Below are 57,274 nucleotides of genomic sequence, written 5' to 3'. Positions count from 1 at the left end.
CGCCGATCCTGAGGGCCCGTCGCGGGTGGTGGTGGACGGTGACGCCCGGCGGGAGCGCGGCCACGGACTCCTTGTGCACCCAGCGCAGGTAGGAGCCCTGGAGTTGGCGGTCGGCGAAGGTGGTGCCCTCGATGGCTGCCCATTCGTGCAGGGTGGGGCCGGGGCGTACCGGACCGTCCATGACCACCGTCTCGTCGGTGAACATGGTGACGTCCTCGGCGTGCGAGTTCATCCACAGCAGCGGGGACTGGGCCGCGCGCCAGATGCGTCCGGCGCCCGGCGGATGGGGGTCGACGAGATGGATGTCGAGACCGCCGTCGGAGTCCGAACCGCCGTACAGCTCGGCCGCGTTGGCGGCGATGCGTTCGATGAGACCGGTCCCCCGCGGCCCGGCCCCGACGATCACAAGGGTCCGCCTGTCCGCGCTCATCGGCTGCGCTCCGAACCGCGCGCGTAGTGCTTCTCGACGTAGTACTGACCGACGCTGAGCACCGAGGTGACGACGGTGTACCAGATGGTGGCGACCATCAGCAGCGGGATCACCTGGTAGGTGCGGTGATAGATCAACTGGGCCGAGAACAGCAGGTCCTGGACGGCGATGACGCTGACGATCGAGGTGCCCTTGAGGGTGCCGATCAGCATGTTCCCCGCGGGCGGCACGATGGAGCGCATCGCCTGCGGCAGCACGATCCGCCACCAGCGGCGCCACCGGCTCAGCCCGAGTGCCTGCGCGGCCTCGACCTGGCCGCGGTCGACGGAGAGGATGCCGCCCCGGACGACCTCGGCGGCGTAGGCCGCCTCGTGCAGGGTGAGTCCGATGATCGCGACCGCGATCGGAGTGAACAGATCGACCGTCTTCACACCGAGCAACTGCGGGTACAACGCCCCGATGTTGAACCAGAGCAGCAGCTGCACCAGGATCGGGATCGACCGGAACAGCCAGACGTAGCCCCAACTGACGCCGCGCAGCACGGGGTTGGCGGACAGCCGGGCCGCCGCGAGCAGTGCGCCGAGGACGAAGCCGAGCACCATCACCACGGCCGTCAGCCACAGGGTGAGCCACAGGCCGCGCAGTACGGAGTCCGAGGTGAAGTAGTCGCCTACCACGCCCCACTGGAACGCCTTGTTGCGGACGACGGAGCTGACGGCCAGCCCGAGCAGGATCAGTACGGCGACGGCGGCCGTCCACTGGCCGAGCCGGCGCTGCGGGACGATCCGCGGGGAGTCGGCCGGCTCCGGTATGTCCGGTGCGGCGGACGCTTTGGCAAGGGTGTGGGAAGACATGCGAAGACTCCGTGACGTCGGTCGAACACGGGTAATGCCTTCACACGGAACGCCGCGTGGCGACGTACGGCCGAGCCCCTCAGCAGGGCCGTGCACCGAGGGTACGGCGCCGTTTCCCCTCGCTGTCAAGGCTGTCCATACTGTGAGCGGTACGTCTCAAGTCGGTTGACGCCCAACCGGATGCCTGTTCCACTTACCCCATGCATCCACAGCAGTGGCTGGTCAAGCGCTCCCACATCGACTTCGGTCGAGTGTGGTCTTCCTCCTGTTGAGCTGACCCACTGCACGCCCTGATCCCCGGTTCTCCCGCCTGATCGGGCGTTTCTCGCGTTCTCCCCCGCACTCTTCTTCGCCTTCACACGCGCACCCCTCACCCTCCCCTCGGGTTCTGCTCACTCTTGCTCTCAGGAGACCGCACACGATGCGTACGCCCACGCGCACCCGTTATCGGCATTTCGCACCCTTTGCCCTGATCACCTCGGCGGCCCTGCTCCTCACGGCCTGCGGTTCCGGCTCGGACGACGCGAGCGGCACCACGGCGAACGCGGCGGCGGCCAAGGCCGACAAGATCCCCACCACGGACGTCGTCTCGGCCATCCCGAAGGACGCGGCGGCGGCCGGATTGCTGCCCTCAGGCACCACGAGCCTGACCGTGGCGGTGGCCGTCGGCGGCACGCCACCCGGCACCACGTACCTGGACGACGGCAAGACGCTGACCGGCCAGGACGTCGACTTCGCGGACGCCGTGGCGAAGGTCCTCGGCATCAAGCTCAAGACGGAACAGGCCAGCTTCGAGGCGATCCTGCCGGCCCTCGACAGCGGCAAGTACGACTTCGGCGCCAGCAACTTCGGCGTGACCGACGAACGCCGCAGGACGATCGACTTCGTCACCTACATCAACGACGGCCAGGGCTTCGCCACCCGCAAGGACAGCAAGCTCGCCAAGATCACCGACATCGGGCAGCTGTGCGGCCTGAACGTCGCGACCGGCGCGGGCACCACCTTCGAGGCCACCCTTGAGGAGAACAAGAAGGTCTGCACGGACGCCGGCAAGAAGGCGTACAGCGTGCAGACCTACGGCGAGTCCGGCGCGATCTGGTCGTCCCTCCAACAGGGCCGCAGCGACATCGTGATGTCCACGATCAACGGCCTCCGCTACGCCGTCGCCCAGCAGACCGGCGTCAAGTTCCTCAACGAGTTCCACCGCCTGGACGTCGGCTTCGCCTTCAAGAAGGGCACGAAGCTGGCCCCGGCCTTCCGGGCCGCGGTGAACAAGCTCATCGCGGACGGCACGTACGACAAGATCCTCAAGAAGTGGGGAACGACGGGCTCGGCGATCGCGAAGTCGCAGATCTCGCCGCCGGAACTGAAGAACTAGGCGTACAGGGGGCCGAGTTCACGGATCGGCCCCCTCCCCTCCCCTATCGCGACAGGGCAGCCGTACGACGTCGTGGCGCGGCCCGAACCCCGATCACCCGGTCCATCAACGCGCCCAACACGTCCCGTACAGAGCCCCGTTCACGCGCGTCGCAGTCCAGCACAGGCACATCCGCACCCAGCCCCAACGCCTCCCGGACCTCGTCCACATCGAACCGCTCCGCGCCGTCGAACCGGTTCACCGCGAGGACGAACGGCGCGCCCTGCGACTCGAAGTAGTCGACCGCCGGGAAACAGTCCTCGATCCGCCGGGTGTCCACGAGGACCACCGTGCCGAGCGCGCCCTCCACCAGGTCGTCCCAGAGGAAGGAGAACCGGTCCTGCCCGGGCGTCCCGAACAGATACAGCGCGATCGTCGGGTCGAGCGTGATCCGCCCGAAGTCGAGGGCGACGGTCGTGGTGGTCTTCGCCTCGACCCCCACCAACGAGTCGACGCCTACGGAGACTTCGGTGATCGCCGCCTCCGTGTCGAGGGGTTCGATCTCCGAAATGGCCCCGATGAACGTGGTCTTGCCGACCCCGAGGCCGCCGCTGACCACGATCTTCACGGCCAGCGGCACGATCTTGTCAGAGCGCCCGGACATGGTCCCTGATCCTTTCGAGCATCGGGAGCGGCAGCTCCGCGGGTTGCCGGCAGGCGAGTTGCCCGGCGACGACGAGGTCGGAGATGAGCACCTTGGCCACTCCGAGGGGTACGCCGACCCGGTGCGCCACCTCGGCGACGGTCGTCGGCTGTTCGCACACCGCGACGATGTGGCGCCGCTCGAACGTGAGCGACGGATCCGGCACGCCGACGGCGACGACCAGCGTCTCCAGCCGCAGACCGGCCTGGAGAGGCTCGGACCGGCCGCCGGTGATGATGAACGGCCGGACGAACGTCGCGTCCTCGTCAGGTTCTACGTCCCTGGAGTGTTCACCGTTCACCGTGGCAACGCCTGCCGCAGATCGGCGATGAGCGTCGGGGTGAGCAGATCACCCGCCCGTTCCGCGAGCACCGCCATCTCGTAGCCGACGAGGCCCAGTTCACCGCTGCTGTCGGCGAGGACACCGAGACAGCTGCCGTCCTGGATCGCCGAGACGAGCAGGAAACCCCGGCCCATCTCGATCATGATGAGCTTGACCCCGTCGAAGCTGTACCGCTTGGACGCGCTGCGCGCCAGACTGCTCAACCCCGAGACGATCGCGGCGAGATGGTCGGCCTCGGTCCGTCCGAGCCCGTCCGACACGGCGATCAGCAGCCCGTCGGAGGAGACGGCGACCGCGTCCCGCACGCCGTCGGTGCTCTTGACGAAGTTGGCGAGCAGCCAGTTGAAGGTCTGCGAGTCGTGCGGGGTGTCGACAGTGGTCACTTGGCGGCACCCTCGTTCGTCTCGACGTTCTTCGCGGCACTCTTCTCGCTCTTCTGCTGCTTCTCCTTCTCGACGCTGATCCCGCCCCGCATGTGGGCGCTGCGCAGGGTGGAGAGCATCCCGGAGACCTGCTCGGGGGTCCGTTCCGGGTTGGGCGGTGTGGTGGGTGCGGGCCTGCCGGTCCGGTCGGTCTCGCTCACCGCCGCCGCGATACCGCTGCGCTGCGGCCGCTTGACCAGGCCGTTGCGGGTGCGCGCGGCGGACGAACCGCCCTTGGCGGCGACCGGGGCGACCACCGCTTCGGGCTCCGGGCTCTCCATCTTCTCCGCCTCCGCCTTCCTCGGGGCGGGCACCGCCGGCCCCTCCTCGACCTCCTTCTCCGTCAGCAGCCCCGCGGGGATCAGCACCCGGGCGACCACACCGGCCGCCGGTGCCTCGCCGAGCCGTACCTCGATGCCGCACTTGCGGGCGAGCGCGCCGACCACGAAGTGGCCCAGGAACCGGGTGGGTTCGGCCATGAAGCTGGCGGTGCCGGACAGTCGTACGTTGGCCTCGGCGAGCGCCTGGTTGTCCATGCCGAAGCCGTGGTCGACGATCGCGACCAGATAGCCGGCGCTGGTGCGCCGCCCCTCGATCTCCACGTCGGAGTCCGGCGGCGAGAAGCTCAGCGCGTTCTCCACCAACTCGGCGAGCAGGTGGGCGATCTCGACGACGACGGAGCCGGTGACGAACGCGGGCTCGATCCGGCGCAGGGTGACCCGGCGGTACTCCTCGACCTCGGACAGCGCGGCGCGCAGCACGTCGTTGACGGCCAGCGGCGTGGACCAGGGTCGGGGGCTGGACTCCCCGGCGAGCACCAGGAGGCTTTCGGCGTTGCGGCGCATACGGGTGGCCAGGTGGTCGAGTTCGAAGAGGTTGGCGAGGGTCGCGGGGTCGGCGTCCTCGTGCTCCAGCTTGTTGATGAAGCTGATCTGACGGCGCACCAGGTTCTGGTTGCGACGCCCCAGGCTCACCAGCGAGTCGGTGGCGTTGCGTCGCAACACGGCCTGCTCGGTGGCGAGTTCGAAGGCGGACCGCTGCACCCGGTCGAACGCGTCGGCCACCTCCCGTACTTCGGCCCCGGCCCGGTCAGCGAGGGCCAGCGGAGCGGGCGGCTTCGGCGCCTCCCCGGACGACCCGTCCTGTACGGCGGCCACCGCCTGCGGCAGCCGGCTGCCGGCCACCTCCCGTGCCTGCCGGGCGAGTTCGACGAGCGGTGTGGAGACGGACCGTACGCAGTCGAGGGCCAGCGCGCCGAGCGCGACGACCGTGGCGAGGGCGAGCAGCAGGAACAGCAGCAGGTCGCGCTGGGCCGAACTCTCCAACTGGGCGGCGCGGTTCTCGACATCGGTGCCGAGGGCGATCTGGACGTTCCGCATCCCGTTGATGGTGGAGGTCATCGAGTCCCACCAGGCCATGGGCGGGATCGCGCTCGCCTTCAGCTTCCCGGTGCCGTGCACCGCCTTGCTCTCGTACGCCAGCGCGCGCTCGGCGTCGGGCGTGGTCAGGGCGGTGTTCAGACGCCGTTCCTGTACGGCGGTGGCCGACCGGGGGAAGGCGTCGAGGGCGGCGAGGCGTCCGGCGCGGATCTCCATGAAGCGGCTGTAGTCGTCGCCGCGGAACTTCCCGGCGCGCACGGAGCCGAGCACGATGGCGCGCTCCTCGCCGGTGAACTCCTTGGCGTTGCCGAGGACTTGGAGTGCCTGGTAGGCGTCGCGCAGATTGCCGTCGTGGACGTCTTCGAGGCCGAGGTCGAGCCGGTCGAGGACGGTGATGGTGTTGGTGAAGTAGTCGAAGGTGTCCTTCACCACGCCGGTGGCGTCGTCGGCGTCCTTGCGGATGCCGGTGAGGCCGTCGAGCCGGCCGAGGGACTCGCGCACGGAACCGGCGGCGGAGTCCTCACGCCCCTTCAGGGCCACGTCCAGCTGTTCGCGCGCGGCGTCGGTCGCCTTGCGCTGCGCGGGCAGCTTGGCGCTGAACTGCTGGACGCCGCCGACGTATCCGGTGGTGAGCCCGCGCTCCTTCTGCAGTTCGTGCACGAGTCCCTGGAGGGTGATTTCCAGGCGGGCGTTGTCGGCGGTCGCGGAGGCGTTGCGATAGGCGGAGATCTGGTCGGCGGCCGCGATACCGAGCAGGGCGAGCAGCACCGCGAGGGCGAGGATCAGAATCCTCAGCAGTCTGGTGCGGATGCTGGTGGTCGCTTTTGTTGTGACGTCCACTGAAGTGCCTTAAGTGGGTGGCGAGTTGATCGGGTTCGATCAGGCTCGATCGGGGATCGAATCCGGGGCAGAAATGGTTCTGCTCCCGCCCAACGACACACACGGCACACCGGTCACCGGATCATGTTTTTGTTTTACCGCGCCGAAACAGGGACGGTCCGACCTCGCAGGTCGGCCGTGATCCCCAAGTGCCGCGTATACAACGGCGGTGACGACCCGTCACGGTCAACAGATCACGGCGCCCGGCATATTCAGCAGTCGCAGCACGACAGACATTCACAACATTCGCAGCATTCGCACGCGTCGCAGCACGAGCAATCACAGTCGGAGCAGCACCCCTCGCGCCGCCGCCCGGACCACGGCCCCTCGAACTCGTCGGCGCAGCACACCTTGCAGGTACAGCACAGCCCGAGGGCTACGGCGCACCCGGCCCAGAACCCGCGCCCGTCGGGCCGCGGGGGCTCACCGCCGTAGGGATTGCCGGCGTGCCGCGGATCACCCGGCAGATACGGAGTCCGCGGCGGCCCGAAGGCACCCTGCGGCTCCGGCACGCGACCATGCCCATGCTCGACCCCGCTCCCGGCCCCGTGCCCGCACGACCGCGTCCCGAAGGCCCGGTCCACCGAGCGCCCCAGTTCGTGCGCGAGCAGCAGATGCGCCAGCTTGCCGTCCGTGAACTCCGTCTCCCGCAGCACGAGCCGTATCCCGTGCAGCGCGTCGTCGGCGAGCCGGCGGGCCTCGGTGAGCGGGGTGCCGGTCGCCGTGAGGGGGTTCCAGGCGTCCGACGCGGCATCGGCTTCCTGGTCCTCCACGGCGTCCAGGAGATGCGCGAGCCGTCCGAAGAGGCGTCCGGCCTCGGCGAGGGGTACGGCGTTGCCGGGCCGTCCGGCCAGGATCGCGGTGTGCGCGAAGGCGGCCGCGGTGGCGGTCTCGGTCGGTTCGGTGACGGTCAGGATCGGCGTGCCGAGTCCGGCCAGGGACTCGATGCCGAACTGCCGCTCCACGGCGTCGACGAGCACGGCGGCGTCGAACCCGACCGCGGAACCCGTCCGCGCCCCGGCCCGCCCCCAGCTCCCGGCGACCCGCCGCGCGGCCAGCGCCACCGGCCTGCGGGCCAGCAGCCCGTCCCCGTCGGCGACATGGTCACGCACCTTGGCGGAGGCCAGCACCAGCGAGACGGCCGCCGCGAGCCGCGCCCCCTCGCCCCGCGCGACGGACGCGGTCCGCATCCCGCGCAACGGGCAGGGTCCGGCCGTACGACGCCATCCGCCGCCCGCGCGCTCGACCTGAGCCTCCGTCAGAACCGAGAGGAGCAAACCGTCGTAGTTGGTGACAACCCTCGCGAACTGCCCGTGATCCCCGCGCAGCGCGAGACACAGCCCGCACAAATGCGCCATCCACTGGGTCTTGAGGTTCTCACCGAGTCTGTGACTGCAAGGCCGGACCATTCCGAACACGACAACCCCCCGTGGCGTGAACGACATCTGACTGGGCATCCGGAGATCGATATGGCAACTGACCGGGCGTTGAGCAGCCGCTTCGTATCGACCACCTCGTTCACCCGTACGCACCAGCCGTCACCCGGACGCCGGGAAGAATCATATTTCACTCTCAGTCAGCAGCCTTGTCCAGCAACACCCTTGATACACGGGGGCCCTCGACGTATTGGCTGTGCACCAGTAGCGTCACAAACCCCCCGCGCGGCGTCTATCCACTTGGCGCGCGATCCGCATCATGGATGACCATAGGGATGCGGAAAGCAAGTAAGACCGCTGTGAGAGGAGGCGTCCATGGGATCGGTACGCAAGGCGAGTGCTTGGCTTGGACTCGTTGACGACAACGACGACGAGCGCTACTACGACGACGACTACTCCGAAGGGACCGAGCAGCCCGGGGATGCCTGGGTCACGGATCCGCGGGTGAAGGTGGCGGAGGACGTCGCCGAGGTGAAGGGCCGGCGCATCGGCACGGTCACCCCGGACAGCTTCCGCGACGCCCGCGCGATCGGCGAGCTGTTCCGGGAAGGGGTCCCGGTGATCGTGAACCTCACGGCGATGGAGGCGACCGACGCCAAGCGCGTGGTCGACTTCGCGGCGGGCCTCACCTTCGGCCTGCGCGGCACGATCGAGCGGGTCGCGAACCGTGTCTTCCTGCTGACCCCCGCCAACACGGAGATCGTCAGCGGCGACCCCGCCGTGCGCCGTGAGGACGGGTTCTTCAACCAGAGCTGAGGCAGGGCCGCTTACCGGCCCTGCCTCCCGCAGGGTTGAACAGGACTTCGGGTCTTCCTAGCGGAAGGCGTCGAGTCCGGTGAGCGCCTTGCCCAGCACGAGCTGGTGCATCTCGACGGTGCCCTCGTACGTGAGCACCGACTCCAGGTTCGTCGCGTGCCGCATCACCGGGTACTCCAGTGAGATCCCGTTGGCACCGAGGATCGTCCGCGCCGTACGACAGATCTCGATGGCCTCTCGTACGTTGTTCAGCTTGCCGAAGCTGACCTGTTCGGGACGCAGGCGCCCGGCGTCCATGCGCCGCCCCAGGTGATGGGCGAGCAGAATCCCCTTGTGCAGTTCGACCGCCATGTCGGCGAGCTTGGCCTGGGTGAGCTGGAAGCCGCCGATGGGCCGCCCGAACTGCTCCCGCGTCTTCGCGTACGCGACCGCGGACTCGAAGGAAGCGCGCGCCGCGCCCATCGCACCCCACACGATTCCGTAACGAGCGTGCGACAAACAGCCGAGCGGCCCCTTCAGTCCTACGACCTCCGGCAGCACGGCGTCGGCGGGCAACCGGACGTCGTCGAGGACGAGTTCGCTGGTGACGGATGCGCGGAGTGACCATTTGTGCTTGATCTCGGGCGCGGAGAAGCCAGCCGCGTCGGTGGGTACGACGAACCCACGGATCCCGTCGTCGGTCTGCGCCCATACGACGGCGACGCCGGCCACGGACCCGTTGGTGATCCACATCTTGCGGCCGTTGAGGACCCAGTCACCGCCGTCGCGCTTGGCGTAGGTGCGCATGGCGCCGGGGTCGGAACCGTGGTCGGGTTCGGTGAGCCCGAAGCAGCCGATGACGTCACCGGAGGCCATGCGGGGCAGCCATTCCTGCCGCTGCTCCTCGCTCCCGAAGCGATGGACGGCGTACATCGCGAGGGACCCCTGCACGGACACGAGCGACCTGATCCCGGAGTCGGCCGCCTCCAACTCCAGGCAGGCGAGCCCGTATTGGACGGCGGAAGCCCCGGCACAGCCGTACCCGTCGAGCGACATCCCGAGCGCCCCGATGCCACCGAGCTCCCGGGCGAGCTCCCGGATCCCGGGCAACTCCCCCTTCTCGTACCACTCCGCCACGTACGGCAGCACCCGGTCGGCAGCCCACGCCCGGACGGTGTCCCGGATCGCGAGGTCCTCGGGGTCGAGCAGGTCGTCGATGCCGAGGGGGTCGGCGGGGTCGAAGGGGGGCAACTTCGGGGACGCAGCCATGACAGGGCCTCCGGCATTTAAAACTATCAGCGCTAGTTAGAGGGACGGGTCGACGTTACGACGGCGGATGTCGTGCGTCCAGCGTGTCTCCTCACCCCAAAACCTTTCCCACCCGCCCGCCTGTGCGGGGCGCCAAGCAGTGAGCGTCTACCGCGGGGGCTGAGCGCCGCGGGCGGGTGCACCGACGTCCGCCCCAACCTCAAAGCTCAGCCGCCGCCAGCCCGCAGCCGCCAACGGTGAATGGGCCCCACAGGACACGGTCACTTGTTGGCACCTTGCACGGGTGGTGCGTGGGTGGGAGAACGTCTTTGGTCAGGCTGAGATGCGGGACTCCGCTACTTCCCTGGGGGCGGGGACCGTGGCCAGAGTCGCCTCGCAGTGCATGATCCGGGGCAGTCGCAGCGCCATCACCGCGCCCAGCAGCAGCAACCCCGCGCTGACGAGCAACGTGACGTGCAGGCCGTGCACGAAAGCGTGCCGGGCCGCGTCGCGCAGGGCGGCGCCACGCACCCCGCCCAGACGCCCGGCGACGTCATACGCCTCGCCCAGCGAATGCCCCGCCGAGGCCGACGCGGACGCCGGTACACCGGGAACGGACGACAGCCCGGGCGCGTACGCCGCGTTCATCACGCTGCCGAGGAGCGCGATGCCGATACCCGCGCCGAGTTGGTACGAGGTCTCACCGATCGCCGCCGCGCCACCCGCCTGCGCCGGCGGCGCCTCGCTCAGCATCGACTCGTACGCCCCGAAGAGCGTCATCTCAAGCCCGAACCCGAGCAACAGGAACCCGAAGAGCAGCAGCCCGGTGTTGTCCCGCTCGCCCATCGCGGTCAGCGTCAGCACCGAGAACGCGGTCAGACAGAACCCGAAGCACACCATCCGGCGCGGCCCGAACCGCCGGAGCATCCGCGCCCCGAACAACCCCGCCGCCATCGCCGCGAACGTCAGCGGCAGCAGCCGTAGACCCGTCTGGAGGGGCGACAGGCCGAGGACCAGTTGCAGGTACTGCGCCGCGATCAGCTCCAGGCCCACCAGTGCCAGCATCGCCAGCACGATGCAGCCGACGGACGTGCTGAACGCCGGCTTGCGGAACATCTTCAGGTCCACCAGCGGATGCGTACGGCGCCGTTGCCGTCGTACGAAAAGAACCAGCAGCACCGCGCCCACGAGGAGCGGGGCAATGGTCCATCCGCTCGCCACCGGCTCCCCGCCACCGAGCCGCTTCACGCCGAAGACGGCACCGAAGAGACCGCCCGCGGCCATGAGCGCGCCGACGATGTCCCACGGGCCGTTGCGATCACCGCGGGACTCGGGGAGGAGGAGCCGGCCGATCGGGAGGCTGATCAGCATCAGGGGGATGTTGACGAGGAAGACCGAGCCCCACCAGAAGTGCTCCAGCAGGAACCCGCCGAGCAGCGGGCCCACCGCCGCGCCGACCGCGGCCACCGCGCTCCACACACCGATCGCCACCGCCCGCTCACGCCGGTCGGGGAAGACCTGGCGGAGGATCGAGAGCGTGGCGGGCATGATCATCGCGCCGCCGACACCGAGCAGCGCCCGCGCGAGGATCAGCACCTGGGCGTCATGGGCGAGGGCGGCGAGGCCGGAGGCGACGCCGAAGAGGCCGTAGCCGAGGAGCAGGATGCGCCTGCGGCCGACGCGGTCGCCGAGGGTGCCGAAGAGGATGAGGAGCGAGGCGCAGACCAGCGGATAGACGTCGACGATCCAGAGCAGCTCTATCGCGCCGGGTTTGAGGTCCTCGGTGACGGCGGGCACCGCGACATGGAGCACGGTGGCGTCGAGCGCGACGAGGAGCAGGCTGACGCAGAGGACGACGAGGACGACCCAGCGGTTGGCACCGGCCCCGGCCGCCCGACGGCGCAGCGCTGCGGCAGCCGTGGTCGTCCCGGACATGTACTACCTCCCAGATGTTCCCTCGCGTTCGGCGGGGCTCACGGGGTGGGGACTCCCCGTGACTGCGGCCGGAGAGGAGCGGTGTCTCCGACCCGCGCAACGAAGGCGAGTGAGCCGTCAGAGTACGCGAGTTCACGCCAATGCCACGTGGCGGACCTCTCACACTCCCCGGAGAACACGTGTGGCGTACACCACTCACCCTTCCGTGGACCACGCCCCCGCCGGGCCTGCCGGTTCCGCGCCCCCTCGATAATCGGGTCCGTGAACGATCTCGCAGCACCTCTGCGCCGGGCGGCCCCGGCCCTTCTCGGGTACGCCGCCGTCCGCACCCTGGGTCTGGTGGTGCTCGCGGTGTGGAGCGCGGCGCGCGGCAAGAGCGCCCACACCTTGCTGACGGCGCGGTGGGACGCCCTCTGGTACACGCGGGTCGCCGACCTCGGTTACGGCTACGAGGTCCGCCTCCCGAACGGCGACGTCCACTCGAACCTCGCCTTCTTCCCGCTGTTGCCCTGGCTGGAAAGGTTCATGCACGCGGTGTCCCCGCTGTCGTACGCCGACGGCGGTCTCGTGGTGAGCGTGCTCGCCTCGCTGGCTGCGGCCTGGGGGATCTTCGTGGTCGTGGAGCTTGTCTACGGCCGTCGCGTGGGCGTGTGCGCCGTGCTGCTGTGGGCCGTGCTCCCGGTCGGGATCGTGCAGTCGATGGCGTACAGCGAGTCGCTCTTCACGGCGCTCGCCGCGTGGTCCCTGTACGCCGTCCTGACCGGCCGCTGGGTGACGGCGGGCGCGCTCGCGCTGCTGGCCGGGCTGACGCGGCCCGTGGGGCTCGCGGTGGTCGCGGCGGTGTGGGTCGCGGGCATCACCTCGTTCACCGCATGGGCCTCGCGGTTCAGCGGATTCGCCCCGCGCGCGGAGCCCCCTTTCGTGCAGGACCGCAGCACGGCGCCCACGCCCGGCGCGCGAATCTGGCCGCGCGCCCTCGGGATGGCGCTCGCGCCCCTGGGCGCCGCCGGGTACGTCCTGTGGGTCGGCCATCGCACCGGCAAGGGCCCGCTGGGCTATCTCGACGTGCAGGCGGGCTGGCGCAACGGTTTCGACGGGGGTGCCGCCTTCGCCCGTTTCGTCGGCGACAAGTTCACGTCGTTCCCCTCGGCCCTGGCCGGGGTGGGGCTGATCGTCGGGGTCGGGCTGGTGCTCTGGCTGTACGTCGTGGGCGTCCGGCAGGGCCAGCCGCTGCCGCTCCTGGTGTACACCGGCGTCGTCACCGCGCTCGCGCTGTGCGCGTCGAGCTACTTCGGCTCGAAACCGCGCCTGCTGATGCCCGCCTTCCCTCTGTTGCTCCCCCTCGCGCTCGCGTTGGCCCGGTTGCGTACGTCCAGGTCAGCGTGGGTGGTGGGTGGTGTCGCGGTGGCGTCGGCCGTGTACGGGGCGTTCTGGCTGAACGGTTCCGGTCCGCCATGATCCACTCATCACACCCCATGATCCACTCGTCACACTCCATGAGCGCCCGGCCAATTTCACCCCAGCATTTGGTGAACTAATTCATAAGGGCCTTAAAACTCCACCCCGGCATGATCAAAGGAATTGAAGGACGGAGCCCTCCGGGATTGCGGAATCCTCGGAAATAAACCTGCGCCTGAGAGCTTTCCCACATCACATCGTCATCACAAAGCCGCTGATTCGACGGGGATCCACACTCACTCGCTGTAACGTCGATTGAGTGCGTACCGAACGAAACCTCACCCGTCTGGACCGGGTGTTCGCGAGGCTGGACCGTGAACCCGAACGGCCGGCCAACATCGATGTGCCGAAGATGAGCCGGCACAGGGTCGTGCTCTTCGCGGCGACCCTGGCCTTCTATCTCGCCATCGTGTGGCTCGTCGTGACCACGTCCTGGCTGGTCCGGTTCGACTGGCAGGTCATGTTCTTCCGGCCGTACCAGCAGTGGGCCGGCATCCACTGGTTCGTCGACTACTACGTGGTCCTGGGCCAGCGCGGCCCCACCGCGGTGATGGTCGCGGCCTGGCTGGGCTGGCGCTCCTGGCGGCAGCACACGCTGCGCCCGCTGCTGACCCTGGGCACCTTGCTGCTGCTGCTGAACATCACGGTCGGCGCGGCCAAGCTCGGCATGGGCCGCCTCGGCCCGCACTACGCCACCGTCATCGGCTCGAACGAGATGGGTCTCGGCGGCGATATATTTCCCAGCGGCCACACCGCCAACGCGGTCGTGACCTGGGGAATCCTGGCGTATCTGGCCTCCACGCCGGCCGCCCGCCGCTGGCTGTCCGCCGCGTCCGCGGTGACCTCGCTCGGCGTCGGTCTCGCCACGGTCTACCTCGGCACGCACTGGCTGAGCGATGTGCTGCTGGGCTGGGCCGCCGGTCTGCTGGTCCTGCTCGCCCTCCCGTGGTGCGAGCCGCTGATCGCCCTGGCCGAGACCCGGATCTTCGACCTGCGCGACCGCTGGCGGGCCCGCCGCGGCGGCACGGCGCCCGCACCCGTACCCGCCTCCCCGGTCACCGCGCCGGTGCTGCTCAAGCCGCGCGCCTCCTCCTCGGGCGACGAGGTCCCGGCGGCCCGTGAGACGGTCACCGCGAGCCGTTCGGCCCGGCCACCGGCCCATCTCGCCCCGGGCCCGCACACGACCCGCTCGGAGCGCACCCCGGTCACCCCGATCGGCAGCCGCCGCCCGCCGCACCCGGACCGCGTGGCGCGCGGCACCACCCCGGCCACGGCCACCGCCCGTCCGGCGACGGGCGGCTGACCCCCGCCCAAGACCGCGGGGCCGGTACGCACAACCATCCCCGCGCATCAAGAAGGCCCCCGTTCCGCCAGCGGAACAGGGGCCTTCGTCACGTCCGCGCTCAGCCCTTCCAGGCGCGCTTCACCGTGCCGTCCTCGACCTCGAAGTTGAGCCGTCCCACGCGGAACTCCATGGTGATGACCGCCCCCGGCGGCAGCGATCGCACGGTCGTCCAGCCGCGCTCCCGCGCGAGCCGCTCGGCCTCTGTCGCATCGAGGCCCACATAGCTGTTCGGGCTGTCCTGGGGCTCTGCCGGTGGAGTCGGAATGGATGCCATGCCCGCCACGCTAGCCCCTCTTCCGCTCTCTCCGTCCCTCTCCGGTCACACTTCTGTCACAGGATCAGGACGTGTGTTTTGTTCTGCATCCCTCACACGTATGAGCGGTTCCGTACGCCTTCCGCAGGCATTCGAACGTAATTCCCGCATGTCGGTCCGGCTCCCCGAATAGCCCCGTGGAAAGTGCCGCGAGAACCGGCCGGGCGCCCCTTTCCATTCCGATTCCGTGCGGTACGGCGGGAGCTGACGCCGCATAAGGGTTTCACCGTTCCGGCACAGAATCGCCGTAGGCTCCCGGGCCGTGCCGGTCCAGCGCGCGGGTCAGCAGGTCCCGGGCCGTCCTGATCGTCTCGGTCAGCTCGACGGGCTCCAGGACCTCGAAGTCGAAGCCCATCATCATCACGTGGACCACCATCAGGTCGAGGTTCGGGGCCCCGGTCCGCAGCAGACAGGCGTCCGGCCCGTCGGCCTCCAGCGTCCCGCCGGACGGTGAGATCCGCTCGGCCGCCTCCTGGAGGGGCACGAGCAGCCGTACGACGGCGTGCGAGGCGTACGCGCGCGTGGAGACCCCTTTCGAGACGTGCGCGGCGAGGTCCTCGGCCGGTGGCTCGCGCGGGGTGAAGCGCGGCCCGTGCGGCGGCCTGGGCGTGACGCGGTCGACGCGGAAGGTCCGCCAGTCCTCCCGGTCCAGGTCCCAGGCGACCAGGTACCAGCGCCGCTCGGTGCAGACCAGTCGGTGCGGTTCGACGGTGCGTCTGGTGGGCGTGCCGTCGTGGCTCTCGTAGTCGAAGCGCAGCCGCTCGGCGTCCCGGCAAAGGGCGGCCAGCTCGGTCAGCACGGCCGGGTCGACGGCGGACGGCAGCGTGTTGTGCAGCATCGGCACGGTGAACGCGTTGAGGGCACCCACCCGGCGGCGCAACCGGCTCGGCAGCACCTGTTCGAGCTTGGTGAGGGCGCGTACGGAGGTCTCGCCGATGCCTTCGATGCCCTGCCCGGCGGCGGTGCGCAGCCCGACCGCCACGGCGACCGCCTCGTCGTCGTCCAGCAGCAGCGGCGGCAACTCGGCGCCCGCGCCCAGCTGGTAGCCGCCGCCCGTGCCGGGACTGGCGTTGACGGGATACCCCAGCTCCCGCAGCCGGTCCACGTCCCGGCGCACGGTCCGCGGGGTGACCCCGAGCCGGTCGGCCAGGTCGGCGCCGGACCACTCGCGGTGGGCCTGGAGCAGCGAGAGCAGGCGGAGGAGTCGTGCCGAGGTCTCCAACATGGTCGAAGTCTCTATCAAGGGCGGTACGGCAGTTGTGGCACATCGAAGCAGGTGCTGTTCATGTCCCCTTGCGGGACCCACCCTCTACCGTCCTGCCAGCGGGCCACGGACAGACACGTCCTGCGCGTCTTCGGCGGTTCGGCGAGCCGCTCGAAGGAGACGGGAACCAACAGCCCGTCGGCGGTGTAGTCCTCGCTCCGGTTCATGAACCCGTCGACGCACGCGCGCGTGACGCCCGCCCTCGTCCTCGCACACGACTTCGCCGCGTCCGTGAACCACATCGCCGCCGCCCACCCCTCCAGCTGCCACTGGGAGTGCGTCTTCAGCCCCTTGGTCGCGTCCCTGAAGTCCTGTACGGCCGCCTGGGAGGTGTCGTCGAAGTCCCGGCTCGATCCGGTCGCCCACAGGGCGTTGCGGCAGCGCGGGGCGTTTTTGTAGTCCTCCGGGACGGTGGATGTCCAGTTCTGTACGTTCGTCACCTTGGCGATGACCTTCGCGCCGACCTGGTCCATCGCCTCGCACAACTGGGCGTTCCCGTGCGTGTCGATGGCGTCGAAGACGAGGTCGGCGCCCTGCTGCTTCAAGTCGGCTGCCGCGGCACGGAAGTTGGGCAGCGCGAAGTCGACCTGCTCGGTGACGACCTTGTAGCCCTCCGCCTTCAGCCCCTGCTCGACGAGCCGGGCGTAGGCGGCGGACGCGGCCTGGTTGTACGACACGACGGCGGCGGTACGGGCGCCCCGCTCGCGCTTGAAGTACCGGTAGACCTCCGTGCCGCCGTACAACCGCCCGCCCCAGCCCGGTGTCCCGGCGCGGGGCGCGAGGCTGCCGTAGATGCCGTACAGGTGCGGCCAGGTGTCGTAGGCGGCGCCGATGGGCTGGCCGCCGATGTCGGGCACGCGCGCGTGGGAGACGCGGGAGGCGCCCGCGTAGTCGAGGGCGGTGGTGGCGACCAGGGCGACGACCTTGTCCTCATCGATGAGTTGGTGCACGCACGCGTTGTTGCCGACACCGCTGCCGCCGTCGTCGCACAGGCGCACCTCGACCGGGTGCCCGTCGATGCCCCCGCGCGCGTCGAGGCGGTCGAAGTACGCCTTGGCGCCGTCACGGGGGCCGGTGAAGGTGTCGCCGCCGACCGGGCTGGTCGCGCTGGTGATGATGCCGACCCGGATCGGCGCGCCGCTACTGAGCGCGGGCGTACGGGAGTTGCCGTGCTCGAAGTCGCTCTCCGGGAGGCGGCTGCCGCAGGCCGCGCTCCCCAGGAGCAGCAGCACCACGACAGCGGCCCTAGTCCCTGCCATCAGACTCCCGCCTGCCCGGCGGCGTCTGGCACGCACACCTGCGGCGTTGTCGTCGGTCGCCGACGCTCCGCGTCGACTCCCTCCTCCGCCTTGCAGCTGCACGCACCGGATGCCGCCGGGCCCGCCCTCCGGGCGAACGACGGGAGTCTGATGGCAGGGACTAGCAGCCCGCCCCGGGCGACTGCGAGGCATCGCCGCTCAACGCCACCAGCGCGCACAGGGTGTTGACGGACACCTTCCAGGTGCCGTCCTGCTCGACGGACGTCCCGGAGGCGTTCGGCAGGGCGGTGGCGCCGTTCAGGGTGAGGCTGTAGGTCACGGTCGCCTGGGTCGCCGACGTGAACGCGACCTTCTGGACGGCCGCTTGGACCTGCCCGCCGCGCTTGTCGCCGCTGAATGCCTTGAGGACCGGGCCCATCTTGTCGCCGTTCTCCAGGACGGCCTGTTTGTCCGCGCTGGAGCCGGCCGGGTCGAAGAACTTCTTCCAGTTGGCCTTGATCTGGGTCGTCGCGGCGGCCGGGTCCGCGGGCGCGGTCGCCGGTGCGCTCGTCGGCTGCTCGACGGACGGTGTGGGCGGCGGCGCGCTGCCGCCATCCCCGCTGTCGTCGCTACAGGCCGCCAGAGTCGGCCCGAGCACCAGGACCATGGCGGCCACAACCACCGTGCCCCGCACGTGCCTTGTGTTCCTTCGCCTGAGGTCGCTCCCGAGAACCATCTGGCTCACCGCCGGGTGTCGTTCCGGGCCGTGCTCGCCCGGTGTTTTCAGGTCAGGTGTCAGAAGGCATAGTGCAAGCCATTGGCCGGCATGGACAGACACACGACGTGTGGGGGCCGTAATGCGGACAGCCCGACTGCGGACCGTGCACCCCGCCCTGTGGGCCGGCTGGGCCGCGCTCGCCACCGGCGCGGTCCTGTGCGTGCTCGGCTGGTACGGCATCTCGGGCGAGCGCTACGCGGAACGCCAACTCCCCTACCTGGCCTCCTGCACGATCCCCGGCGCCGCGCTGATCGTCGCCGCCGCGGTCCTGCTCACCCACGGCCGCTCCGCCCTCGCCGCCGCGCGCGTGGAGGAGCTGTACGGCCTTCTCGTGGCCGCCGAACCCGCCGACGCCGAGGAGTCCGCGCGGGCCGCCGCGACGCCGGTGGCGGTCAGCGGGGACCTGCTGATGATGCCGGGCGGCACGCTGTGGCACCGCGCGGACTGCCCGTTGGTCGCCGGGAAGCCCGAAGCGGTGCCGGTGGACGCGAAGTTGGTGGCGAACGGCGAGTTGAGCCCCTGCCCGATCTGCGAACCCGCCGAAGCCGACGACTGAAGCCCCGGATGTCCTCCTTCACCTACGACCTCACCCTCGCCGGCCTCTCCGTCGGCAGCGCCGCCGCGCTCACCGGGATCGGCCTGATCGTGACGTACCGGGCGACCGGCGTCCTCAACTTCGCGCACGGCGCGATCGCGATGGTGTGCGCGTACGCGCTGCGGCAGTGCGTGGTCGGGTGGGGCTGGCCGCTGTGGCTCGGTGCGGTGGTGACGCTGCTGTTCCTCGCGCCGGGTGTCGGGGTGGTTCTGGAGCGGTTCGTCTTCCGGCCGTTGGCGGTCCTGGGTGGCGATCCGACGCAGACGCTGGTCGCGTCGATCGGGGTGTTCGTGCTGCTGGTCGGCGGGGCCTCGCTGGTGTGGGGCCAGGGGGCGCGGGACGACGCGCCGGAACTGGTGTCGGCCGATCCCTGGGGACAGTTGGCGGTGGTGCTCGTACTGGCCACCGGAGTTGGGGCGGTGATCCGGTGGACGCGGTTCGGGCGGGAGCTGCGCGCCGTCGTGGACGACCGTCAACTCGCGGTCCTGGGTGGCGTGGACGCGGACCGGGTGGCCGCGGCGGGCTGGGCGTTCGGGTCGTTCACGGCGGGCCTGACGGGCGTGCTCCTCGCGCCGTACGTGCGCCTGGACCCGTACGGCCTGCCGCTGCTCGTCATGGAGGTGGTGGCGGTCGCGGTGGCCGCGCGGATGCGGAGTCTGCCGGTCGCCATGGTGGTGGCGCTGGGGATCGGAGTCGGGCAGAGCCAGTTGACACGGCTTCATCTGCCGGGCTGGCGTGGGCAGTTGGTGCAGGCGGCGGGCGCGAACCTGTTCGTGGTCGCCCTGTTGGTGGCGGCGCTGGTACTGCCGGGTCTTGGTGCGAAGGACGCCCTTCCGCGTACGGCGACGGCGCGCGTCGCGACACCTCCCGGTGCCTGGATCGTGGCCGGGGTGCTGTTCCTCCTCCCCCTCGGTTTCGCGGGCTCGGACCTGCACACCTCGGTCCAAGTCCCGGCGTTGGGCGTGGTGTTGCTGTCCCTGGTGGTGGTCACCGGGCGCGGCGGCCAACTCTCGCTGGGGCAGGCGGCGTACGCGGGCCTGGGTGCCCTGTTCACGGCGCTGCTGGCGGCGGGCCGCTTCCCGCTCCTCCCCCGCCTCCCGGAACTGGCCGCGCTGGCGGTGGCGGTGCTCCTGGCCGCTCCCCTGGGCCTGCTGACCGGCTGGCCCGCCATCAGCCGCCACGGCCTGTCCCTCGCCCTCGCGACCTTCGCGGTCGGCGTCGCGGTCAGCCGCTTCGTCTTCGCCCAGCCGTACGCCACGTCGGGCCTGTCACTGGCCCGCCCGTCCGGCTTCGACGGCGACCGCGCCTACTACGTCCTCGAACTCGCCCTCCTCGCAACCGCGTTGCTGGCCACCCACGCCCTGCGCCGGGGCCGCACGGGCCGCGCCCTCGCCGCCCTGCGCGACCACGAACAGGGCGCGTCCGCGGCGGGCGTCCAGGTCCCGTCCCTGAAACTCCTGGCCTTCGTCGCCGGCGCAGCCCTGGCCGCCCTCGGCGGCGGCATGCTCGGCATGGGCGTACGCGCCTTCGACCCCTCGGCCTACGACCCCGGCCGGGGGCTGTTGTGGTTCGCCGCGGTGGTCGTCCTCGGCGCCGACAGCACACTGGGCGCGCTGGCGGCCGCGGCCCTGCTGGTCGGGCTGGACGCGGGGGCGCGTGGCGGGGTGGCGGCGGCGCTGATCGGGGTGTTGGCGGTGTGCGTGGGACGGTTCACCGGGGGGCCGTACGAGGCCTTGCGGGTGGCGGCGGGGCGGCTGCGGGCTCAACGGAGGGTGCGGCTCACGGCGTTGGGGCTGGGAGTGCGGAGAAAGCTACGGCCCGCGTATGTGCGCGCAGGGTCAACGGAGGCTGCCGGGCCGGGTGTTGTGCGCCGAGCGGAGAGCGACGCGGGGCGAGCGTCTGGGGCGCGGAGTCCGCACGGGCACGCTGCCGGGGCCGGGCAGCGGGGAGGAACGGGCGCAACTACACCTGCCCCTGAGGGTGTTGCACATCCAGCCCAGCCCGACACCGGGTCGGGACACGCCACCGAACCCGGGCAGCGGGGCCAGGCGAGCGCAACGCCGGGTAATCACAAGCACGTTGCGCGCCCAGCCCGGCACGACACCGGCTGGAAACACGCCCCCGCCCCCGGGCGGACACCCACCCCACCCGTCCTCACCGCCCATACTCTCCACGCCCGCTACGGCGGCTTCACCGCGCTCGACGGGGTCGATCTCGTCGTGCGGGCCGGGCAGGTCACCGCTGTCGTCGGGCCCAACGGAGCCGGAAAAAGTACCCTGTTCCACTGTCTGGCCGGGACCGTGCGGCCCGCACGGGGGCAGGTCAGGTTCGGGGGGCGGGACATCACGAGGCTGGCCGCGCACGCCCGCACCCGGCTCGGGATCGCCCGGACCTTTCAACAGCTCGCCGTGTTCCCCTCGTTGACCGTCGCCGAGAACGTCCGCGTCGGTGCCGAGCAGGGCCGGGTCGCCGAACCGGGCGCCGTGGAGCGGGCGTTGCGGCTGTTCGGGCTCGACGGGGACGTACGGTCGCTGCCGGCCGCCGACCTGCCCACCGGGACGCTGCGCCGGGTGGAACTGGCGCGGGCGTTCGCCGGCGGCCCCCGCGTGCTGCTGCTCGACGAGCCCTCCGCCGGCCTCGACACCGCCGAAGTGGCCGCGCTGGCGCTGGTGTTGAGGGCCCTGGCCGCCGAGGGCACCGCCCTGCTCGTCGTGGAGCACGACCTCGATCTGGTCGCCGGCCTTGCCGACGTGGTCCATGTGATGGCCGCGGGTCGCATCGTCTCCTCCGGCCCGCCCGGCCACGTCCTCGACACACCCGGCACCCGCGAGGCCCCCGCATGACCATCTCCCTACGCCACGCACGCGTGCGTTACGGCCCCCTCGAAGCCCTGCACGGCATCACCCTCGGCGCTCCCACCCACGGGCTCACCGTCCTGCTCGGCCGCAACGGCTCGGGACGTACAACTGCCCTGCGCGCCCTGGCCGGTACGGTCGCGCTGTCGGGCGGTGCGGTGGTGTGGGACGGCGCCGATGTGACCCGTATGCCCGCGTACGAACGGGCTCGCCGGGGACTGTGTCTCGTGCCGGAACGGCAGGCCGTGTTCGGGTCGCTCACCGTGCGCGAGAACCTCGAACTCGCCGCACACGACTATGCCGTTGCCCTCGACGCGTATCCGCAACTGAGTCCGCTGCTCCCCCGCCGGGCCGGCACCCTCTCCGGAGGCGAGCAGCGGATGCTCGCCCTCTCCCGGGCCCTTCTGGCACGCGCGCGCGTGGTGCTCGTCGACGAACCGGCGCAGGGCATGTCGCCCGCGGTCGCGGCACACACGTACGAACTGCTGGGCGGGCTGGACGCGTGTGTGGTGGTGGCCGAGCAGCGGCTGCCGCCGGTGCTGCGCGGCCGGGCGGCGATCGTGTACGAACTGCGGCGCGGGACGGTCGTGTTCGGCGGTGACGCGGCCGAGCTGGAGTGACGGGCGCGCCCCCGCCCGGTCGGAGGACCTGGCGGGGGCGGCTCGGGAGCGGCTCGGCTCAGAGGTCGTCCACCTCAAAGGCCGTTCGGCTCAGGGTTCGTTCGGCTCAGAGGTCGAGCTGCTGGCCGGGGACGATCAGATCGGGGTCGGCGCCGATGACGGACTTGTTGGCGGCGTAGACCTTCCGCCACGTGGTCCCGTGCTGGGCGGCGATGGCGCTCAGTGTGTCGCCCTCGCGGACGGTGTAGTCGCCGCGGGACGTGCCGCGCGAGGCGTTGTTCGTCCCGCGAGCCGGCGCCTGCGCGGGCTTCGACGGGGTCGCCTTCTTGGTCGACTTCTTCTTCGTCGACTCGGAGGTCGACTCGGTGGTCGACTTCTTCGTCGACTTCTCGCTCACCGTTCCGGAGGAGGCCGCGGGTGCGCTGCCGCTCGCTCCGGCCCGTACCGAGCAGACCGGCCAGGCGCCCCAGCCCTGGGCCCGCTGGACCTTGCCGGCGACGGTGATCTGCGCGGACCTGGAGGCCTGGTCCGCGGTGGCCGCGTAGGCCGAACCGCCGTAGGCGCGCCAGGTGCCGGCGGAGAACTGGAGTCCTCCGTAGTAGCCGTTGCCGGTGTTGATGTGCCAGTTGCCGCCGCTCTCGCACTGGGCGATGCGGTCCCACACTCCGCTGTCGGCCGCCGCGGCGTTGCCGCTTGCGGCCAGCAGTCCGAGGGGGGCGAGCAGGGCCGCCCCGGCGAGGACCGCCGTCGTACGCGCTTGACCCTTGTGCTGGGCCTTAGGAGCGTTCTCGCGAGTGGTATCGGCACATTCGGACATGTAGTTCCCTCTCCAACAACCCGGTTCCCCCAAGGCGGTTCGCGGCTTCCACGCATCCACGCGGTCCTCGCGCTCCTCCCCGTCCGCCGGAAGTGGTGCTGCTTGCCGGCTTGTTCGGCCGGCGGACGTACCCGAGCGGTGCTCGTTGCACACAGCCGAGGAATGTACGGAGGCGGGCGAGCCCGTGTCGACCAACTGCCCTTCGCCGCAGGCCAGTTCACTGTTACCGAGGGTATCGGCATTTTTCGGCCACTCGTTAAATTCACCTATTTCACGATTTCTCGACCAGTTGCCGACAAACGCTGTGACCCGGTTCACGCAACCAACTCCCTTGACCTTTCACAGAGTTGACGTGGAGTGTCCAATTCCGTACCGACCGTGACCGTCTGCTTCGGTTGGTTCGATTCGGTTCGCTCTGGAGCGTGACTCCCGCCACAGATCCTCCGTTGTCTTCTTCATGAGCCCGGGACCCACCGGGCACCGCATTCCGAGGGAGCCACCCGTGCCGCGCATGCTCGACGTCAGCGACGACGTACGCGCCGAGATCGGCGACGAAGAAGCCGACCGGCTGCTCGCCGGAGACAACGCCCCGGGCAGTTACGACTGCACGTCGTGCCGCACCCAGGGCGACTCCGATCAGGAGCGCACCAGCACCGTCCTGTTCATCGGCGACGAGACCGCCGTCCTCGCCTTCGCCCACGCCACCTGCCTGCCCTCCCAGATCGTCCAGGTCACCGAGGAGCAGTTGCAGGGCGCCGTCCGCTCCATCAGCGGCAACACGCACGCCCCGGCCGGCGCGGCGGAGAAGGCCGTACCCGAACAGGCCGTGCTCGGGGTGACCAGCGGACTCGTCCTGATCTCGGGGGAGTTGCACCCCGCCCTGGTCGTCGAGCCGACCGCGCCCATCGTGCGGCCCGGTTCGACCGACACCGGGGACGACTTCCTGCCGCTGCTGATCGAGCAGGGCTTCATGCCGCTCAGCGAGATCACCACCGTCCCGCCCGTGCTGCACGGCTGGTCGGTGCTGCTCGCGGCGGGCCAGCTGCACGCGGTGCTCCAGCCGAGCAGCAACGGCGGTTCCCCGGTGGCCTGGTGGCAGGCGCACCAGCCGCTCCAGGTCACCGACAGCTGGCGGGCCGCCGCCAACAAGCACCAGCAGGTGCTGATGTTCGCGGCACCGGTCGGCTCGATCGGCCGCCAGCCCCGCGAGGACCTGCTGCGCAGCGCGCTCGACAAGGCCGCGGCGAACGGCCAGCTGGTCGGCTCCGCACTGCCGCTCGCGGGCACCTGAGCCGCATCCCTTCAGGTCACACGTCGTTTGGACATACGTGCACGCATACGACGTTCCCCGCAGCCGGCCCTACCAGTCGATCCCGTCCTCGCGATCGGACCGGGACAGCCCCGGCGGTCCATCGTCCACGCCGATCTACGACCGGCTCTACTCGGAGTGGGTCAAGACCTTCCGCTCGCTGCCGGGTGACCGCAGCGGCGAGGAGGAGCTGGGCTTCACCGCCTTCGGGCACAGCCCGCACGGCACGGGCTCGTTCAGCGGCGGTTCGTTCAACGGGGGTTCGATCGGCGGGGGTTCGATCGGCGGGGGTTCGTACAGCGCGTACAGCGCGGGGGCCTACAGCGCCCGGCAGCAGTCGCAGTGGCAGCGCGTCGGGCAGCTCGGCCACTCCGGGCAGCAGCAACAACAGCAGCACGCCCACACCGGGATGCACCACATCCCGGCGGCCCTGCCTCCCGGCCCGCGCCGAGGCATCTGAACGGCACGGCACGCACACGAAGAGGGCGGCCCCTGTATCGACAGGGGCCGCCCTCTTCGTCGTAGAACAGCCAGCCGTGAGAACAGCCGTACGGCTACGGCTACTTCTTCCGGCTGCGGCTACTTCTTCTTGCCGCGCTTCTCGCGGACCCGGACCGAGATGTGGATCGGGGTGCCCTCGAAGGCGAACTCCTCGCGGAGGCGGCGCTCGATGAAGCGGCGGTAGCCGGCCTCGATGAAGCCGGAGGCGAAGAGCACGAAGCGCGGGGGCTTGGTGCCGGCCTGGGTACCGAAGAGGATGCGGGGCTGCTTGCCGCCGCGGACCGGGTGCGGGTGGGCGGCGACCAACTCGCCGAGGAAGGCGTTCAGTCGGCCCGTCGGGACGCGCGTCTCCCAGCCGGCGAGGGCGGTCTCGATGCCCGGGACCAGCTTCTCCATGTGGCGGCCGGTGCGCGCCGAGACGTTCACCCGGGGTGCCCACGCGACCTGGGCGAGCTCGGTCTCGATCTCGCGCTCCAGGTAGTAGCGGCGCTCCTCGTCGAGGGTGTCCCACTTGTTGAAGGCGAGGACGATCGCGCGGCCCGCCTCGACGGCCATGGTGACGATGCGCTGGTCCTGCACCGAGATGGACTCGGAGGCGTCGATCAGGATGACCGCGACCTCCGCCTTCTCGACGGCGGCGGCGGTGCGCAGCGAGGCGTAGTAGTCGGCGCCCTGCTGGAGGTGGACGCGCTTGCGGATGCCCGCCGTGTCGACGAACTTCCAGGTGATTCCGCCCAGTTCGATCAGCTCGTCGACCGGGTCGCGCGTCGTACCCGCGATCTCGTTGACGACGACGCGCTCCTCGCCGGCCACCTTGTTCAGCAGCGAGGACTTGCCGACGTTCGGCCGACCGATCAGGGCGATACGGCGGGGCCCGCCCACGGCGGTGCCGAAGGTCTGCTCGGGCGCCTCCGGGAGGGCCTCCAGGACGGCGTCCAGCATGTCGCCGGTGCCGCGGCCGTGCAGCGCGGAGACGGGGTGCGGCTCGCCGAGCCCCAGGGACCACAGATAGGAGGCGTCGGACTCACCGCTCAGACCGTCGACCTTGTTGGCGGCCAGCACGACGGGCTTCCCGGCCTTGCGCAGCAGTCGTACGACCGCCTCGTCGGTGTCGGTGGCGCCGACCTTGGCGTCGACGACGAAGACGACCGCGTCGGCGGCCTCGATCGCGTACTCGGCCTGGGCGGCCACGGAGGCATCGATGCCGAGGACGTCCTGCTCCCACCCACCGGTGTCGACGACCTTGAACCGCCGCCCGGCCCATTCGGCCTCGTACGTCACACGGTCACGCGTGACACCCGGCTTGTCCTCTACGACGGCTTCCCGCCGCCCGATGATGCGGTTGACGAGAGTCGACTTGCCGACGTTCGGCCGGCCGACGACGGCGAGGACGGGCAGCGGCCCGTGTCCCGCCTCGCCGATGGCGCCCTCGACGTCCTCGATGTCGAAGCCCTCTACGGCGGCGAGCTCCATGAACTCCGCGTACTCGGCGTCGCCGAGCGCCCCGTGCTCGTGCTCCTCGCCGGAGCCGTCGGGCTGGATCTGGTCGTTCATGAAGATCGGTACCTCGTTCATCGTGGTGATCGGTGGAACCCCCGGATTTCGGGTGATCCACTACTCAAGTGTCTCTTAGCGCCCGGTGAGGCGCCTGGCGTCGTCCAGGTGGGCGGCCAGCTGCTTCTGGATGCGCTCGGTGGCCTCGTCCAAGGCCTTGCGGGTACGGCGGCCGGAGCCGTCGCCCGCGTCGAACGGGTCGCCGAAGACGACGTCGACGCGGGAGCGCAGCGGGGGCAGCGCCTTTATCAGCCGTCCGCTCTTCTCCGAGCTGCCCAGCACGGCCACCGGCACGATCGGGGCGCCGCCGCGGACCGCGAAGTACGCGAGCCCGGCGCGCAGTGCGGCGAAGTCGCCCTCGCCGCGGCTGCCCTCGGGGAAGATCCCGAGGACCCCGCCGCCCTTCAGGATGTCGAGCGCGCGGGTGACGGCCGTACGGTCGGCGGTCGAACGGTCGACCTCCACTTGCCCGACGGCACGCATGAAGGGCCCGAGCGGCCCCACGAACGCCTCTTTCTTGACCAGGAAGTGCGAAGCGCGAGGCGCCACACCGATGACCATCGGGCCGTCGATGTTGTGCGAGTGGTTGACGGCGAAGATCACCGGGCCGGTGGCGGGAACCTTCCAGGAACCCAGCACACGCGGCTTCCACAGCCCGTACATCAGGCCGACGCCGATGCGCCGCCCGATCTCGGCCCCGCGCTCCGTAGGTGCAGTCACTTCGCGGCCCGCTTCTCCCCGACGAGGGTGACGACGCACTCGATGACCTGCTGGAGCGTGAGGTCGGAGGTGTCCACCTCGACCGCGTCGTCCGCCTTCGCGAGCGGCGAGGTCTTGCGCGAGGAGTCGGCCGCGTCCCGCTTCAGCAGCGCCTCACGCGTGGCCTGCACATCGGCGCCCTTCAGCTCACCGCTCCGCCGGGCGGCACGCGCCTCGGGGGACGCGGTGAGGAAGATCTTCAGATCGGCGTCGGGCAGCACGGTCGTACCGATGTCCCGCCCCTCCACCACGATCCCCCGCTCCGCCTCGGCGGCCAACGACCGCTGCAGCTCGGTGATCCTGGCCCGCACCTCGGGCACCGCACTGACCGCGCTGACCTTGGAGGTGACCTCCTGCGTACGGATCGGACCGGCCACGTCCACGCCGTCGACGCTGATGGTCGGGTTCGCCGGGTCGGTGCCCGAGACGATCTCCGCCTTACCTGCCAAGTCCGCGATCGCGGTGGGGTCGGTGATGTCGATCCCGTTGTTCACCATCCACCAGGTGATCGCCCGGTACTGGGCCCCGGTGTCCAGATAGCTCAGCCCGAGCTGCGCGGCAACGGCCTTCGACGTGCTCGACTTGCCCGTGCCGGAGGGGCCGTCGATGGCGACAATCACTGCCGGGGCGGTCCGGGCGGCGCCGTTTTCCACGGGAGGACACCTTCCTGGTGCGGGGTGGTGAGCGGGGCGGGGTCGCGAGTGCGCCCCGGACAAGGTTACTGGGTGCGCGTCACTCGTCCGGCCCCTGCTCTTCTTGGACGCCGGTGCGCATGATCCAGGCCGTCCGGCACCCTTTCAACACAGGCCGCGCACACCCAGCCCGTCCGGCGTTTGAGGACGAGGCCCCTTCAGGGCCGAAGCGGGGTCTGGGGGCGCAGCCCCCAGGGACGCCCGCCCCCACGCCGCGCGCTACTGCCGGATCGCCCAGCCCCGTTCCCGCAACGCCGCGGTCAGCACCGGCGCGGCCTTCGGCTCCACCCACAACTGCACGAGTCCCGCCTGCTGCCCGGTCGCGTGCTCGATCCGCACGTCCTCGATGTTGACCCCCGCCATCCCCGCATCCGCGAAGATCCGGGCCAACTGCCCCGGCTGGTCGTCGATCAGCACAGCCACGACCTCGTACACCCGCGGAGCGGACCCGTGCTTGCCGGGGACGCGGACCTGCCCCGCGTTTCCCCGCCGCAGCACGTCCTCGATCCCGCCCGCGCCCTCCCGCCGCTTGTCGTCATCGGCGGACTGGAGAGCCCGCAAGGCCCGAACCGTCTCCTCCAGATCCCCGGCGACATCGGTGAGCAGATCGGCGACGGGCCCCGGGTTCGCGGAGAGGATGTCGATCCACATCCGGGGGTCGGACGCGGCGATCCGGGTCACGTCCCGAATCCCCTGCCCACACAGCCGTACGGCGGCCTCCTCGGCGTTCTCCAACCGCGCGGCGACCATGCTGGACACCAGATGAGGCATGTGGGAGACGAGCGCGACGGCCCGGTCATGGGCATCGGCGTCCATGACGACCGGCACGGCACGGCAGTGCGAGACCAGTTCCAGGGCGAGGTTCAACACCTCGGTGTCGGTGTCACGGGTGGGCGTCAACACCCACGGGCGCCCCTCGAAGAGGTCACCGGTCGCCGCCAGCGGACCCGACTTCTCGCGCCCGGACATGGGATGCGAGCCGATGTACCGGGACATCACCGCCGGGTCGAGGCCCAGCGACTCCAACTCCCGCCGCGGACCGCCCTTCACGCTGGCCACGTCGAGGTAACCCCGGGCCACCCCCCGCCGCATCGCGTCGGCCAGCACCCCGGCCACCAGCGCGGGCGGCGCGGCGACGATCGCGAGGTCGACGGGCCCGTCCGGCGCCTCGTCGGTACCGGCGCCGAGCGCGGCCGCCGTACGGGCCTGCTCGGGGTCGTGGTCGGTGAGGTGGACGACGACGCCCCGGGAGGCGAGGGCGAGCGCGGCGGACGTACCGATGAGCCCGGTACCGATGACGAGCGCGGTCCTCACTGCGCGATGTCCTTGCGCAGGGCGGCCGCCGCACCGAGGTACACGTGCGCGATGTCGGCACGGGGCCGGTCGGACTCGATGTGCGCGAGGACGCGGACCACGCGGGGCATCGCGCCCTCGATGTCGAGTTCCTGCGCGCAGATCAGCGGCACGTCGGCGAACCCGCTGCCGAGCTTGCGCGCGGCGGCCGCCGGGAAGTCGCTGTGCAGGTCGGGCGTGGCCGTGAACCAGACGCTGATCAGATCCTCGGCGGTGAGGCCGTTCCGCTCAAGGACGGCGGTGAGCAGCGCTCCGACCTGCTCGTCCATGTGCCCGGCCTCGTCCTTGTCCAGTTGGACGGCGCCCCGGACCGCTCGTACCGCCACGGCTTAGCTCCTCGCTGATGTACGGCTCTTGGTACTTCCAGCCTAATCAGCCCGTCCGCTACGGGTGCGCGGCGCCCGCCCACCGAGACGGTCACAGGGACTGTCGCCGGACCAGTTCCTCCAGCGAGGCGGCCTGCGGCACCTGCCCCTCCGGGGTGAGCTTGTCGACGGCCTGGGGCAGCGTCCGCGCGAGGTCGCTCGCGGCCTGCTCCGGGGTGACACCGGCCTGCTCGGCGACCTTCTGAAGGGTCTCGTCGGGCAGCGCCTGCTGGATCTGCTCACCGGTGACGGCCTGGTTCTGCCCGGTACCGACCCAGGAGTCCTTCTGTTCGGCGAGCCCGGACTTGGTGAGCATCTCCAGAAGCCCGCCCAACGGATTGCTTCCGCTACCGGCACCCGAGCCGCCACCGAGAGCCCCGAGCAGCGCGCCCAGGATGTTGCCGCTGCCGGAACCGCTCCGGCCCCCTCCGCCCGCTCCCCCCAGAAGACCACCGAGAAGGCCACCGAGATCGTTGCCCGCCATGGCTCGCACCTTTCGAGAGCGGCCGGCCGCTGGTCGGGGCCCGGCCTCGAACCCTGCCAATGTCACCCGAACCATCCCGTTCCGCTACTTGGGGTGAGATCATCCCGGTATGCCTCTTTACCCACGGCCCCGAGTCCGCTCTCATAGGCGGGTAGCCCGCCTCGGGGGAGGCCCACATTGAAGCGTCCTGGACCACTGCTCACTCTTCTGGCGGGCCTGGTACTGGGCCTGTTCATGCTGACGCTCAACTCGACATCGGGGACGAAGACCGCGTCGTCCTCGTACCGCGAGCAATCGCCGTCCGCGTCACCGAAGACGCCGGCGAAGACGTCACCGACACCGTCCGCCACGCCCAGCCCGACGCCGTCGCCGTCGAAGCCGCCCGTCGCGAACGCCAACTACGCCGGCCGCACCGACGACGACGCCGCCTCGGTCGCGGTCTCCGTCCGTGACGGCAAGGCGGTCGCCTACTTCTGCGACGGCCGCTACAAGGAGGCCTGGCTCAGGGGCCGCGTCAACAACGACGGCAGCATGAAGCTCACCGCCCCGAACGGCGCCGTACTCGACGGCAGGATCGAGCAGGGCAGGAAGATCCACGGCACCGTCAAGGACGAGGGCCGGCCGTACACGTTCACCGCCGACAAGGCGGTCAAGCCGTCCGGCCTGTGGCGCGCGACCGCGAAGGTGCGCGGCGCCAAGATCGACGGCGGCTGGATCGTGCTGCCGAACGGCCGCCAGACCGGCATCGTCACCCGCGACGGCAAGACCGCCGCCGCGCCCCGCATCGACCCGGAGACCGGCACGGTCACGGTCGACGGCCGGCAACTAACGGCACGACCCGTCACCCCCTGACCCCCCTGACCCACCAACCGCCTCAGGGAGCCGATCATGACCGCCGACCCGAACGCCGCCACCCAGGCCTACCCCCCACGCCCGCCCGCACGCCCCCACGACAGCCCCGCCCGCTACCTGATCCCGGCCCTCGTGGCCGCGGCCGTAGCGGTCGGCCTCGGCGTCTACGGCAAGGTCCACGACCCGGCGGGCACCGCCTTCAACCTCGCCGGCTTCAGCAGCACGGGCGCGGTGAAGTCCTGGCTCGCGACGACCGCGTTCTTCTTCGCCCTCGTCCAGGTCGTCTCGGCCTTCATGGTCTACGGCAGGCTGCCGGGCCCGAGTTGGTCGGCGACGCTGCACCGCTGGTCGGGGCGGATCGCGTTCCTGGTGGCGGTGCCGGTCGCGGTGCACTGTCTCTACGCGTTCGGGTACCAGACGTACTCGACACGCGTGATGTGGCATTCCCTCCTGGGGTGCGCGTTCTTCGGCGCCTTCAGTGCCAAGATGCTGCTGCTCCGCTCGGAACGCCTGCCCGGCTGGCTGCTACCGGTCATCGGCGGCTTGGTCTTCACCGTCCTCACGCTGCTCTGGCTGACATCCGCCCTCTGGTTCTTCCGCACCGTCGGAGTGACGACGTGACCATCCATCGTCGTGGCAACGACACGACGACCCCCTTCGGAGTGACTACATGACCGACAGCTCGACGCGCCGCACGGTCCTCGCGACGGGTGCGGCCGCCGCGCTCACCGCCGGCTGTAGCAAGTACGGCGACAGCAACGACTCCTCGGGCTCGTCGTCCGTGAAGGCCACCGGCGGCCAGGAGTTGGCGAAGACCTCCGACATCCCCGTGGGCGGCGGCAAGATCTTCAAGGACCAGAAGATCGTGGTGACCCAGCCGAAGAAGGACGAGTTCAAGGCCTTCTCGGCGATCTGCACCCATCAGGGCTGCACGGTCGGCACCGTCGCGAACGGCACCATCGACTGCCCGTGCCACGGCAGCAAGTACCGCATCGCGGACGGTTCCGTGGAGGCGGGACCGGCGCCGAAGCCGCTGCCCGCCGAGCAGATCAAGGTGGAGGGAAATTCGATCCGCCTGGCGTGAGATGCCACGTACGCTCCGGGAATGCCGTTCGAGAACCTGGTCCGCGACCACACGATCTACGCCTGCGTGATGGGTTCACGCGCCTTCGGCCTGGCGACGGACGGCAGCGACACGGATCGCCGGGGCGTGTTCGTGGCCCCCACTCCCCTGTTCTGGCGCTTCGACAAGCCGCCGACGCACATCGAGGGCCCGGCGGAGGAGCAGTTCAGCTGGGAGCTGGAGCGCTTCTGCGAACTGGCCCTGCGCGCGAACCCGAACATCCTGGAGTGCCTCCACTCCCCCCTCGTCGAGCACGTCGACGCCACCGGCCGCGAACTCCTCGCCCTGCGCGACGCGTTCCTCTCCCGCCAGGTCCACGAGACGTTCACGCGCTACGCGTTCAGCCAGCGGAAAAAGCTGGAGGTCGACATCCGCACACACGGCGCCCCGCGCTGGAAACACGCGATGCACCTCCTCCGCCTCCTCACCAGCGCCCGCGACCTGCTCCGCACGGGCACCCTGAGGATCGACGTCGGCGACCAACGCGCCCCGCTCCTCGCGGTGAAGCGCGGCGAAGTCCCCTGGCCGGAGGTCGAGTCCTGGATGACCCGCCTGGCAACGGAGACGGACGAGGCAGCCACCCGCACCCGACTCCCGGCGGAGCCGGACCGACGCCGAGTGGAGGACTTCCTGATCGGGGTCCGCCGCGCGTCCACCGACGTCCTAGCGGGGTGACGCCACGGCAAGCCCCACGTCGGCGGCGGCCTCGCCCTGGCGCTTGTCGTACGTCACGAACCAGCTGACCCCGTGACCGACCTTCAGCGCCGCCACGGTGTGGATCGCGTCGAGGCTGCGCAGCGAGGTATTCGGCGCCAACTCCCCTGCCTCCTGCATCAGTTCGGGCGTGAGACGAATCCGCGCGATGGCGTTCAGCAGCGCGTCGGCGGCGACCCTCTCGACCTCGTCCGCGCCGAGCCGGTGCAGCAGCAGCCGCACCTCGGTCTGCGCCAGGTCGCAGGTGACGACACGACGCATTCCGCCGTGCTGCCCGATCCACTGCTCCAGCGCGGCCGTCTCCGCTTCGACCCGCAGCAGCTTGGCGATGGCCGACGCGTCGAGGTAGAGCAGCGTCACCGCGTCTCCTCCTCGCGCTGAGCGAGCAGTTCGGCGGTGGGGCCGCGCCCCTCCGCGTCCCGCCTGACCGCACGCAGCCGCTCCAGCGCATCCACGGCCTCGCCGCCGCGCCCCTCGTCCATGACCGAGGCGTCGAGCAGGCCGACGGCGATCGCGGCACGGATGTCCCGTTCGGCAGGCTCCAGCGGAGACAGTATGGCGACCGGCACCCCGTCCCGAGTGACCTCGATCGACTCCCCCGCCGCCACGGCGTCCAACAGAGCCGCGGTGTGCCGGGACAGTTCCCGGACCGGCACGCGCCTGCGCTTCGTCTTACTCATGCCTGCCACAATACGCCCACCGCATGACACCGTCCATCTATGTCGGACACAGCCACGAAACGTCAGGCATCCCAGAGCGCCCCCAGCCCCAACAGCTCCCCCCGGTACTCGATCCGCCCCGCCCACTCCTCGGGCCAGGCGTCCGCGCCGAGGTGTGCCCCCGCGAACGCCCCCGCAAGACAAGCGATCGAGTCCGAGTCACCGGACGTACAGGCCGCGCGCCGCAACGCGGTCACCGGCTCCTCCACGAAGAGCAGGAAGCACAACAGCCCAGTGGCCAGGGCCTCTTCGGCGATCCAGCCCGCGCCGGTGGCCAGGCACGGGTCGGTCTCCGGGGACACGGTCCGCACTGCTTCCTCAAGCCGGCCGAGTACCTCCAGACACTCGTCCCAGCCCCGCGCGATGAAGTGCTCGGGCGAGGGGTCCTGGCTCCGCGTCCACAGGTCACCGAGCCAACGGTGGTTGTACCGGGTGCGGTTCTCGACGGCGTACGACCGCAGCAGCCCGACCAGCCCGGTCGGTTCCGCACCCTGCGCGAGCAGCCGTACGGCATGCGCGGTGAGGTCGGACGCGGCGAGGGCGGTCGGGTGGCCGTGGGTCAGCGCGGACTGCAACTGGGCGGCGCCGGAGCGCTGTTCGTCGTCCAGACCGGGAACGAGCCCGATCGGCGCGACGCGCATGTTGGCCCCGCAGCCCTTCGAACCGATCTGGCTGGCGTCCTGCCACGCCCGCCCCTCGCTCTTCAGCAGGTTGCAGGCGACGAGGCAAGTCCGGCCGGGGGCACGGTTGTTGTCCGGCGACTGGTACCAGTCCACGAACTCCTCGCGCACCGGCCGTTCCATCCGCTTGGGCCCAAGCAGCCCCCGTTCCATGGCAGTTCGCAGCCCGCGTCCCAACGCAAGCGTCATCTGCGTGTCGTCGGTGACGATCGCGGGCCTCGGCAGCTCCATCTCCCGCCAAGGACCGCACTTGGCAAGGATGTCGGTCACGGCGTTGAACTCGGTCGGGAAACCGAGCGCGTCCCCGAGGGCGAGTCCCACCAGGGCTCCCGTGGCGGCACGCTTACGGACAGTCGACGCAGTCATGCGGAACGTCCTTCCCGGGTAGGCCGAAGCAGCGGCGGATACAGGGCAGTCGCGTCCCCGGCGCGGTACAGCGCGGCCGGCTTCCCCCGACCGCCCGTCAACTTGGCCCCGCCCAGCACCGGTTCGACGAAACCCGGCGTGGCGAGCACCTTGCGGCGGAAGTTGGGCCGGTCCAACTCCGAACCCCACACGGTCTCGTAGACCTGTTGCAGCTCCCCGAGCGTGAACTCGGGCGAGCAGAACGCGGTGGCGAGGGAGCTGTACTCCAGCTTGGCGCCCACCCGTTCGTGCGCGTCGGCCAGGATCCGGTCGTGGTCGAAGGCGAGCGGGCCGAGCGAGTCGTACGGCAGCCAGCGCGCCTGCGCCGCGTCACTGCCCGCACGCGGCTCGGGCGGATCGGGCAGCAGCGCGGCGAAGGCGACGGTGACGACCCGCATCCGGGGGTCGCGGTCGGGCTCGCTGTAGGTGCGCAGCTGCTCCAGATGCAGCCCGGAGACGTCCGACAGGCCGGTCTCCTCGGCGAGTTCACGCCGGGCGGCCGTCTCCGCGGACTCGTCCGGCGCCACGAAGCCGCCGGGCAACGCCCAGTGCCCGGCGTACGGTTCCTGACCGCGCTCGACGAGCAGCACGTGCAGGGCGCCCGCGCGGATCGTGAGGACGGCGAGGTCGGCGGTGACGGCGAAAGGTTCGAAGGCGTACTTGTCGTATCCCGGTGATGTGGTCACGTGCACCCACTCCCTTAATGGTCAGTTAGACCATAAAGAGTGGCCGCGCTCCCGCACAACCCCCCGCAACGAAACGGCCGGCCCCGGAGAACCCGGAACCGGCCGCCACGAACAGAACTCAGACCTAGAGATCGACTTCCTGCATCAACATCCCGACCTCGGTGTTCGACAGCCGCCGCAGCCAGCCCGACTTCTGGTCGCCCAGGGTGATCGGGCCGAACGACACACGCACCAGCTTGTCGACCGGGAAACCGGCCTCCGCGAGCATGCGCCGCACGATGTGCTTGCGGCCCTCGTGGAGGGTCACCTCGACCAGGTAGTTCTTGCCGGTCTGCTCGACGACACGGAAGTGGTCCGCACGCGCGTACCCGTCCTCCAGCTGGATGCCGTCCTTGAGCTGCTTGCCCAGATCACGCGGGATCGGGCCCACGATGTGCGCGAGGTAGGTCTTCTTCACGCCGTACTTGGGGTGGGTCAGCCGGTGCGCCAGCTCGCCGTGGTTGGTGAGCAGGATCACACCCTCGGTCTCGGTGTCGAGCCGCCCGACGTGGAAAAGACGCGTCTCACGGTTGGTGACGTAGTCGCCGAGGCACTGCCGGCCCTCGGGGTCCTCCATCGTCGCGACGACACCGGCGGGCTTGTTCAGCGAGAAGAACTGGTACGACTGCGTCGCCACCGTCAGCCCGTCGACCTTGATCTCGTCGTGCTCGGGGTCGACGCGCAGCCCCTGCTCGACGACGATCTCGCCGTTGACCTCGACCCGGGACTGCTCGATCAGCTCCTCGCAGGACCGCCGGGAGCCGTAGCCCGCGCGTGCGAGGACCTTCTGCAGCCGCTCGCCCTCCTGCTCGGCGCCCGGGAAGGTCTTGGGCGGCTTGATGTCCTTCTTGCCCGCGTACCGCTCCCGGTTGCGCTCCTCGGCCCGCGCGTCGTACTCACGCGAGGTCGCCGGCGCCCAGCGCCCGCGTCCGGTGCCCTGGCCCTGCTTGGGGCCGCCCTTGGCACCACCGCGCGCGGCCGCACCCCGCCCCGACTTGGGACCTTCGTGGGATCCCGTGGGGCCTACGTCGTAGCGCCGCTCCTCGGGACGCGGCTTTCCGGCGCGCTTCGGCTTGTCGTCGCGCCCTCCCGCGCCGCTCGCGCCCCTCGGCTGGGAGCCGCCCCCGCCGGCACCCCGGGAGTTGCCCGCGCCGGAGCCACGGCCGCCGCCGCCCCCACCGGAACCCCGGGGACTGCCGCCCCCGCCGGTCCCGCGGGGGTTGCCGCGCCCGCCGCTCCTACCGCTGCCGCCACCACTGCTGCCACTGCCACTGCTTCGCATCAAAGTTCCGTCGTCGTCGTTTCGTCTGCATCTGCATCCGGTGCATCCGGATCGAACGACGGGACCCCTTCCAGCGTCTCCGCCTCGATCGCCTCAGCCTCAGGGAGGAAGGGCGCGAGCTCCGGGAGCTCGTCCAGGCCGCGCAGGCCCATCCGCTCCAGAAAGTAGTTCGTCGTCACGTACAGGATCGCACCTGTTTCGGGTTCCGTGCCCGCCTCCTCGACCAGACCCCGCTGCAAGAGGGTGCGCATCACACCGTCGCAGTTGACTCCGCGGACCATCGAGACCCTGCTGCGGCTGACCGGCTGGCGGTACGCGACGACCGCCAGGGTCTCCAGCGCCGCCTGTGTGAGCCGGGCCTGCTGCCCGTCCAGGACGAAGCCCTCGACGGCCGGCGCGTACTCCGGCCGGGAGTAGAACCGCCATCCGCCGGCGATCAGCCGCAGCTCGAAACCGCGCCCCTGCACGGTGTACTCGTCGGCCAGCTCGCGCAACGCGTCCGCGATCCGCCGTTTGGGCCGCTGGAGTATTTTCGCGAGGTGTTCCACGGTCGCGGGCTCGTCCACGACCATCAGGACGGCCTCCAGAGCGGGCTTGAGGGCGAGATCCGCGACGGCGGACGGGCTCGCCGGTACGCCCGTGGTCTCCTCGCTCACGCCGACTCCTCCTTGATCTCCTTGGGCGGCTCGGGCGGCCGGTCGAACTCGTCCGTCACCACCGGCTCGCCCTCCCCCTCCCCACCGGTCCAGCGCACGATCAGATCCCCGAGCGCGGTCTCCTGGTCCAGCGCGACGGCCTTCTCCCGGTAGAGCTCCAGAAGGGCCAGGAACCTCGCTACGACGGTCAGGGTGTCGTGGGTGTCGTCCACGAGCACGCTGAAGCTGGCCTCGCCGAGCTCCCGCAGCCGCGCGACCATGATCCCGGCCTGCTCCTGCACGCTGACGAGCGGCGCGTGGATGTGATCGACGTAGACCTGCGGCCTGGGCCTGGGCTGCATCGCCTTCACGGCGAGCCTGGCGAAGCCCTCGGGCCCGATCCGGATGACGACCTCGGGCAGCAGCTCGGCGTGGTGCGGTTCGAGCCCGACGGTACGGGGATAGCGCCGGGCCTCGTCGTCGAGACGCCGGTTGAAGATGTCGGCGATCTGCTTGTAAGCCCGGTACTGCAACAACCGCGCGAACAACAGGTCCCGCGCCTCCAGCAACGCGAGATCGGCCTCGTCCTCGACCTCGGCGGCGGGCAGCAGCCTGGCCGCCTTCAGATCCAGCAGGGTCGCCGCGACGACGAGGAACTCGGTCGTCTCATCCAGATCCCAGTCAGGACCCATCGACCTGATGTACACCATGAACTCATCGGTGACCTTGGACAGCGCCACCTCGGTGACATCGAGCTTGTGCTTCGAGATCAACTGAAGGAGAAGATCGAAGGGCCCCTCGAAGTTGGCGAGCCGCACCTTGAAGACCCCGTCATCGGGTTCTTCGGCCGAGGGCTCCTCAACAGCCGCCTCAGGCTCTTCTACGACAGCTTCGGGCTCCGGCACCGCCACGACGACCGCGACCTCGGCCTCAGGCTCCGGAGCCGTACCCGGCCCTTTGCCCAGCGCACGCCGACGGCCGGCGGGTGCGCCGGATGCGGGAGCGTCGTTCGAGGTCATGGCCCCCGCAGGCTACCGCTACCGCCCGCGAAGCCGGCGGACGAGAATGCTCGCGTCCCCGCGGGACTCCAGATCGGCCAGGACGACGGCGACCGCCTCGCGGACGATCCGCCCGCGGTCGACCGCGAGGCCGTGCTCGCCCCGGAGCATCAGGCGCGCGTGCTCCAGGTCGATGAGTTCCTCGGCGGAGACGTACACGGTGATCTTCTCGTCGTGCCGCTCCCGCCCGCTGGGCCGACGGTTGGCCTGCGCCCGCTGTCGCTGCTTCCGAGGCTGGGCAGAACCTTCCTGCGCCTCCTGACGTCGTCCTGAGCCGTCCGCGGACCGGCTGCGGGACTCGCCGCCGTCGGAGTCCGCCGCTACGTGCTCGGCGCCCTCTCCGTCACCGCCCTGGGCGGGTACGGACTGCGGGGCGTCGTCCCCGGCGGCGGCACCGTCGCTCTCCCCCGCCGGAGCCGGTACCCGGGCCTCGCCGTTGGCCCGGCTCCTGGGGGTGGACGACTGAAGCGCCATCCCCCCTGTCGTACGGAACAGTTCGTCGGCCCCCGGCAGACTCACTCGGCGTGACACCGGGCGAGCACCTCCCTGGCGAGCTGGCGATAGGCGGCGGCACCGACGGAGTTGGAGGCGTACGTGGTGATCGGCTCACCGGCGACCGTGGTCTCCGGGAAGCGCACCGTGCGCCCGATGACCGTGTGGTAGACGTGCTCGTCGAACGCCTCGACCACGCGGGCGAGGACCTCACGGCTGTGCACGGTGCGGGAGTCGTACATCGTGGCGAGGATCCCGTCGAGCTCCAACTCGGGGTTGAGGCGCTCCTGGACCTTCTCGATGGTCTCCGTCAGCAGCGCGACTCCGCGCAGCGCGAAGAACTCGCACTCCAGCGGCACGATCACCTTGTGAGCCGCCGTCAGGGCGTTCACGGTGAGCAGGCCGAGGGAGGGCTGACAGTCGATCACGATGTAGTCGTAGTCGGCCATCAGCGGCTTCAACGCCCGCTGGAGGGTGGACTCGCGCGCGACCTCGCTCACCAACTGCACTTCGGCGGCCGACAAGTCGATGTTGCTGGGCAGCAAGTCCATGTTCGGGACAGCTGTCTTGAGAAGCACCTCGTCGGCCGACATGCCCCGCTCCATGAGCAGGTTGTAGACGGTGAGGTCCAACTCCATGGGATTGACGCCCAGTCCGACCGACAGCGCGCCCTGCGGGTCGAAGTCGACGAGCAGTACGCGTCGGCCGTACTCCGCGAGTGCGGCACCCAGGTTGATGGTCGACGTGGTCTTGCCGACGCCGCCCTTCTGGTTGCACATCGCGACGATCGTCGCGGGGCCGTGACTGGTCAGCGGACCCGGGATCGGGAAGTAGGGCAGCGGGCGTCCGGTAGGGCCCACGCGCTCACGGCGTTGGCGGGCGGCGTCGGGCGCGAGTGTGGCCGCGTACTCGGGATCGGGCTCGTACTCGGCGTCGGGGTCGTAGAAGTGCCCGTCGGGCAGTTCGTCGAAGTCGGCGAACTGGTTGCGGGGCGCGCCCCTTCCGTCGCCGGCCATGGCGTTCACGTGATGGCCATCCATGCTCTGGTGTGCTGGCTGGGTCGCCCCTGGCTTGTGGTGACCCCGGTGGGCTGCGAAGGTACGCACCGCGACGGAGCCGACAGCCTCGAACCCCGCGGGCTCCTGGCCCTTTGCAGGCATTCCTGGTTGACCACCCCCGGGAGTAAATGTCGACTCATTCACAAGTCGTCTTACCTCCTTGGTGACCAGGGAATTTCTCGATAGGTCAGCGTGGCACCATGCCGACGTTCGGCGACTCTATGGCGTGTCGGGTGTTCGCAGCAACACAATCCGCCGGACCCGGCCCGATGTGTCGGCAATGAAACATCCCTCTGTCAAGGGCGTACGGCAGTCGCACGGCAGGTTTCACCGGTGCACGAATCGGTTCAAGGGTTACGTTCGGGGCGAGTTGGCCGAGTGCCGCAAAGTGACCATACACACACCCGGCCGGACCTTGTCGGGCAAGGTCCGGCCGGGCGTGCGGTGTTGACGACCTGTGTTGACGTATCGCCTTTTACTGAACGGTGACTTAGTCGACAGAGTCAGCCGAGCAGCGATTCCAGCTCGACGTGCTCCAGTCCGTGCGCCTCGGCGACCTCGCGGTAAATCACCTTGCCGTCATGGGTGTTGAGACCCTTGGCGAGAGCAGGATCACGTCGCAGCGCCTCGGCCCAGCCGCGGTTGGCGAGCTCCACGATGTACGGGAGCGTCGCGTTGGTGAGCGCGTAGGTGGACGTGTTCGGCACCGCGCCGGGCATGTTGGCGACGCAGTAGAAGACCGAGTTGTGGACCGGGAAGGTCGGCTCGGCGTGGGTCGTGGGACGCGAGTCCTCGAAGCAGCCGCCCTGGTCGATCGCGATGTCGACAAGAACACTTCCGGGCTTCATCCGCGACACGAGTTCGTTGGTGACCAGCTTCGGTGCCTTGGCGCCCGGGATGAGCACCGCGCCGATGACGAGGTCGGCGTCCAGGACGGCCTTCTCCAGCTCGAAGGCGTTGGACATGATCGCCCGGACCTTGGTGCCGAAGACCTTGTCGGCCTCGCGGAGCTTGTTGATGTCGCGGTCGAGCAGCGTGACGTGGAAGCCCATGCCGACGGCGATCTGTGTGGCGTTCCAGCCGGAGACACCGCCGCCGATGACGACGGCGCGCGCGGGCTGGGTGCCGGGGACACCGCCGGGGAGGACACCGCGGCCGCCGACCGAGCGCATCAGGTGGTAGGCGCCGACCTGCGGGGCCAGCCGGCCCGCGACCTCGGACATCGGGGCGAGCAACGGCAGGGCGCGGCCCGGGAGTTCGACGGTCTCGTAGGCGATGGCCGTGGTGCCGGACTCGACGAGCGCGTCGGTGCACTCCTTGGAGGCGGCCAGGTGCAGGTAGGTGAAGAGCGTCTGGTCCTTGCGGAGGCGGTGGTACTCCTCGGCGATGGGCTCCTTGACCTTGAGCAGCAGGTCGGTGGTGGCCCAGACCTCGTCGGCGGTGGCCAGGATCCGCGCACCGGCCGAGACGTACTCGTCGTCCGTGATCGAGGAGCCGACGCCGGCGTTCTGCTCGATGAAGACCTGGTGGCCGTGGCGCACCAGCTCGTGCACGCCGGCGGGGGTGATGGCCACCCGGAACTCGTTGTTCTTGACCTCGCGGGGGATGCCGACCTTCACGTCGATCACGGTCCTTGGCTCAGAGGGTGTGGGGCAATACATCTCATACCCGGACATGCACGAGCGCACCGGGAGACCGCAGGAGAAGGTGCGGCAGAGCCAGTCTAATGAAGGCGTTCTCCGTGTCTAGCCTTTCAATGCATCAATCTTCTGCGGATGTACTACGGATTTCGCAGGCGTTAGCGTCTTGTTCCAGGGGTTCGGAGGCGGATTCCGGGGATTCGGGGGCGCAATCGGCCTCCAGAAGCTCCTCGCCCAGCATCCGCTCGGCCGTCCCGCGGTGCAGCGCGGCGGACGCCGGGTCGCCGAGCCGGTCGAGGGTGTCGGCCAGCCGCAGCTGGAGTGCCGCCTGGAGCCGTACGTCCTCGGCGCGGCGCGCCCACTCGACGCCCTCGTGGCAGGTGGCGAGCGATTCCTCGGGGCGGCCCGCGTACTCCTGGACCCGTGCCAACTCGCTCAACGCCCTTGCCTGGGCGGCCACATCACCGTTCTTGCGGTGCCCGGCCACGGCGGCCCGCCAGTTCCTGAGCGCCTCGCCGTAACGACCCGCGTAGGTGTGCGCCGCGCCGATCCGGCCGTAGAGCCGGGCGGCGTCCACGTGCTCGGCCCGGGCCTGCCGCTGGGCGAGCGCGCGGCCGAACCAGTCGGCGGCCCGGTCGTGGTCCCCCAGCTCCTGGTGCGCGCCGCCTACGGATTCCATCGCGCGGCCGGTCGCGTACGGGTCGTTCGCTTCGCGTCCGGCGTCCAGCGCGGCCCGGTAGCGGGCCAGCGCCTCGGTCGTCCGGCCGGTCTGCGCGTCCAGATCGGCGAGGTTGAGCAGCGCGGCGGCCTTCTCGCGGGGCAGGTCGCGCCGCTCGGCCACGTCGAGGACGAGGCGGTGGATGCCGTAGAGCTCGGGGGCGGCGGCCTGGGTGCCGAAGTGGGCGACCATCGCGCGCACCAGCTGGGACATCAACCGGCGGGCCAGCGTGTCGAGTTCGCCGTCGGCGACCGCGAGGCGGGCGGAGGCGAGCAGGGCGGGCTGGCGGACGCGGAGCCAGTCGGCGGCGGCGCGGGGGGTCGGGAAGCGCAGCGCGCTGGGCGTGCCGAGGAGTTTCTCGCGGGCCTGGGGGCTGTCGGTCTCGGTGATGGCGCGGCAGGACTGGAGCAGCCGTACGGTGCGCTCCAGCATGCGGGCGCGGGCGAGCTGGAGTTCGGCCGGGCGGTCCTGGGTCTCGGCGAGGCCGTGCAGGAGGGGCTGGAGACAGCCGGGGACCTCGTACTGCGGCAGCGGGGAGTCCAAGGCCCGCAGCAGGCCGGCGGCGACGAAGTCGTCCAGCGTGGTGCGGGCGCCGTTGACGGAGCAGCCGGCGAGCGCGGAGGCGGTCTGCGGGTCGACCAGGCCGGCCGGGGCGAGGGAGAGCAGTCGCAGTATCCGGGCGGCGGGGCTGGGCAGCGAGCCGTAGACGAGCCGGAAGACGCGGCTCAGGGGCGAGCCCTCGTCGCTCTCGGCGTGCAGGTGCTTGGCGAGGTCGGCGACGGCGGCCTGCGGGCGGGCGGCGAGCCAGCCGCCGGCCAGGGTCAGCGCGGCGGGCTGGGTCCGGCACACCTCGACGAGGCCCTCGGCGGCGACCGGGTCGACGGTGATGCGGACCGCGCCGGTGTAGCGGGTGAGGAGTTCCAGCGCGGACTTGGTGTCGAGTCCGCCCAGGGTGCAGGGGCGGACGTCGGCGATGCCGGTGAGCGGGCCGCCGGAGACGGCGACGACGAGGCAGTCCGGGGAGTCCGGCAGCAGCGCGTCGACCTGCTCGGCGTCGGCCGCGTCGTCCAGCAGGAGCAGCGCCCGGCGGTCGGAGAGGGCTTCGCGCAGGATGTCCGAGAGGTCGTCCTCGGAGGCGCCGGCCGGGGTCGGCAGCTCCAGGGCGGTGAGGAGTTCGCGGGCGGTGCGCTCGGTGGGGACGGGAGTGCCGTCGGGCTCGCTGAGCCGCGCGCGGAACACACCGGCGTCGTAACGGTCGGCGACCTGTCGGACGAGTTCCTCGGCCAGCGCGCTGCGGCCGGAGCCGGGCTTGCCCGCGATGAGGAGGACGCGTGCGCGGGGGGCCTTGCGGCCCGCGATGGTGTCCAGTCCGGCGCGCTCGATGTCGGCGCGCAGCTCCTTCAACTCTCTTGCGCGGCCCAGGAATTGGCCCTCGGGAGTAGTGTCCTCGGACAGCCTCACGCCGCCGGTGTCCACCGCCTGATCCGTCACGGGCCACACTCCCGTCCCACTGCACGCGCATAGCCCGCCGGGACTCCGGATCGGGTGATTCCAGAGCCTAGTTCACGCTCTGCGACGAACCGTGCGGAGCGCGGCGGGCACGTCCCCCGATCGGATCAGCCGATCGTCACACCGGGGATCGGTGACCAAGGGGTGGGTTCAGGACTCGAAGGGACGCGCGGGCCACGGCGCCTCGGCGGGGCGCAGCGCGTCGACGCCGTCGCCGTGCCGGGCGGCGACCAGCGCGAGGGCGCCGACGGCGAGGCAGTTGTTGTGCAGCTCGCCGGCGAGGACCCCGCGGACCAGGTCGTCGAGGGGCACACGCGCGTGCTCCATGTCGGCCTCCTCGTCCTCGACCTCGAAGCGCTGCCCCTCGGCCTCGGACAGGTCCCGGGCCAGGAAGACGCGGATGGCCTCGGAGCAGCCGCCGGGCGTGGTGTAGACGTCGGTCAGCACCCGCCAGTCCTCGGCCTTGACGTGCGCCTCCTCGTACAGCTCGCGCTGGGCGGCGTGCAGCGGGTTCTCACCCGGGATGTCGAGCAGTCCGGCCGGGATCTCCCACAGCTTCTGCCGTACGGGGTGGCGGTACTGCTTGATGACCAGGACCCGGTCCTCCTCGTCGAGCGCGAGGATCGCCACGGAGCCGGGGTGGACCTGGTAGTCGCGGTGCACGACCGTGCCGTCGGGCATGACCACGTCGTCGGTGCGCACGGAGGTCTTGTTGCCCACGAACGGGGTCACCGTCGCCCGGATCTCCCACTCCTCCGGGGTGTCCTTGATCGTCATGCGCTGTCCCTCCACACGTACACGAATCACGTACCCGAAACACAGTTCACGGACGTCACGTAAAAACGGCCGGGGTGCACACCTTTTGAAGGCGCGCACCCCGGTCACCGTACAACCTTCGTACTACTTGCCCGTCTTGCGTTCCACAGCCGCCTTGACCAGGCCCGCGAAGAGCGGGTGCGGCCGGGTCGGTCGGGAGCGCAGCTCGGGGTGGGCCTGGGTCGCGACGAGGTAGGGGTGCGCCTCGCGCGGGTACTCGACGTACTCCACGAGCTTGCCGTCCGGGGACGTGCCGGAGAACTGAAGGCCGGCCTTCTTCTCCAGCTCGGCGCGGTAGGCGTTGTTGACCTCGTAGCGGTGGCGGTGGCGCTCCTCGACGTACTCCTTGCCGTCGTAGACCTCGCGCACGATGGAGCCCTCGGCGAGCTTGGCCGGGTACATGCCCAGGCGCATGGTGCCGCCCATGTCGCCCTCGCCGGCGACGATGTCGAGCTGCTCGGCCATGGTGGAGATGACCGGGTGGCCGGTGGCCGGGTCGAACTCGGTGGAGTTGGCGTCCGCGATGCCGGCGAGGTTGCGCGCGGCCTCGATCACGATGCACTGGAGGCCCAGGCAGAGGCCGAGCAGCGGGATCTTGTGCTCGCGGGCGTACTGGATGGCGCCGACCTTGCCGGAGACACCGCGGTCGCCGAAGCCGCCGGGGATGCAGATCGCGTCCACGTCACCGAGCTGCTTGGCGGCGCCCGCCGGGGTCCTGCAGTCGTCCGAGGTGACCCACTTGATCTTCACGCGGGCCTTGTTGGCGAACCCGCCGGCGCGCAGCGCCTCGGTGACCGAGAGGTAGGCGTCGGGCAGGTCGATGTACTTGCCGACCAGTGCGAGGTTGATCTCGTGCAGCGGGTTGTGGACGCGGTCGAGCAGGTCGTCCCAGGTCGTCCAGTCCACATCGCGGAACGGGAGGTCCAACTTGCGGACGACATAGGCGTCCAGGCCCTCGCTGTGCACGGTCTTCGGGATGTCGTAGATCGAGCGGGCGTCGGGGCAGGCCACCACGGCGGCCTCGTCGACGTCGCACATCAGCGAGATCTTGCGCTTGATCGCGGTCGGTACCTCGCGGTCGGAGCGCAGCACGATGGCGTCGGGCTGGATGCCGATGTTGCGCAGGGCCGCGACCGAGTGCTGGGTCGGCTTGGTCTTCAGCTCGCCCGAGGGGCCGATGTACGGCAGGAGCGAGATGTGGACGACGAACACGTTGTCGCGGCCGACCTCGTGGCGGACCTGGCGGACCGTCTCCAGGAAGGGCAGCGACTCGATGTCGCCGACCGTGCCGCCGACCTCGGTGATGACGACGTCGACCTCGTCGGTCGCCATGCGCCGGATGCGGTGCTTGATCTCGTTGGTGATGTGCGGGATGACCTGCACGGTGTCGCCCAGGTACTCGCCGCGCCGCTCCTTGGCGATCACCGTCGAGTAGACCTGGCCGGTGGTGACGTTGGCGCTGCCGTCCAGGTCGCGGTCGAGGAAGCGCTCGTAGTGGCCGATGTCGAGGTCGGTCTCGGCACCGTCGTTGGTGACGAACACCTCACCGTGCTGGAAGGGGTTCATCGTGCCGGGGTCGACGTTCAGGTACGGGTCGAGCTTCTGCATCACGACGCGCAGGCCCCGCGCCTTGAGGAGCATGCCGAGGCTGGAGGCGGTGAGGCCCTTGCCGAGTGAGGAGGCGACACCCCCGGTGACGAAGATGTGCTTGGTCGTCGTGGTGTTGCTGTTTCGGAAAGCAGCGGGCGGCATGGCCAAGAGGGGGCTCCCGTGGTCGCGGTCTGGGGTGCGGTGCGGCTGCCCGCCCGGAGATCCCGGGTTTTTCTGGAGGCGCCGTCGCTGCGGTTCGGGGGTTTCTTGCCCACCGGTCCACGGGCTACCAGGGTATCAGCGCCCGGAGGGGATGGCTTCCGGCCACGCTCCGCGCCCGCCTCGACACGGACGCGACCTGCATCGACATGAACACGCCTCCCGTCGACACAGACGCGCCCTGGTTACCTGCTTCTCACCGGGTGCTCACCCGTTCGGCCCAGGTCCGTTGGCGAGAGCGGCACACAGATCATCTACGTGCGTCGTATCCTGCTCGGACACTCGCTGCCGAGCCGGTCCGGAACACGGCACCACCCCCGCCCGTATTACCCGGAACAACGAGAGCTCGTCAGTCCGTTGGGCAACGACCCCCATTTGCTTCATGGCTCAACGACGCACTACAAACGATCCCTTGACCGCACACAGCGACCGCCCCTTTTCCATGGGGCGACGTGGCCGTTCGACTGGAGTTGCACGTGGCCGGGCGCATCGAAGATTACGCACTCATCGGAGACATGCAGACCGCTGCCCTGGTCTGCCGGGACGGCACGGTGGACTGGCTCTGCCTGCCCCGATTCGACTCCCATGCCATCTTCGCCGGTCTACTGGGAACCGAGGAACACGGCTTCTGGCGGCTGGGCCCGGCCCACGCCTCCGACACGCCGCCGCCCATGGCGGCCCGGCGCGGCTACCGCGGCGACTCGCTCATCCTGGAGTCCGAGTGGGACACCCCGCGAGGCACGGTCCGCGTGACCGATTTCATGCCCCCTCGCGACGGCGCCCCCCAGCTGATCCGCATCGTGGAGGGCATCTCCGGCCGCGTCCCGATGCGCTCGGCCCTCCGGATGCGTTTCTCCTACGGCCGGGTCGTCCCCTGGGTGCACAAGCACGAGGGCCGCACGGTCGCCGTCGCGGGCCCCGACTCCGTGTGGTTCGACACATCGGCGGAGACCTACGGCAAGCAGCTCACGACGTACGCCGACTTCACCGTCGCGCCGGGTGACCGCATCGCGTTCACGATCTCGTGGGAGCCCTCGCACAAGCCGCCGCCGGCACTCCCCGAGCCGGAGCAGTCGCTGGAGGCCACGGAGGACTTCTGGCGCGACTGGGTCGAGCAGTGCACGTACCACGGCCCGTACCGCGAGGCGGTGGTCCGCTCCCTGATCACGCTGAAGGCGCTGACGTACGCCCCGACGGGCGGCATCGTCGCCGCGCCGACCACCTCCCTCCCGGAGGAGATCGGCGGCGTCCGCAACTGGGACTACCGCTACACCTGGCTCCGCGACGCGGCCATCACCCTCTCCTCGCTCCTGCGCACCGGCTACCGCGAGGAGGCCCGCGCCTGGCGCGAGTGGCTCCTGCGGGCCGTCGCCGGCGACCCGGAGAACCTCCAGATCATGTACGGCATCGCCGGCGAGCGCGAGCTCGGCGAGGCGGAGCTGGACTGGCTGCCGGGCTACGAGAACTCGGGCCCGGTCCGGGTGGGCAACGGCGCGGCGCACCAGCTCCAGCTGGACGTCTACGGCGAGGTCACCGAGGCCCTGCACCTGGCCCACATGACGGGCCTGGCCCGCAACGACTACGCCTCCCTGCTCCAGCTGAAGCTGATCCGCTACCTGGAGAAGCACTGGGACGAGCCGGACGAGGGCATCTGGGAGGTGCGCGGCCCGCGCCGTCACTTCGTGCACTCGAAGGTGATGGCCTGGGTCGCGGTCGACCGCACGATCAAGCTGATCGAGTCGGGCGACGCGGACGGCCCGCTGGAGAAGTGGCGCGAGCTGCGCGACGACATCCACCGGGACGTGTGCGAGCGCGGCTACGACAAGGAGCGCAACACCTTCACGCAGTCGTACGGCTCGAAGGAGCTGGACGCCTCGCTGCTGCTCATCCCGCAGATGGGCTTCCTGCCCCCGGACGACAAGCGCGTGATCGGCACGATCGAGGCGATCCAGCGCGAGCTGTCCACCCCGGACGGCTTCATCCTGCGCTACCCGACCTCGGGCACGGACGAGGGCGTCGACGGCCTCCCCGGCGACGAGGGCGCGTTCCTGGCCTGCTCGTTCTGGATGGCGGACGACCTCGCGATGATCGGCCGCGTGGACGAGGCCCGCAAGCTCTTCGAGAAGCTCCTGTCGCTCCGCAACGACCTGGGCCTCCTCGCCGAGGAGTGGGACCCGCGCCTGCAACGCCAGGTCGGCAACTTCCCGCAGGCCTTCAGCCACGTCCCCCTGATCGACACGGCCCTGCGCCTGACGGCTTCGGGGGCCTACGGCGGCTGACGTCCGCTGAGCGCATGCCCCGGGCCCGAGAAGGTGCCCGGGGACGGAGGCACCGCCGCATCCGTACCGCGGCGGGAAAATCCAGGTGCCCCGGCCGCCGCTCGTCCCTACCCTTCCCGCCATGGACAGCACCGGGGCCGGGCGGCTCCTGAACGTCGTGGACGTGGAAGCCACCTGCTGGGACCGCGGCCAACCGCCGGGCGCGGTCAGCGAGATCATCGAGATCGGGCTGACCGTCGTCGACCTGGCCACCGCGGAGCGGCTCGCCCGGCATCGGATCCTGGTGCGTCCCGTCCGGTCCGCGGTCAGCGAGTTCTGCACGGAGCTGACCGGCCTCACGCAGCACGAGGTGGACGGAGGGGTCGGCTTCGCCGAGGCGTGCCGGCTGCTGGCGGCCGAGCACCACGCCGGGTCCCGCCCGTGGGCCAGTTGGGGCGACTACGACCGCAACCAGTTCACCCGGCAGTGTCGGAGCACCCGGACGCCCTATCCCTTCGGCCGGCACCACACCAACGCCAAAGCGGCCTTCACCGAGGCGCACGGCCTGCGCAAACGCCCCGGCATGGCGCAGGCCCTGGAGATCGCCGGACTGCGGCTCGAAGGCCGTCACCACCGCGGCGAGGACGACGCCTGGAACATCGCCGCCCTCGTTCTCCACCTGGCGGAGCGGGGCACCTGGCCGGATCCGACGCCCGCGGCGGCGAACAGGTTGGTGCGCGGGGCCGACGGAACCGGGTAACGTCCTTGTCGTGTTCTTCCGATGAATCCGTAGATCACTCCACATCACTACCGGGAGAACCCGTGACCGTGAGCAAGAACATCAACAACCCCGTGGGCATGGGCGGCGGCAAGCGCAAGAAGCTGTCCCGCGCCGAGCGGCAGAACCACGGTCCGCACCGCAACCTCGACCGCCAGGGCGCGGCCGACCAGAAGGCGGAGCTGGTGCGCAAGATGCGCGAGAAGGCACGCGCGGCCGAGGGCGCCGAGCAGGCGGGCGACGACACCGCACAGAGCTGACACACCGCCGCGGCAGGGAACTGGACACCGCCGCCGAGCGCACGCCCCGGGCCCGAGATGTGCCCGGGGCGTTTCCGCAGGTACCGTCCGCTGCATGGACAGCCGTACGGACAGCACATTCGACAGCCAGGGCGCCGGCATCACCGTTCAGCGGGCGCTGGAGCTGCCCGGGCTGCGCAGCGGGCTGCCGGAGATCCTGGCGGGCGCCGACCGGCTCCAGCGGACCGTGCGGTGGGTGCACGCGGGCGAGGTCCCGAACATCGCCTCCCTCCTCAAGGGCGGCGAACTCCTCCTGACCACGGGCTACGGCCTCGGCACGCGCCCGGCGGAGCAACGCGCGTTCGTCCGCACCCTCGCCGAGCGGGGCATCGCGGCCCTGGTCGTCGAACTCGGCCCGCGCTTCGACCGCCTCCCCGCCACCCTGGTCGAGACGGCCCGCGCGACCGGCCTCCCGCTCGTCCAGCTGCACCGCGAGGTGCCGTTCGTGGCGGTCACCGAGGAGATCCACACCGAGATCGTCAACGGCCACTACGCGCTGCTCCAGCAGGCCGAGGAGGTCCACCGCCGCTGCACGGAGGCCCTGCTCGGCGGCGGCGGAATCCCCCAAGTCCTGGGCATCCTGGCCGACTTCAGCGCCAACCCGGTCTTCCTGGAGACCCCGGACGGCCAACTCCTCTACGCGGCAGGGTCAGGACCCGAGGGCGCCGACCCGCTCCAGGTGTGGGAGGGGCTGCGCGGCCAGCACAAGGACGCGTCGCCGCCCGCCGGTTCGGTGGTGGTGGACGTGCCGGGCGGTGGTCCCGGTACGGGTTCGGTGCGGGCACGGATCGTCCTTCTCCCGGTCCGCGCCCCCCTGGCCCCAGTGCACCGCATCGCCGCGGAACGGGCCGCGGACATCCTCGCCGTGGTCCTGATGCAGGCCCGCCAGGAGGAGGAACTTGCGGCACGTGGACGCGGCGACTTCCTCACAGACCTCGCCGAGGGCCGCATCGCCGCCGAGGACGCCCCGGCACAGGCCCGCGTACTGGGGTTCAAGCCCGGCACCAGCCCGCTGCTGCCCGTGGTCATGCGGCTGGGCGACGCCCTGGCCGCCCCCGGCGGCGGCTGGGCGGTCCTGGCCCGCGCGGTCGCCGAGGAACTGGCCTCGGTGGGCGTCCCGGTCCTGCTGGGCGTACGACCGGTGGAGGGCCGCGTCCCGCTGCTCCTCGGCCTACGCTCGGAGTCGGAACGATCGGCGGTCGCGGACCGGGTGGCGGCGGCGCTGCGCGCGGGAGTCGAACGGGCCGGCATGCAACGCCCTGGCGCGCAGCCGCCGATCGTGGTGGTCGGTGTCGCGGGCGGCTGGGCGGCGGCATCGGCGGGTCTACGGCACGCGGCCGAGACGGCGACGGCGGCACAGGGCCTGACCGACCAGCCCTGGTACGACGCCCGGCGCCTGGACATCGAGCTGCTCCTGTGGCGCCTCCGCGACCACCCGGACCTGGCGGCCTTCGTGGACCGCGCGATCGGCCCGCTCCGCGACCACGACAACCGCTCCAAGCCGCCCCTACTGCCCACCCTGGAAACGTACTTGGCCCACGCGGGCCGCAAGGCGGAGACGGCGCGCGAGCTCCACCTCAACCGGCAGACCCTCTACAACCGCCTGGCCCGCATCGGGGAGTTGCTCGGCACGGACCTCGAAGACCCGCAGACGGTATTGGCGTTGAGCCTGGCGCTGCGGGCCCGCAGGCTGGTGCCGTAGAAGTCCGTCTCGGGTAAGAGGCAGGGGCAGGGGCAACTCGCGGTAGACGCTCACCACTTGGGCGACGGTCTGATCCTCGGTCGACCAACTGGCCGCCTGCCGCGCACCCTTGCCCCGCAGACGGTACCGGCGTCGAGTCTGGCACTGAGGGCGCCCGCAGACTCGCCCGACAAGGGTCCGCACTCAGGTCAACGGCAGAGGCTGGGTCAACTCGTCGTAGACACTCAGCACTTGGGCGACGGTCTCGTCCTCGGTCGGCCAACTGGCCGCCTGCCGCGCACCCTTGCCCCGCAGACGGTATCGGCGTCGATTCCGGGGCTGCGCACACGCAGGCTCGCCCCACAAGGGTCCGCACTCAGGTCAACGGGAGGGGCTGGGTCAACTCGTCGTAGACACTCAGCACTTGGGCGACGGTCTCGTCCTCGGTCGGCCAAGTGGCCGCCTGTCGGGCGCCCTTCTCCCGGAGCAGTTCCCGGCGTTCGGGGTCGCGCAGCAGGCCGGTGACCGCGTCGGCGAGGGCCTTCGCGTCGCCGTGGGGGACGAGTTCGGCGGCGTCGCCGACGAGTTCGGGGATGCCGCCGACGGCGGTGGCGACGAGCGGCACGCGGGCGTGGAGGGCCTCCTGGGCGATCACCGAGCGGGACTCCCAACTGCTGGCCAGGAGTGCGACGTCGGCGGCGGCGAGGAGTTCGCTCACGTCGTCGCGTCGCCCGATGAGCCGCACCGGCAGCTCCTCGTCCTCGATCCGCCGCTGCAACTCGCCCCGCAGCGGCCCCTCCCCCGCGATCACGAGCAACGGCGTCGGATCGAGGCGGCACCAGCCGCGCGAGGCGTCCAGGAGAGTGTCGTAGCCCCGTTGCCGGTCGAGGGAACCGACGGCGACGAGCAACGGGCGGTCGGTGGCGCCGAGTTCGGCCCGGAGCTTGGGGCTCAGCCGATCGGGGTCTTCGTGGTCCACGGCGGCCCTGCGCGGTCCCGGGAGTGCGACGGCGGCGAGGCGGGCGTCCCGGGCGCCGGTGCGCCGGGCCCGGTCGACCAGATCGGACGTGGTGCCGAGAACGACCACGGCGGCCTTCACGACCCGCCGCTCCAGCAGCCGCAGCAGGTGCGCCCGGGCTCCTTCGGCGTGGGCGCGGTTGTGCCACGTCACGACGAGCGGGGTGCGGCGGCCGCTGAGCGCGAGGGCGGCGCGGAAGGAGGCGTGCAGGCCGTGCGCGTGCACCAGGTCGGCGTCCGCGCAGGCCGCTCGCAGCGCGGCGACGGACGCCGGGTCGCTGCTGCGGGGCACGTGCACGTGTTCGGCACCGGCGCCCGTGAAGTCGTAGGTGTGATCGGCCTCGACGGGGGCGCACACCGTGACCCGCACGCCCCGCGCGACGAGCCCGGAGGCCAGGGAGCGTACGTGCGCGCTACTGGCGGCATTGCCTCCGCCGAGCACCTGCACGGTGCGCAGCGGCGACTGGCCGTGCGGTGAGTGGCTGCTCACGGGGGTCACGTGGCCGGGGCTCCTGGTTCGGCGACGGGCGGTCACGAAGAAAGTACAGAAGGATCGGGCGGAGGGGGTGTACCGCACGCTTCCTACGCGTTCCGTCTCAAGGATGCCAGCACGTACGGGTGTTCCGGCAACGCCGGAAGGTGTGGGGGCTGTGCGGAAGGGCAACAGGGGCGCGGGGATCACCCGTACGAGTGAGGGGGAGGGGGTTCTGTGGTGGGTGAGGCGGGGCGGGGTTGGTGAGGTCGGGGGTTGGGGCTTGGGTGGACCGGGGCTCGCTCCGGGGCGGTGGTCCGGTGCTGGGCGGGGCAGGAGCGTCGACGGGCCGGGGACTCGCTCCGGAGGCGAGAGTCCGATGCTGGGCAAGCCGGGGCAGGGTTGGTGAGGTCGGGGCTGAGGCTTGGGCAGGCCGGGACTCGCTCCGGAGGTAGGTGTCTCGCTCAGGTCGGAGGGGGCGCCGCCGCTCGGCCACGCCGGAGGCGGAGCGGCCGTGCCCGCGAGGGCACCCTCACAAGCCACCCAACCAAGCCCGCCCTGTCTGAGCCCGCATCCTCACAAGCCACCCAAGCTCGCCACCCTGTCCGAGACGGCACGCCCACAAACCGCGCAAGCCCGCCGCCGACCCACCCACTCACCCACCCCAGCTCAACTCACCGCCCCACTCACAACGCCCGCGCCAGCGCGCTCACCCGGTCTCCGTAGACCGCCGTAGCCACCACCGCAGCGGCATGCGCCACGAGCCCCGCCCGCCCGTTCCCGGCGACGACGGCCGCGCCGAGTGTCGCGCCCAGGGCGTGCGCCCCCGCGTCGCCGAGCATCGTCCGCTCACCGAGGTCGTCCGGCAACATCGCACCGGCGGCACCGATCGTGGCGGCGGCCAGTTCCGCGCCGGGGCCCCGGCGCAACAACCCCGGTGCGGCGAGGGCGAGTACGGCACCGGCGGCACGACCAGGTCGTACGTCCACAAGGTTCACGAAGTGGGCCGCCCCGGCGATCACGACCCCCGCGAGCACCTTGTCGAGAGGCCGTTCCTTGAGCAGCGCCCCGGCGACGAGCCCGGCAGCGGAGATCCCGAACAACTTGACGGCCCCGCTGGTGACTTCACCGTCCCGGAGGGCAGAGAGATGCGCCCGGAAACCGCGTCGGGGATCCCCCGCGCCGACGACATCGTCGTAACCACCACACGCGCCGGCCGCGAGGACCGCGAACCCGGCGGCCGGGCGGACCCGCGCGGCGGCCAGCGCGGTTCCGGCGACGGTGGCCGGGGCCGCGTACAGGTCGACGGTCCGGCCGGCGTGGTTCTTCCGCTCCCAGCCGTCACCAAGTCCCTTTGCGCGCAAGGCGACCAGGGTCGTACGGGTGACGGCTGCGGCGAGGGCGAAGGAGGCCGTGCGAGGCATGCGTGCGGTCATCGGGCCACTCTACGGAGCACCCGGCACCGTACGGAGCGGCCTGCCGGCCGTCAGGCCTGTGCCGTCGCCAACGGCTCCTCCGCGAGCGCCCGGTCCTTCTCCGAGTCCTCCTGGCCGACCAGCAGCGCGGGACAACTCCCGTACGCGGTCCGCACCTTCAAGGGCCCTCATACGGGAGCGGGCCCGGCACCCCCACGAAATGGCCCATCAGCCATCCGCCCCCGCCGTGGCCAAGTCTGCCTGGCCGGGCCAACATCCAGGACAATCCCCGTACCCGGCCCTCGCTTTCAGGACCTCATGCCGGAGCGGGTCCGACACCCCCACGAAACGACCCGTCAGCCGTCCGCTCGCGCCGTCGCCAAGACCCCTCCGCTGGCCCCGGCCATACCCGAACCCGCCTGACCGGGCCACCATCCGGGACAACTCCCGCACTCGGTCCGCACCTTCAAGGACCTTCACACCGGAGCACGTGACGGCCGGCACCTCCACGGAACGCTCGTCAGCCGTCCGCCCGTGCCGTCGCCAACAACTCCTCCGCATGCGCCCGCGCCGTCTCCGAGTCCTCCTGGCCGGCCAGCATCCGGGACAACTCCCGTACGCGGTCCTCGCCTTCGAGGACCTTCACGCCGGAGCGGGTGACGGACCCGTCGTTGGTCTTCTCGACCAGGAGCTGCCGGTCGGCGAAGGCCGCCACCTGGGGCAGGTGCGTGACGACGACGACCTGTGCGGTCTTCGCGAGCTTCGCGAGGCGCCGGCCGATCTCGACCGCCGCCTTGCCGCCGACACCCGCGTCGACCTCGTCGAAGAGGTAGGTCGGCACGGGGTCGGTCCCCGCGAACACGACCTCCACGGCGAGCATCACGCGTGACAGCTCACCGCCGGACGCGCCCTTGGCGATGGGCCGGGGCGGTGCGCCCGGGTGCGGGGCGAGGAGCAGTTCGACCTCGTCGACGCCCGACGGGCCGTAGGCGACCGTACGGCCCCCGACCTCGACGCCCTCCGGGTCCTCGGTCTGGCGGATCTCGAACGACACACGCGCGTGCGGCATCGCGAGGGAAGCCAGCTCGGCGGTCACCGCCGCCGCGAAGCGCTCGGCGGCCTCCGTGCGCGCGTCGGTCAACGCCTGTGCAAGGCCGCCCAGTTCACCCCGCAGCGCGTCCCGCTCGTCGGTCAGTTCGTCGATGCGTTCGTCGTCGCCGTCGAGTTCGGTGAGCCGTGAGGCACCCTGCTCGGCGTACGCGAGCACGGCGGTGATGTCCGCGCCGTACTTCCGGGTGAGCGCGTTCAGGGCGGCCCGGCGTTCCTCAACCGCGGCCAGCCGCAGCGGATCGGCGTCCAGGTCGTCGGCGTACCCCGCCAACTCCCCCGCCACATCGCCCAGAAGGATCGCGATCTCACCGATCCGGTCGGTGAGTGAGGCGAGTTCGGAGTCGTGCGACCGTACGGCCTCCAGGGCCCGCTGCGCGCCCGCGACGAGGGTCGCCGCGTCGATGCCCTCGGGGTCCTCGGGATTACCGGCGAGCGCGGCGTGAGCGGCCGTGGCGGCGGACGCCAACGCCTCGGCGTGACCGAGCCGTTCGGCCTCGGCGGCGAGCTCGACGTCCTCACCGGGACGCGGCTCCACACCCGCGATCTCGTCGAGGCCGTAGCGCAACATGTCGGCTTCCTGGGCCCGTTCACGCGCGCGGGTGGTGATCTCGTCCAGCTCGACGGCGACGGCCCGCAGCCGCCGATACGCCTCCGCGTACTTGGCGAGCGGCCCGGTGACGGCGTCCCCGGCGTACCGGTCGAGCGCCTGCCGCTGCCGGGACTGCTTCAGCAGCCCCTGCTGGTCGGTCTGCCCGTGCACGGCGACCAGCTCGTCGGCCAGCTCCGCGAGCACCCCCACCGGCACGGACCGCCCGCCCAGGTGCGCCCGGGAGCGCCCTTCGGCGGAAACGGTACGGCTGATGAGCAGCGTCCCGTCCTCCAGCTCGGCACCGGCCTCCTCGGCGCGCAGCACGGCGGAGCCGCCGGGAGGAACGGAGATCCGCCCCTCCACGACCGCGTTCTTCGCCCCGATCCGCACCAGCGCCGGGTCCGCCCGCCCCCCGAGCAACAGCCCGAGGCTGGTGACGACCATGGTCTTGCCCGCACCGGTCTCACCCGTGACAGCGGTGAACCCCGGTGACAGTTCGACGACAGCATCGTCGATGACTCCGAGCGACCGTATCCGCATCTCTTCCAGCACGGTGAAGACCTTACGAGGTAGGGCGGGAGAAGCGCGAGGCGCCCTGTCACCCGGGGGAGTGTCCCCACCTGTTTTCAGGGGCGCGGGGAACTGCGCGACCAGCCCCCACGCACCCGCACTAGTGAGGAGCCCCACGCCACCCAGAAACAGGCAACGCGAACTTCGCAACAAGCCGATCCGTGAACGACGCATGGTGCAGCCGAGCCAACCGCACAGGCACAGCCCCCCGCCGAACCTCAACCCGAGCCCCGGCAGGCAACTCAACAGTCCGCCGCCCGTCACACCACAAAACCCCCGGGGGGATGTGCGGCAACACCTCAACGGCAAGCACAGAATCCGGCGACGTGACCAACGGCTTGGCGAACAACGCGTGCGCACTGATCGGCACCATCAACAACGCCTCGACCTCAGGCCACACCACAGGCCCACCGGCCGAGAACGCATACGCCGTGGACCCCGTAGGAGTCGCACAAACGATCCCGTCACACCCGAACCCCGTGACCGGCCGCCCGTCGATCTCCAGCACGACTTCGAGCAACTTCTCCGCGCCGGCCTTCTGCACCGCCGCCTCGTTCAGCGCCCAGTCCGTGTGCACGATGTTGCCGTTCTTGTGCACGACGACATCGACGGTCATCCGCTCCTCGACCTCGTACGCCCGGGTGACCACCCGGTCCACGACCTTGTCGAGATCGTCCCGTTCCGCCTCCGCGAGGAACCCCACGCTGCCGAGGTTGACGCCGAGCATCGGCACCCCGGACGCCCGTGCGAACTCCGCGCCGCGCAGCAGCGTGCCGTCGCCGCCGAGGACGATGAGCAGCTCGCAGCCCTCAAGGCACTGCGGGGTCGC

The 57,274-nt window shown here is 70.8% G+C and carries 54 protein-coding genes (2 of these 54 only partly in view); 17 read left to right on the top strand and 37 right to left on the bottom strand.

The genetic code is table 11. The features are described from left to right. Positions 1–430: the 5' portion of an FAD/NAD(P)-binding protein gene (locus OG194_RS37295; protein ID WP_327405149.1), read on the bottom strand. The gene continues 1,349 nt to the left of window position 1, outside the view; 430 of the gene's 1,779 nt are visible here — the first part of the coding sequence; it begins with the start codon at positions 428–430; its stop codon lies beyond the left edge, outside the window. Beyond that, the gene (locus OG194_RS37290) at positions 427–1,284 is read right to left on the bottom strand and encodes an amino acid ABC transporter permease (RefSeq protein ID WP_327405148.1); all 858 of its coding nucleotides are present in this window, start codon (positions 1,282–1,284) and stop codon (positions 427–429) included. Before OG194_RS37290 ends, OG194_RS37295 begins: the two co-directional genes overlap by 4 nt. A 421-nt stretch (positions 1,285–1,705) precedes the next feature. Between OG194_RS37290 and OG194_RS37285 the strand changes: the two genes are divergently transcribed. Then, positions 1,706–2,662 (top strand): ABC transporter substrate-binding protein, encoded by a 957-nt coding sequence (locus OG194_RS37285; protein WP_327405147.1) that lies wholly within the window; start codon positions 1,706–1,708, stop codon positions 2,660–2,662. Between the two features lie 43 nt (positions 2,663–2,705). On the opposite strand, the gene OG194_RS37280 is transcribed toward OG194_RS37285, so the two are convergent. The 5 genes from OG194_RS37280 to OG194_RS37260 all read right to left on the bottom strand — a co-directional run bounded on the left by OG194_RS37280 (position 2,706) and on the right by OG194_RS37260 (position 7,785). Next, entirely contained in the window at positions 2,706–3,305 is a 600-nt protein-coding gene (locus OG194_RS37280) for a GTP-binding protein (protein ID WP_327405146.1), read from the bottom strand. After that, a complete protein-coding gene (locus OG194_RS37275) occupies positions 3,289–3,645 on the bottom strand; it encodes a DUF742 domain-containing protein (protein ID WP_327405145.1) in 357 nt (118 codons plus the stop codon). The genes OG194_RS37280 and OG194_RS37275 overlap by 17 nt, the downstream gene beginning before the upstream one ends. Further along, complete coding sequence (locus OG194_RS37270) at positions 3,642–4,070, bottom strand: roadblock/LC7 domain-containing protein (protein ID WP_327405144.1); 429 nt, start codon at positions 4,068–4,070, stop codon at positions 3,642–3,644. The genes OG194_RS37275 and OG194_RS37270 overlap by 4 nt, the downstream gene beginning before the upstream one ends. Further along, entirely contained in the window at positions 4,067–6,328 is a 2,262-nt protein-coding gene (locus OG194_RS37265; protein WP_327405143.1) for a sensor histidine kinase, read from the bottom strand. Before OG194_RS37265 ends, OG194_RS37270 begins: the two co-directional genes overlap by 4 nt. A 251-nt stretch (positions 6,329–6,579) precedes the next feature. After that, positions 6,580–7,785, bottom strand: a complete 1,206-nt coding sequence (locus OG194_RS37260) for a DUF5685 family protein (protein ID WP_327405142.1) — start codon at positions 7,783–7,785, stop codon at positions 6,580–6,582. Between the two features lie 333 nt (positions 7,786–8,118). Between OG194_RS37260 and OG194_RS37255 the strand changes: the two genes are divergently transcribed. Beyond that, a complete protein-coding gene (locus tag OG194_RS37255) occupies positions 8,119–8,559 on the top strand; it encodes a cell division protein SepF (protein WP_019059292.1) in 441 nt (146 codons plus the stop codon). Between the two features lie 57 nt (positions 8,560–8,616). Here the strand turns inward: OG194_RS37255 and OG194_RS37250 are convergent, their stop codons facing one another. Further along, the gene (locus OG194_RS37250; RefSeq protein WP_327405141.1) at positions 8,617–9,807 is read right to left on the bottom strand and encodes an acyl-CoA dehydrogenase family protein; all 1,191 of its coding nucleotides are present in this window, start codon (positions 9,805–9,807) and stop codon (positions 8,617–8,619) included. 312 nt (positions 9,808–10,119) lie between these two features. Continuing rightward, complete coding sequence (locus OG194_RS37245) at positions 10,120–11,721, bottom strand: MFS transporter (protein WP_327405140.1); 1,602 nt, start codon at positions 11,719–11,721, stop codon at positions 10,120–10,122. A 261-nt stretch (positions 11,722–11,982) separates the two neighbouring features. Between OG194_RS37245 and OG194_RS37240 the strand changes: the two genes are divergently transcribed. Together OG194_RS37240 and OG194_RS37235 are read left to right on the top strand one after the other, a co-directional pair. Beyond that, entirely contained in the window at positions 11,983–13,179 is a 1,197-nt protein-coding gene (locus tag OG194_RS37240; protein WP_327405139.1) for a hypothetical protein, read from the top strand. A gap of 259 nt (positions 13,180–13,438) precedes the next feature. Then, positions 13,439–14,482, top strand: a complete 1,044-nt coding sequence (locus OG194_RS37235) for a phosphatase PAP2 family protein (protein WP_327405138.1) — start codon at positions 13,439–13,441, stop codon at positions 14,480–14,482. A 100-nt stretch (positions 14,483–14,582) separates the two neighbouring features. On the opposite strand, the gene OG194_RS37230 is transcribed toward OG194_RS37235, so the two are convergent. The 4 genes from OG194_RS37230 to OG194_RS37215 all read right to left on the bottom strand — a co-directional run bounded on the left by OG194_RS37230 (position 14,583) and on the right by OG194_RS37215 (position 18,075). Beyond that, positions 14,583–14,798, bottom strand: coding sequence for an I78 family peptidase inhibitor (locus OG194_RS37230; RefSeq protein ID WP_327405137.1), 216 nt, complete (start codon positions 14,796–14,798; stop codon positions 14,583–14,585). 262 nt (positions 14,799–15,060) lie between these two features. Next, on the bottom strand, positions 15,061–16,062 hold the full coding sequence (locus OG194_RS37225) for a helix-turn-helix transcriptional regulator (RefSeq protein ID WP_442811688.1): 1,002 nt from the start codon (positions 16,060–16,062) through the stop codon (positions 15,061–15,063). Between the two features lie 14 nt (positions 16,063–16,076). After that, a complete protein-coding gene (locus OG194_RS37220) occupies positions 16,077–17,360 on the bottom strand; it encodes an ABC transporter substrate-binding protein (RefSeq protein ID WP_327405136.1) in 1,284 nt (427 codons plus the stop codon). 160 nt (positions 17,361–17,520) lie between these two features. Beyond that, positions 17,521–18,075, bottom strand: coding sequence for a hypothetical protein (locus OG194_RS37215; RefSeq protein ID WP_327405135.1), 555 nt, complete (start codon positions 18,073–18,075; stop codon positions 17,521–17,523). A gap of 121 nt (positions 18,076–18,196) precedes the next feature. Here OG194_RS37215 and OG194_RS37210 point away from each other — a divergent pair, with 121 nt between their 5' ends. From OG194_RS37210 to OG194_RS37200, 3 genes are read left to right on the top strand one after another with little or no spacing between them, the layout of a single operon-like run. Next, positions 18,197–18,673, top strand: a complete 477-nt coding sequence (locus OG194_RS37210) for a hypothetical protein (protein ID WP_327405133.1) — start codon at positions 18,197–18,199, stop codon at positions 18,671–18,673. An 8-nt stretch (positions 18,674–18,681) separates the two neighbouring features. After that, entirely contained in the window at positions 18,682–21,555 is a 2,874-nt protein-coding gene (locus tag OG194_RS37205) for an ABC transporter permease subunit (protein ID WP_327405132.1), read from the top strand. Continuing rightward, the gene (locus OG194_RS37200; protein WP_327405131.1) at positions 21,552–22,187 is read left to right on the top strand and encodes an ATP-binding cassette domain-containing protein; all 636 of its coding nucleotides are present in this window, start codon (positions 21,552–21,554) and stop codon (positions 22,185–22,187) included. Before OG194_RS37205 ends, OG194_RS37200 begins: the two co-directional genes overlap by 4 nt. 106 nt (positions 22,188–22,293) lie before the next feature. On the opposite strand, the gene OG194_RS37195 is transcribed toward OG194_RS37200, so the two are convergent. After that, complete coding sequence (locus tag OG194_RS37195) at positions 22,294–23,004, bottom strand: LysM peptidoglycan-binding domain-containing protein (RefSeq protein ID WP_327405130.1); 711 nt, start codon at positions 23,002–23,004, stop codon at positions 22,294–22,296. 502 nt (positions 23,005–23,506) lie between these two features. Here OG194_RS37195 and OG194_RS37190 point away from each other — a divergent pair. Together OG194_RS37190 and OG194_RS37185 are read left to right on the top strand one after the other, a co-directional pair. Then, positions 23,507–24,295 carry a hypothetical protein gene (locus OG194_RS37190; protein ID WP_327405129.1) on the top strand — a complete coding sequence of 263 codons (789 nt, stop codon included), beginning with the start codon at positions 23,507–23,509 and terminating at the stop codon, positions 24,293–24,295. Positions 24,296–24,332: 37 nt separating this feature from the next. Beyond that, positions 24,333–24,773 (top strand): hypothetical protein, encoded by a 441-nt coding sequence (locus OG194_RS37185; RefSeq protein ID WP_327405128.1) that lies wholly within the window; start codon positions 24,333–24,335, stop codon positions 24,771–24,773. Between the two features lie 119 nt (positions 24,774–24,892). Here the strand turns inward: OG194_RS37185 and der are convergent, their stop codons facing one another. From der to OG194_RS37155, 6 genes are all read right to left on the bottom strand, one after another. Further along, positions 24,893–26,368, bottom strand: a complete 1,476-nt coding sequence (der, locus tag OG194_RS37180; RefSeq protein ID WP_026150792.1) for a ribosome biogenesis GTPase Der — start codon at positions 26,366–26,368, stop codon at positions 24,893–24,895. Positions 26,369–26,443: 75 nt separating this feature from the next. Further along, a complete protein-coding gene (locus OG194_RS37175; RefSeq protein ID WP_327405127.1) occupies positions 26,444–27,127 on the bottom strand; it encodes a lysophospholipid acyltransferase family protein in 684 nt (227 codons plus the stop codon). Beyond that, entirely contained in the window at positions 27,085–27,780 is a 696-nt protein-coding gene (gene cmk / locus OG194_RS37170) for a (d)CMP kinase (RefSeq protein ID WP_327405126.1), read from the bottom strand. The genes OG194_RS37175 and cmk overlap by 43 nt, the downstream gene beginning before the upstream one ends. 258 nt (positions 27,781–28,038) lie before the next feature. Next, on the bottom strand, positions 28,039–29,133 hold the full coding sequence (locus tag OG194_RS37165; protein WP_327405125.1) for a prephenate dehydrogenase: 1,095 nt from the start codon (positions 29,131–29,133) through the stop codon (positions 28,039–28,041). After that, on the bottom strand, positions 29,130–29,498 hold the full coding sequence (gene aroH, locus OG194_RS37160) for a chorismate mutase (protein WP_033286250.1): 369 nt from the start codon (positions 29,496–29,498) through the stop codon (positions 29,130–29,132). The genes OG194_RS37165 and aroH overlap by 4 nt, the downstream gene beginning before the upstream one ends. 91 nt (positions 29,499–29,589) lie before the next feature. Beyond that, positions 29,590–30,021, bottom strand: a complete 432-nt coding sequence (locus tag OG194_RS37155; protein ID WP_327405124.1) for a YidB family protein — start codon at positions 30,019–30,021, stop codon at positions 29,590–29,592. Positions 30,022–30,198: 177 nt separating this feature from the next. Between OG194_RS37155 and OG194_RS37150 the strand changes: the two genes are divergently transcribed. Genes OG194_RS37150 through OG194_RS37135 form a run of 4 tightly spaced genes read left to right on the top strand, consistent with a single transcriptional unit; the run spans position 30,199 to position 32,671 of the window. Continuing rightward, positions 30,199–30,873, top strand: a complete 675-nt coding sequence (locus tag OG194_RS37150; RefSeq protein ID WP_327405123.1) for a hypothetical protein — start codon at positions 30,199–30,201, stop codon at positions 30,871–30,873. A gap of 36 nt (positions 30,874–30,909) precedes the next feature. Further along, positions 30,910–31,494: a DUF6529 family protein gene (locus OG194_RS37145; RefSeq protein WP_327405122.1), complete on the top strand. Its 585-nt coding sequence runs from the start codon at positions 30,910–30,912 to the stop codon at positions 31,492–31,494. A 49-nt stretch (positions 31,495–31,543) separates the two neighbouring features. Further along, on the top strand, positions 31,544–31,957 hold the full coding sequence (locus OG194_RS37140; protein WP_327405121.1) for a Rieske (2Fe-2S) protein: 414 nt from the start codon (positions 31,544–31,546) through the stop codon (positions 31,955–31,957). A 21-nt stretch (positions 31,958–31,978) separates the two neighbouring features. Then, positions 31,979–32,671 carry a nucleotidyltransferase domain-containing protein gene (locus OG194_RS37135; protein ID WP_327405120.1) on the top strand — a complete coding sequence of 231 codons (693 nt, stop codon included), beginning with the start codon at positions 31,979–31,981 and terminating at the stop codon, positions 32,669–32,671. On the opposite strand, the gene OG194_RS37130 is transcribed toward OG194_RS37135, so the two are convergent. From OG194_RS37130 to OG194_RS37070, 13 genes are all read right to left on the bottom strand, one after another. Beyond that, positions 32,660–33,070: a type II toxin-antitoxin system VapC family toxin gene (locus OG194_RS37130; protein WP_327405119.1), complete on the bottom strand. Its 411-nt coding sequence runs from the start codon at positions 33,068–33,070 to the stop codon at positions 32,660–32,662. The two genes, OG194_RS37135 and OG194_RS37130, sit on opposite strands and share 12 nt — an antisense overlap. Then, positions 33,067–33,390 (bottom strand): type II toxin-antitoxin system Phd/YefM family antitoxin, encoded by a 324-nt coding sequence (locus tag OG194_RS37125; RefSeq protein WP_327405118.1) that lies wholly within the window; start codon positions 33,388–33,390, stop codon positions 33,067–33,069. The genes OG194_RS37130 and OG194_RS37125 overlap by 4 nt, the downstream gene beginning before the upstream one ends. A 62-nt stretch (positions 33,391–33,452) precedes the next feature. Then, on the bottom strand, positions 33,453–34,475 hold the full coding sequence (locus OG194_RS37120) for an ADP-ribosylglycohydrolase family protein (protein ID WP_327405117.1): 1,023 nt from the start codon (positions 34,473–34,475) through the stop codon (positions 33,453–33,455). Then, positions 34,472–35,200, bottom strand: a complete 729-nt coding sequence (locus OG194_RS37115; protein ID WP_327405116.1) for an NUDIX hydrolase — start codon at positions 35,198–35,200, stop codon at positions 34,472–34,474. Before OG194_RS37115 ends, OG194_RS37120 begins: the two co-directional genes overlap by 4 nt. Before the next feature lie 124 nt (positions 35,201–35,324). Further along, positions 35,325–36,521, bottom strand: a complete 1,197-nt coding sequence (locus tag OG194_RS37110; RefSeq protein WP_327405115.1) for a pseudouridine synthase — start codon at positions 36,519–36,521, stop codon at positions 35,325–35,327. Next, positions 36,521–37,177, bottom strand: coding sequence for an SMC-Scp complex subunit ScpB (scpB, locus tag OG194_RS37105; protein ID WP_327405114.1), 657 nt, complete (start codon positions 37,175–37,177; stop codon positions 36,521–36,523). The genes OG194_RS37110 and scpB overlap by 1 nt, the downstream gene beginning before the upstream one ends. Next, complete coding sequence (locus tag OG194_RS37100) at positions 37,174–38,175, bottom strand: segregation and condensation protein A (RefSeq protein WP_327405113.1); 1,002 nt, start codon at positions 38,173–38,175, stop codon at positions 37,174–37,176. Before OG194_RS37100 ends, scpB begins: the two co-directional genes overlap by 4 nt. 18 nt (positions 38,176–38,193) lie before the next feature. Next, positions 38,194–38,745, bottom strand: coding sequence for a hypothetical protein (locus OG194_RS37095; protein WP_327405112.1), 552 nt, complete (start codon positions 38,743–38,745; stop codon positions 38,194–38,196). After that, positions 38,730–39,866 carry a ParA family protein gene (locus OG194_RS37090; protein ID WP_327405111.1) on the bottom strand — a complete coding sequence of 379 codons (1,137 nt, stop codon included), beginning with the start codon at positions 39,864–39,866 and terminating at the stop codon, positions 38,730–38,732. The genes OG194_RS37095 and OG194_RS37090 overlap by 16 nt, the downstream gene beginning before the upstream one ends. A gap of 401 nt (positions 39,867–40,267) precedes the next feature. Further along, a complete protein-coding gene (ald, locus tag OG194_RS37085) occupies positions 40,268–41,383 on the bottom strand; it encodes an alanine dehydrogenase (protein WP_327407339.1) in 1,116 nt (371 codons plus the stop codon). A gap of 142 nt (positions 41,384–41,525) precedes the next feature. After that, entirely contained in the window at positions 41,526–43,613 is a 2,088-nt protein-coding gene (locus OG194_RS37080; protein WP_327405110.1) for a tetratricopeptide repeat protein, read from the bottom strand. Between the two features lie 168 nt (positions 43,614–43,781). Beyond that, the gene (locus tag OG194_RS37075) at positions 43,782–44,408 is read right to left on the bottom strand and encodes an NUDIX hydrolase (RefSeq protein ID WP_327405109.1); all 627 of its coding nucleotides are present in this window, start codon (positions 44,406–44,408) and stop codon (positions 43,782–43,784) included. Positions 44,409–44,531: 123 nt separating this feature from the next. Then, a complete protein-coding gene (locus OG194_RS37070; protein WP_327405108.1) occupies positions 44,532–46,199 on the bottom strand; it encodes a CTP synthase in 1,668 nt (555 codons plus the stop codon). A 533-nt stretch (positions 46,200–46,732) separates the two neighbouring features. Between OG194_RS37070 and OG194_RS37065 the strand changes: the two genes are divergently transcribed. From OG194_RS37065 to OG194_RS37050, 4 genes are all read left to right on the top strand, one after another. After that, a complete protein-coding gene (locus tag OG194_RS37065; protein WP_327407338.1) occupies positions 46,733–48,535 on the top strand; it encodes a glycoside hydrolase family 15 protein in 1,803 nt (600 codons plus the stop codon). 121 nt (positions 48,536–48,656) lie between these two features. Continuing rightward, positions 48,657–49,274, top strand: coding sequence for a 3'-5' exonuclease (locus tag OG194_RS37060; protein WP_327405107.1), 618 nt, complete (start codon positions 48,657–48,659; stop codon positions 49,272–49,274). A 62-nt stretch (positions 49,275–49,336) separates the two neighbouring features. Next, entirely contained in the window at positions 49,337–49,552 is a 216-nt protein-coding gene (locus OG194_RS37055; RefSeq protein WP_327405106.1) for a DUF6243 family protein, read from the top strand. A gap of 94 nt (positions 49,553–49,646) precedes the next feature. Next, complete coding sequence (locus OG194_RS37050; RefSeq protein WP_327405105.1) at positions 49,647–51,293, top strand: PucR family transcriptional regulator; 1,647 nt, start codon at positions 49,647–49,649, stop codon at positions 51,291–51,293. A 355-nt stretch (positions 51,294–51,648) separates the two neighbouring features. On the opposite strand, the gene OG194_RS37035 is transcribed toward OG194_RS37050, so the two are convergent. The 4 genes from OG194_RS37035 to OG194_RS37020 form a co-directional block, all read right to left on the bottom strand. Next, a complete protein-coding gene (locus tag OG194_RS37035) occupies positions 51,649–52,788 on the bottom strand; it encodes a glycosyltransferase family 4 protein (protein ID WP_327405104.1) in 1,140 nt (379 codons plus the stop codon). A gap of 659 nt (positions 52,789–53,447) precedes the next feature. After that, positions 53,448–54,197, bottom strand: coding sequence for a hypothetical protein (locus OG194_RS37030; RefSeq protein ID WP_327405103.1), 750 nt, complete (start codon positions 54,195–54,197; stop codon positions 53,448–53,450). 499 nt (positions 54,198–54,696) lie between these two features. Beyond that, positions 54,697–56,415 carry a DNA repair protein RecN gene (recN, locus tag OG194_RS37025; RefSeq protein WP_327407337.1) on the bottom strand — a complete coding sequence of 573 codons (1,719 nt, stop codon included), beginning with the start codon at positions 56,413–56,415 and terminating at the stop codon, positions 54,697–54,699. Positions 56,416–56,545: 130 nt separating this feature from the next. Beyond that, positions 56,546–57,274, bottom strand: partial view of an NAD kinase gene (locus OG194_RS37020; RefSeq protein ID WP_026179466.1) — the 3' portion only. It continues 177 nt past the right edge of the window; only the last 729 of its 906 coding nucleotides appear in the window; its start codon lies beyond the right edge, outside the window; the stop codon is at positions 56,546–56,548.

Source organism: Streptomyces sp. NBC_01288 (assembly GCF_035982055.1).
Taxonomy (GTDB): Bacteria; Actinomycetota; Actinomycetes; order Streptomycetales; family Streptomycetaceae; genus Streptomyces.
Note: the sequence above shows the minus strand (reverse complement) of the source record. Positions and strands in the feature narration are given on the sequence as shown.

Bases quoted from the DNA above. Each gene is read 5' to 3' on its own strand.
- OG194_RS37050 (WP_327405105.1), top strand. From the start codon at position 49,647: ATGGACAGCCGTACGGACAGCACATTCGACAGCCAGGGCGCCGGCATC.
- OG194_RS37125 (WP_327405118.1), bottom strand. From the start codon at position 33,390: ATGAGTAAGACGAAGCGCAGGCGCGTGCCGGTCCGGGAACTGTCCCGG.
- OG194_RS37245 (WP_327405140.1), bottom strand. From the start codon at position 11,721: ATGTCCGGGACGACCACGGCTGCCGCAGCGCTGCGCCGTCGGGCGGCC.
- OG194_RS37120 (WP_327405117.1), bottom strand. From the start codon at position 34,475: ATGACTGCGTCGACTGTCCGTAAGCGTGCCGCCACGGGAGCCCTGGTG.
- OG194_RS37030 (WP_327405103.1), bottom strand. From the start codon at position 54,197: ATGACCGCACGCATGCCTCGCACGGCCTCCTTCGCCCTCGCCGCAGCC.
- OG194_RS37205 (WP_327405132.1), top strand. From the start codon at position 18,682: ATGTCCTCCTTCACCTACGACCTCACCCTCGCCGGCCTCTCCGTCGGC.
- OG194_RS37100 (WP_327405113.1), bottom strand. From the start codon at position 38,175: ATGACCTCGAACGACGCTCCCGCATCCGGCGCACCCGCCGGCCGTCGG.
- OG194_RS37110 (WP_327405115.1), bottom strand. From the start codon at position 36,521: ATGCGAAGCAGTGGCAGTGGCAGCAGTGGTGGCGGCAGCGGTAGGAGC.
- der (WP_026150792.1), bottom strand. From the start codon at position 26,368: ATGAACGACCAGATCCAGCCCGACGGCTCCGGCGAGGAGCACGAGCAC.
- recN (WP_327407337.1), bottom strand. From the start codon at position 56,415: ATGCGGATACGGTCGCTCGGAGTCATCGACGATGCTGTCGTCGAACTG.
- OG194_RS37140 (WP_327405121.1), top strand. From the start codon at position 31,544: ATGACCGACAGCTCGACGCGCCGCACGGTCCTCGCGACGGGTGCGGCC.
- OG194_RS37280 (WP_327405146.1), bottom strand. From the start codon at position 3,305: ATGTCCGGGCGCTCTGACAAGATCGTGCCGCTGGCCGTGAAGATCGTG.
- OG194_RS37070 (WP_327405108.1), bottom strand. From the start codon at position 46,199: ATGCCGCCCGCTGCTTTCCGAAACAGCAACACCACGACGACCAAGCAC.
- OG194_RS37220 (WP_327405136.1), bottom strand. From the start codon at position 17,360: ATGGCAGGGACTAGGGCCGCTGTCGTGGTGCTGCTGCTCCTGGGGAGC.
- OG194_RS37200 (WP_327405131.1), top strand. From the start codon at position 21,552: ATGACCATCTCCCTACGCCACGCACGCGTGCGTTACGGCCCCCTCGAA.
- OG194_RS37060 (WP_327405107.1), top strand. From the start codon at position 48,657: ATGGACAGCACCGGGGCCGGGCGGCTCCTGAACGTCGTGGACGTGGAA.
- OG194_RS37090 (WP_327405111.1), bottom strand. From the start codon at position 39,866: ATGCCTGCAAAGGGCCAGGAGCCCGCGGGGTTCGAGGCTGTCGGCTCC.
- OG194_RS37075 (WP_327405109.1), bottom strand. From the start codon at position 44,408: ATGACGATCAAGGACACCCCGGAGGAGTGGGAGATCCGGGCGACGGTG.
- OG194_RS37215 (WP_327405135.1), bottom strand. From the start codon at position 18,075: ATGGTTCTCGGGAGCGACCTCAGGCGAAGGAACACAAGGCACGTGCGG.
- OG194_RS37155 (WP_327405124.1), bottom strand. From the start codon at position 30,021: ATGGCGGGCAACGATCTCGGTGGCCTTCTCGGTGGTCTTCTGGGGGGA.
- OG194_RS37145 (WP_327405122.1), top strand. From the start codon at position 30,910: ATGACCGCCGACCCGAACGCCGCCACCCAGGCCTACCCCCCACGCCCG.
- OG194_RS37285 (WP_327405147.1), top strand. From the start codon at position 1,706: ATGCGTACGCCCACGCGCACCCGTTATCGGCATTTCGCACCCTTTGCC.
- OG194_RS37250 (WP_327405141.1), bottom strand. From the start codon at position 9,807: ATGGCTGCGTCCCCGAAGTTGCCCCCCTTCGACCCCGCCGACCCCCTC.
- OG194_RS37290 (WP_327405148.1), bottom strand. From the start codon at position 1,284: ATGTCTTCCCACACCCTTGCCAAAGCGTCCGCCGCACCGGACATACCG.
- OG194_RS37255 (WP_019059292.1), top strand. From the start codon at position 8,119: ATGGGATCGGTACGCAAGGCGAGTGCTTGGCTTGGACTCGTTGACGAC.
- OG194_RS37195 (WP_327405130.1), bottom strand. From the start codon at position 23,004: ATGTCCGAATGTGCCGATACCACTCGCGAGAACGCTCCTAAGGCCCAG.
- OG194_RS37135 (WP_327405120.1), top strand. From the start codon at position 31,979: ATGCCGTTCGAGAACCTGGTCCGCGACCACACGATCTACGCCTGCGTG.
- OG194_RS37230 (WP_327405137.1), bottom strand. From the start codon at position 14,798: ATGGCATCCATTCCGACTCCACCGGCAGAGCCCCAGGACAGCCCGAAC.
- OG194_RS37210 (WP_327405133.1), top strand. From the start codon at position 18,197: ATGCGGACAGCCCGACTGCGGACCGTGCACCCCGCCCTGTGGGCCGGC.
- OG194_RS37225 (WP_442811688.1), bottom strand. From the start codon at position 16,062: ATGTTGGAGACCTCGGCACGACTCCTCCGCCTGCTCTCGCTGCTCCAG.